Annotated in this window: 57 protein-coding genes, 1 tRNA gene and 1 pseudogene (1 of these 59 cut by a window edge); 37 read left to right on the top strand and 22 right to left on the bottom strand. The window is 68.7% G+C overall.

Annotated elements, in window-relative coordinates:
• From ACIBL3_RS42925 to ACIBL3_RS42905, 5 genes are all read right to left on the bottom strand, one after another.
• On the bottom strand, positions 1-861 hold the 5' portion of the coding sequence (locus ACIBL3_RS42925) for a LacI family DNA-binding transcriptional regulator (RefSeq protein WP_396359772.1). Its footprint begins 231 nt before the window's first position; 861 of the gene's 1,092 nt are visible here — the first part of the coding sequence; it begins with the start codon at positions 859-861; the stop codon falls past the left edge of the window.
• Positions 862-955: 94 nt separating this feature from the next.
• Entirely contained in the window at positions 956-1,981 is a 1,026-nt protein-coding gene (locus tag ACIBL3_RS42920; RefSeq protein ID WP_396359771.1) for a LacI family DNA-binding transcriptional regulator, read from the bottom strand.
• Positions 1,982-2,249: 268 nt separating this feature from the next.
• A complete protein-coding gene (mscL, locus tag ACIBL3_RS42915) occupies positions 2,250-2,636 on the bottom strand; it encodes a large conductance mechanosensitive channel protein MscL (RefSeq protein ID WP_396359770.1) in 387 nt (128 codons plus the stop codon).
• 121 nt (positions 2,637-2,757) lie between these two features.
• Positions 2,758-3,375, bottom strand: coding sequence for a Flp pilus assembly protein CpaB (locus ACIBL3_RS42910; protein ID WP_396359769.1), 618 nt, complete (start codon positions 3,373-3,375; stop codon positions 2,758-2,760).
• Between the two features lie 67 nt (positions 3,376-3,442).
• Entirely contained in the window at positions 3,443-3,766 is a 324-nt protein-coding gene (locus ACIBL3_RS42905) for an FmdB family zinc ribbon protein (RefSeq protein WP_396359768.1), read from the bottom strand.
• A 187-nt stretch (positions 3,767-3,953) separates the two neighbouring features.
• Here ACIBL3_RS42905 and ACIBL3_RS42900 point away from each other — a divergent pair, with 187 nt between their 5' ends.
• Positions 3,954-6,482: a penicillin acylase family protein gene (locus tag ACIBL3_RS42900; protein ID WP_396359767.1), complete on the top strand. Its 2,529-nt coding sequence runs from the start codon at positions 3,954-3,956 to the stop codon at positions 6,480-6,482.
• 3 nt (positions 6,483-6,485) lie between these two features.
• Here ACIBL3_RS42900 and ACIBL3_RS42895 read toward each other — a convergent pair whose 3' ends face one another.
• Genes ACIBL3_RS42895 through ACIBL3_RS42885 form a run of 3 tightly spaced genes read right to left on the bottom strand, consistent with a single transcriptional unit; the run spans position 6,486 to position 9,017 of the window.
• Positions 6,486-7,550 carry a serine hydrolase domain-containing protein gene (locus ACIBL3_RS42895; protein ID WP_396359766.1) on the bottom strand — a complete coding sequence of 355 codons (1,065 nt, stop codon included), beginning with the start codon at positions 7,548-7,550 and terminating at the stop codon, positions 6,486-6,488.
• Positions 7,550-8,458 (bottom strand): aminoglycoside phosphotransferase family protein, encoded by a 909-nt coding sequence (locus ACIBL3_RS42890; protein ID WP_396359765.1) that lies wholly within the window; start codon positions 8,456-8,458, stop codon positions 7,550-7,552. Before ACIBL3_RS42890 ends, ACIBL3_RS42895 begins: the two co-directional genes overlap by 1 nt.
• Positions 8,451-9,017 carry a 5-formyltetrahydrofolate cyclo-ligase gene (locus ACIBL3_RS42885; RefSeq protein WP_396359764.1) on the bottom strand — a complete coding sequence of 189 codons (567 nt, stop codon included), beginning with the start codon at positions 9,015-9,017 and terminating at the stop codon, positions 8,451-8,453. Before ACIBL3_RS42885 ends, ACIBL3_RS42890 begins: the two co-directional genes overlap by 8 nt.
• 65 nt (positions 9,018-9,082) lie before the next feature.
• Here ACIBL3_RS42885 and ACIBL3_RS42880 point away from each other — a divergent pair, with 65 nt between their 5' ends.
• The 12 genes from ACIBL3_RS42880 to katG all read left to right on the top strand — a co-directional run bounded on the left by ACIBL3_RS42880 (position 9,083) and on the right by katG (position 20,104).
• On the top strand, positions 9,083-10,471 hold the full coding sequence (locus ACIBL3_RS42880; protein ID WP_396359763.1) for a UTP--glucose-1-phosphate uridylyltransferase: 1,389 nt from the start codon (positions 9,083-9,085) through the stop codon (positions 10,469-10,471).
• A 21-nt stretch (positions 10,472-10,492) separates the two neighbouring features.
• Positions 10,493-10,978: a GNAT family N-acetyltransferase gene (locus ACIBL3_RS42875; RefSeq protein ID WP_396359762.1), complete on the top strand. Its 486-nt coding sequence runs from the start codon at positions 10,493-10,495 to the stop codon at positions 10,976-10,978.
• A 91-nt stretch (positions 10,979-11,069) separates the two neighbouring features.
• Positions 11,070-12,296: a gephyrin-like molybdotransferase Glp gene (gene glp, locus ACIBL3_RS42870; protein WP_396359761.1), complete on the top strand. Its 1,227-nt coding sequence runs from the start codon at positions 11,070-11,072 to the stop codon at positions 12,294-12,296.
• The gene (moaC, locus tag ACIBL3_RS42865) at positions 12,293-12,799 is read left to right on the top strand and encodes a cyclic pyranopterin monophosphate synthase MoaC (protein WP_396359760.1); all 507 of its coding nucleotides are present in this window, start codon (positions 12,293-12,295) and stop codon (positions 12,797-12,799) included. Before glp ends, moaC begins: the two co-directional genes overlap by 4 nt.
• Entirely contained in the window at positions 12,796-13,284 is a 489-nt protein-coding gene (locus ACIBL3_RS42860) for a molybdenum cofactor biosynthesis protein B (protein WP_396359759.1), read from the top strand. The genes moaC and ACIBL3_RS42860 overlap by 4 nt, the downstream gene beginning before the upstream one ends.
• A complete protein-coding gene (locus ACIBL3_RS42855; protein ID WP_396359758.1) occupies positions 13,284-13,901 on the top strand; it encodes a GNAT family N-acetyltransferase in 618 nt (205 codons plus the stop codon). The genes ACIBL3_RS42860 and ACIBL3_RS42855 overlap by 1 nt, the downstream gene beginning before the upstream one ends.
• Before the next feature lie 97 nt (positions 13,902-13,998).
• On the top strand, positions 13,999-14,838 hold the full coding sequence (locus tag ACIBL3_RS42850) for a hypothetical protein (RefSeq protein WP_396359757.1): 840 nt from the start codon (positions 13,999-14,001) through the stop codon (positions 14,836-14,838).
• A gap of 72 nt (positions 14,839-14,910) precedes the next feature.
• Positions 14,911-14,983 (top strand) — tRNA-Ala (locus ACIBL3_RS42845).
• 416 nt (positions 14,984-15,399) lie between these two features.
• Entirely contained in the window at positions 15,400-16,131 is a 732-nt protein-coding gene (locus tag ACIBL3_RS42840) for an aminoglycoside N(3)-acetyltransferase (RefSeq protein WP_396359756.1), read from the top strand.
• Between the two features lie 230 nt (positions 16,132-16,361).
• Positions 16,362-17,096 carry a Type 1 glutamine amidotransferase-like domain-containing protein gene (locus ACIBL3_RS42835; RefSeq protein WP_396359755.1) on the top strand — a complete coding sequence of 245 codons (735 nt, stop codon included), beginning with the start codon at positions 16,362-16,364 and terminating at the stop codon, positions 17,094-17,096.
• 323 nt (positions 17,097-17,419) lie between these two features.
• Positions 17,420-17,851 (top strand): Fur family transcriptional regulator, encoded by a 432-nt coding sequence (locus ACIBL3_RS42830; RefSeq protein WP_396359754.1) that lies wholly within the window; start codon positions 17,420-17,422, stop codon positions 17,849-17,851.
• Positions 17,852-17,884: 33 nt separating this feature from the next.
• On the top strand, positions 17,885-20,104 hold the full coding sequence (gene katG / locus ACIBL3_RS42825) for a catalase/peroxidase HPI (RefSeq protein ID WP_396359753.1): 2,220 nt from the start codon (positions 17,885-17,887) through the stop codon (positions 20,102-20,104).
• A gap of 56 nt (positions 20,105-20,160) precedes the next feature.
• Here katG and ACIBL3_RS42820 read toward each other — a convergent pair whose 3' ends face one another.
• On the bottom strand, positions 20,161-20,451 hold the full coding sequence (locus ACIBL3_RS42820) for a hypothetical protein (protein ID WP_396359752.1): 291 nt from the start codon (positions 20,449-20,451) through the stop codon (positions 20,161-20,163).
• 160 nt (positions 20,452-20,611) lie between these two features.
• A pseudogene (locus ACIBL3_RS42815) lies at positions 20,612-20,944 on the bottom strand (sigma factor); the annotation flags it as partial.
• A gap of 183 nt (positions 20,945-21,127) precedes the next feature.
• Here ACIBL3_RS42815 and ACIBL3_RS42810 point away from each other — a divergent pair.
• Positions 21,128-22,192 (top strand): amidohydrolase family protein, encoded by a 1,065-nt coding sequence (locus ACIBL3_RS42810; protein WP_396359751.1) that lies wholly within the window; start codon positions 21,128-21,130, stop codon positions 22,190-22,192.
• A 13-nt stretch (positions 22,193-22,205) separates the two neighbouring features.
• Here the strand turns inward: ACIBL3_RS42810 and ACIBL3_RS42805 are convergent, their stop codons facing one another.
• Complete coding sequence (locus ACIBL3_RS42805; protein ID WP_396359750.1) at positions 22,206-23,156, bottom strand: phosphotransferase; 951 nt, start codon at positions 23,154-23,156, stop codon at positions 22,206-22,208.
• 71 nt (positions 23,157-23,227) lie between these two features.
• On the opposite strand from ACIBL3_RS42805, the gene ACIBL3_RS42800 reads away from it, so the two are divergent.
• The 3 genes from ACIBL3_RS42800 (at position 23,228) to ACIBL3_RS42790 (ending at position 26,909) form a co-directional block, all read left to right on the top strand.
• Entirely contained in the window at positions 23,228-24,664 is a 1,437-nt protein-coding gene (locus ACIBL3_RS42800) for a GuaB1 family IMP dehydrogenase-related protein (RefSeq protein WP_396359749.1), read from the top strand.
• A 389-nt stretch (positions 24,665-25,053) separates the two neighbouring features.
• Complete coding sequence (locus tag ACIBL3_RS42795) at positions 25,054-25,854, top strand: hypothetical protein (protein WP_396359748.1); 801 nt, start codon at positions 25,054-25,056, stop codon at positions 25,852-25,854.
• Positions 25,855-25,925: 71 nt separating this feature from the next.
• On the top strand, positions 25,926-26,909 hold the full coding sequence (locus ACIBL3_RS42790; RefSeq protein WP_396359747.1) for a LuxR C-terminal-related transcriptional regulator: 984 nt from the start codon (positions 25,926-25,928) through the stop codon (positions 26,907-26,909).
• Between the two features lie 34 nt (positions 26,910-26,943).
• Here ACIBL3_RS42790 and ACIBL3_RS42785 read toward each other — a convergent pair whose 3' ends face one another.
• From ACIBL3_RS42785 to ACIBL3_RS42775, 3 genes are read right to left on the bottom strand one after another with little or no spacing between them, the layout of a single operon-like run.
• On the bottom strand, positions 26,944-29,160 hold the full coding sequence (locus ACIBL3_RS42785; RefSeq protein ID WP_396359746.1) for an NADP-dependent isocitrate dehydrogenase: 2,217 nt from the start codon (positions 29,158-29,160) through the stop codon (positions 26,944-26,946).
• Between the two features lie 51 nt (positions 29,161-29,211).
• Positions 29,212-29,886 (bottom strand): pentapeptide repeat-containing protein, encoded by a 675-nt coding sequence (locus ACIBL3_RS42780; protein WP_396359745.1) that lies wholly within the window; start codon positions 29,884-29,886, stop codon positions 29,212-29,214.
• A gap of 31 nt (positions 29,887-29,917) precedes the next feature.
• Complete coding sequence (locus ACIBL3_RS42775) at positions 29,918-30,760, bottom strand: ROK family protein (protein WP_396359744.1); 843 nt, start codon at positions 30,758-30,760, stop codon at positions 29,918-29,920.
• Positions 30,761-30,811: 51 nt separating this feature from the next.
• On the opposite strand from ACIBL3_RS42775, the gene ACIBL3_RS42770 reads away from it, so the two are divergent.
• From ACIBL3_RS42770 to ACIBL3_RS42745, 6 genes are all read left to right on the top strand, one after another.
• Entirely contained in the window at positions 30,812-31,642 is an 831-nt protein-coding gene (locus ACIBL3_RS42770) for an alpha/beta fold hydrolase (RefSeq protein ID WP_396359743.1), read from the top strand.
• Positions 31,642-32,184, top strand: coding sequence for a hypothetical protein (locus ACIBL3_RS42765; protein WP_396359742.1), 543 nt, complete (start codon positions 31,642-31,644; stop codon positions 32,182-32,184). The genes ACIBL3_RS42770 and ACIBL3_RS42765 overlap by 1 nt, the downstream gene beginning before the upstream one ends.
• A 53-nt stretch (positions 32,185-32,237) precedes the next feature.
• Complete coding sequence (locus ACIBL3_RS42760) at positions 32,238-32,936, top strand: YcnI family protein (RefSeq protein WP_396359741.1); 699 nt, start codon at positions 32,238-32,240, stop codon at positions 32,934-32,936.
• 2 nt (positions 32,937-32,938) lie between these two features.
• Positions 32,939-33,451: a copper resistance protein CopC gene (locus tag ACIBL3_RS42755; protein ID WP_396359740.1), complete on the top strand. Its 513-nt coding sequence runs from the start codon at positions 32,939-32,941 to the stop codon at positions 33,449-33,451.
• The gene (locus tag ACIBL3_RS42750; RefSeq protein ID WP_396359739.1) at positions 33,448-34,452 is read left to right on the top strand and encodes a copper resistance D family protein; all 1,005 of its coding nucleotides are present in this window, start codon (positions 33,448-33,450) and stop codon (positions 34,450-34,452) included. The genes ACIBL3_RS42755 and ACIBL3_RS42750 overlap by 4 nt, the downstream gene beginning before the upstream one ends.
• A 226-nt stretch (positions 34,453-34,678) precedes the next feature.
• On the top strand, positions 34,679-35,083 hold the full coding sequence (locus ACIBL3_RS42745) for an NUDIX hydrolase (protein ID WP_396359738.1): 405 nt from the start codon (positions 34,679-34,681) through the stop codon (positions 35,081-35,083).
• On the opposite strand, the gene ACIBL3_RS42740 is transcribed toward ACIBL3_RS42745, so the two are convergent.
• The 4 genes from ACIBL3_RS42740 to ACIBL3_RS42725 form a co-directional block, all read right to left on the bottom strand.
• Positions 35,080-35,412, bottom strand: coding sequence for a hypothetical protein (locus ACIBL3_RS42740; protein ID WP_396359737.1), 333 nt, complete (start codon positions 35,410-35,412; stop codon positions 35,080-35,082). The genes ACIBL3_RS42745 and ACIBL3_RS42740 overlap by 4 nt on opposite strands.
• Positions 35,413-35,499: 87 nt before the next feature.
• Positions 35,500-35,625, bottom strand: a complete 126-nt coding sequence (locus ACIBL3_RS42735; RefSeq protein ID WP_396359736.1) for a hypothetical protein — start codon at positions 35,623-35,625, stop codon at positions 35,500-35,502.
• A gap of 51 nt (positions 35,626-35,676) precedes the next feature.
• Complete coding sequence (locus tag ACIBL3_RS42730; protein ID WP_396359735.1) at positions 35,677-36,426, bottom strand: MIP/aquaporin family protein; 750 nt, start codon at positions 36,424-36,426, stop codon at positions 35,677-35,679.
• Between the two features lie 317 nt (positions 36,427-36,743).
• Positions 36,744-37,229, bottom strand: a complete 486-nt coding sequence (locus ACIBL3_RS42725; RefSeq protein WP_396359734.1) for a MarR family winged helix-turn-helix transcriptional regulator — start codon at positions 37,227-37,229, stop codon at positions 36,744-36,746.
• A 232-nt stretch (positions 37,230-37,461) separates the two neighbouring features.
• On the opposite strand from ACIBL3_RS42725, the gene ACIBL3_RS42720 reads away from it, so the two are divergent.
• Positions 37,462-38,025 carry an NADPH-dependent FMN reductase gene (locus ACIBL3_RS42720; protein WP_396359733.1) on the top strand — a complete coding sequence of 188 codons (564 nt, stop codon included), beginning with the start codon at positions 37,462-37,464 and terminating at the stop codon, positions 38,023-38,025.
• A gap of 37 nt (positions 38,026-38,062) precedes the next feature.
• Here ACIBL3_RS42720 and ACIBL3_RS42715 read toward each other — a convergent pair whose 3' ends face one another.
• Entirely contained in the window at positions 38,063-39,025 is a 963-nt protein-coding gene (locus ACIBL3_RS42715; protein WP_396359732.1) for a hypothetical protein, read from the bottom strand.
• A 236-nt stretch (positions 39,026-39,261) separates the two neighbouring features.
• Between ACIBL3_RS42715 and ACIBL3_RS42710 the strand changes: the two genes are divergently transcribed.
• The 9 genes from ACIBL3_RS42710 (at position 39,262) to ACIBL3_RS42670 (ending at position 48,183) form a co-directional block, all read left to right on the top strand.
• Positions 39,262-40,794, top strand: coding sequence for an ABC transporter substrate-binding protein (locus ACIBL3_RS42710; protein WP_396359731.1), 1,533 nt, complete (start codon positions 39,262-39,264; stop codon positions 40,792-40,794).
• On the top strand, positions 40,795-41,733 hold the full coding sequence (locus tag ACIBL3_RS42705; protein WP_396359730.1) for an ABC transporter permease: 939 nt from the start codon (positions 40,795-40,797) through the stop codon (positions 41,731-41,733).
• Positions 41,730-42,536 carry an ABC transporter permease gene (locus tag ACIBL3_RS42700; RefSeq protein WP_396359729.1) on the top strand — a complete coding sequence of 269 codons (807 nt, stop codon included), beginning with the start codon at positions 41,730-41,732 and terminating at the stop codon, positions 42,534-42,536. Before ACIBL3_RS42705 ends, ACIBL3_RS42700 begins: the two co-directional genes overlap by 4 nt.
• Positions 42,533-44,125, top strand: coding sequence for an ABC transporter ATP-binding protein (locus tag ACIBL3_RS42695; protein WP_396359728.1), 1,593 nt, complete (start codon positions 42,533-42,535; stop codon positions 44,123-44,125). The genes ACIBL3_RS42700 and ACIBL3_RS42695 overlap by 4 nt, the downstream gene beginning before the upstream one ends.
• Positions 44,122-45,168: a pyridoxal-phosphate dependent enzyme gene (locus ACIBL3_RS42690; RefSeq protein WP_396359727.1), complete on the top strand. Its 1,047-nt coding sequence runs from the start codon at positions 44,122-44,124 to the stop codon at positions 45,166-45,168. Before ACIBL3_RS42695 ends, ACIBL3_RS42690 begins: the two co-directional genes overlap by 4 nt.
• 105 nt (positions 45,169-45,273) lie before the next feature.
• On the top strand, positions 45,274-45,453 hold the full coding sequence (locus tag ACIBL3_RS42685; RefSeq protein WP_396359726.1) for a phytanoyl-CoA dioxygenase family protein: 180 nt from the start codon (positions 45,274-45,276) through the stop codon (positions 45,451-45,453).
• On the top strand, positions 45,450-46,265 hold the full coding sequence (locus ACIBL3_RS42680) for a Rossmann-like domain-containing protein (RefSeq protein WP_396359725.1): 816 nt from the start codon (positions 45,450-45,452) through the stop codon (positions 46,263-46,265). Before ACIBL3_RS42685 ends, ACIBL3_RS42680 begins: the two co-directional genes overlap by 4 nt.
• 47 nt (positions 46,266-46,312) lie before the next feature.
• Positions 46,313-47,497 (top strand): MFS transporter, encoded by a 1,185-nt coding sequence (locus ACIBL3_RS42675; protein ID WP_396359791.1) that lies wholly within the window; start codon positions 46,313-46,315, stop codon positions 47,495-47,497.
• A gap of 20 nt (positions 47,498-47,517) precedes the next feature.
• Positions 47,518-48,183, top strand: coding sequence for a DUF1707 domain-containing protein (locus tag ACIBL3_RS42670; RefSeq protein WP_396359724.1), 666 nt, complete (start codon positions 47,518-47,520; stop codon positions 48,181-48,183).
• A 117-nt stretch (positions 48,184-48,300) separates the two neighbouring features.
• Here ACIBL3_RS42670 and ACIBL3_RS42665 read toward each other — a convergent pair whose 3' ends face one another.
• Positions 48,301-49,983 carry a dolichyl-phosphate-mannose--protein mannosyltransferase gene (locus tag ACIBL3_RS42665; RefSeq protein WP_396359723.1) on the bottom strand — a complete coding sequence of 561 codons (1,683 nt, stop codon included), beginning with the start codon at positions 49,981-49,983 and terminating at the stop codon, positions 48,301-48,303.
• 95 nt (positions 49,984-50,078) lie between these two features.
• Here ACIBL3_RS42665 and ACIBL3_RS42660 point away from each other — a divergent pair, with 95 nt between their 5' ends.
• From ACIBL3_RS42660 to metG, 4 genes are read left to right on the top strand one after another with little or no spacing between them, the layout of a single operon-like run.
• Positions 50,079-50,318, top strand: a complete 240-nt coding sequence (locus ACIBL3_RS42660) for a hypothetical protein (RefSeq protein ID WP_396359722.1) — start codon at positions 50,079-50,081, stop codon at positions 50,316-50,318.
• Entirely contained in the window at positions 50,315-50,731 is a 417-nt protein-coding gene (locus ACIBL3_RS42655; RefSeq protein WP_396359721.1) for a type II toxin-antitoxin system VapC family toxin, read from the top strand. Before ACIBL3_RS42660 ends, ACIBL3_RS42655 begins: the two co-directional genes overlap by 4 nt.
• A complete protein-coding gene (gene rsmI / locus ACIBL3_RS42650; RefSeq protein ID WP_396359720.1) occupies positions 50,728-51,570 on the top strand; it encodes a 16S rRNA (cytidine(1402)-2'-O)-methyltransferase in 843 nt (280 codons plus the stop codon). The genes ACIBL3_RS42655 and rsmI overlap by 4 nt, the downstream gene beginning before the upstream one ends.
• 28 nt (positions 51,571-51,598) lie before the next feature.
• Positions 51,599-53,164: a methionine--tRNA ligase gene (metG, locus tag ACIBL3_RS42645; RefSeq protein WP_396359719.1), complete on the top strand. Its 1,566-nt coding sequence runs from the start codon at positions 51,599-51,601 to the stop codon at positions 53,162-53,164.
• Here metG and ACIBL3_RS42640 read toward each other — a convergent pair.
• Entirely contained in the window at positions 53,121-53,645 is a 525-nt protein-coding gene (locus tag ACIBL3_RS42640) for a nitroreductase family deazaflavin-dependent oxidoreductase (RefSeq protein WP_396359718.1), read from the bottom strand. The genes metG and ACIBL3_RS42640 overlap by 44 nt on opposite strands.
• A 21-nt stretch (positions 53,646-53,666) precedes the next feature.
• Entirely contained in the window at positions 53,667-54,935 is a 1,269-nt protein-coding gene (locus tag ACIBL3_RS42635; protein WP_396359717.1) for a LuxR C-terminal-related transcriptional regulator, read from the bottom strand.
• Between the last annotated feature and the right edge of the window lie 296 nt (positions 54,936-55,231).

The raw sequence follows: 55,231 nt of genomic DNA, 5'->3' as shown, positions 1-55,231 counted from the left end.
TTCTGTGACCGCGGCGTAGACGCCGGCCGCCATCACGTCGGTCGCTGCGAAGACCGCGGTGAAGTCGTGGCTCCCGGTGAGTCGCTTCTTGGTGAGCTGGTAGCCGGCGGCGCGGGTGAAGACGCCGTGTTCGACCAGGCTGGGATCGAACTCCACGCCGAACGTCTTGAGGGCGCGGCGGTAGCCGTCGAGGCGGCCCATGCTCGTCGTGTGCCGTTCTTCGCCGCCCAGGAACAAGATGCGCCGATGGCCCTGCGCCAGCACGTGGCTCGTGATCGCGTAGGCGCCTTCCTCGTTGTCGTAGCCGATGACCGCCGCGGGGACGCCTTTGGCGAGGGGTGGTCGGCCGCAGAGCACGAGCAGTGAGCCTGCGGCCCTTAGCGAGTGGGCAAGCTCGGTCATCTGCTCGTCGTAGTCGTCGGCGTCGGCAACTCCACCGATCAGCACGACTGCGCCGGCGCGCTGCTCGCGCATCAGGCGCACGATCGCCAGCTCGCGGTCGCGGTCGCCTTGGGTGGTGCCGATCAGGCATAGCCAACCGAGTCGTGCGGCCTCTTGCTCGACACCGTGCGCGGCCTCGGCGAAAGACGGTCCGCGTACGTCGGCCAGCACGAAGGCGATCGTCTTGGTCTGGACACCAGCCAGCGCTCGCGCGTGCGTGTTGGCGACGTAGTTGAGCTCGCGGATCGAGCGCAGGACGCGCTGGCGGGCCGAGCGGGAGACCGGGTAGTTGCCGGCCAGGACGCGGGAGACGGTCGCGGGTGAGACGCCGGCGTGGGTCGCGACATCGCCGAGCGTCGCGGCGGCCTTCCGGCGCGACGACGATGCGCTGTCGTCGGCTGTCCGCGGGGTGCGTGGCATCGATGTCCCCTCCTGAATCGGCGGGCCGAGTCTACGTTCTCTTGCTGTGGTTCAGGGCCTGCTGTGGTGCAGGGCCTGCTGTGGTGCAGGCCGGCTAGTGGTGTGGTGCGGGGCCGGTCGAGTCGCGGATGACGAGGTGGGTGCCGAGGACGACGTGCTGGTCGAGGGCGTGCTGGTCGCGGTGCAGGGCGAGCCGGATCGCGGTCCGGCCGAGCTCCTCGTGTGGGAGGTGGACCGTGCTGAGCCCCGGTGTCAGGTCGGCTGCCAGCGGGATGTCGTCGTACCCGATCACCGAGATGTCCTCGGGGACGCGCAGCCCGGCCTCGCGCAGGGCGAACAGGACGCCGCTGGCGACCACGTCGGTGATCGCGAAGATCGCGGTGAACGGGATGCCTTGGTCGATGAGCGCCTTGGTGTGCTGGTATCCGGACTCGCGATCGTACTCACCGGGCAGCACGCGCTGCGGTTCGACTTCGAGACCGTGTGCCTTGTGTGCACGGCTGTAGCCGGCGAAGCGCGCCTTCGTGGTGGTGTGCTCGGGTACGCCGGCACCGACGATCGCGATCTGGCGATGGCCGAGTGAGATCAGGTAGCTCGTGGCTGCGAACGCACCGCCCTCGTTGTCGTACTCGACCACTGTCGACGGTGCGTCCCCGCCGATCGGTGGACGACCGCAGAGCACCAGCCGGGAGCCGGTCCGGTCGAGAGCCTTGGCGAGCTGCCTCATCCGCTCGAGGTGGGCCGCCGTACGGACACCGCCACCGACGAGTACGACGGCCTCGGCCTGCTGCTCGCGCATCAGCTCGATCAGCTCGAGCTCGCGGTCCGGGTCACCGTTGTGGGTGCAGACCAGGCATAGTCGTCCCTCGGCTGTCGTCTGCTGCTCGACACCTTGACCGATGTAGGCGAACAACGGGCCGACCAGGTCGCGGATGATGAACGCGACCGTTCGCGGACCGCCGCCGACCAGGGCGCGGGCCTGTGCGTTCGCGACGTAGTCGAGCTGCTGAACCGCACGCATCACCCGGCCGCGGGTGGTGGCGGCAACGGGGTAGTTGCCCGCGAGCACCCGGGAGACGGTCGTGGCCGAGACGCCGGCGATCGCCGCGACGTCCTTCACCGTGGGGCGATCCCCTGACGACAGTCTGGCCACCGGCTCCGCCCTTCAGAAAGCGCTCACCGAAATTGTGCCATGAAGGGCTGCGGTCGGCCGCATCGCGAGCTGCGGTTGATCGACTCGAATCACATTGTTTGTTTGGCGGATCGGTTCTCCGGTGTGGTCTGGCGCAACGCCGCGGAGCCTGTGGAAAACGTTGACCTGGGGAGCGGGTGGGCAGGTGGCGAGCTCAGGGGCTGAGGTTGGGGCGCCCACCCGCTCCCCGCTGCAGTCAGCGCCGGGCGGCGAGGTGGTCGCGGATCTCGGTGAGGAGTTGCTGGTCGGTGGTCAGCGGGTCGGGCTCGGGCTCGATACCGCGGGCGCGGCGCTCGGCGAGCTTGTTCAGCGGCAGCACGATCACGAAGTAGATGGCGGCGGCGACGAACAGGAAGTTGAGGCCTGCCTGCAGGACCGCGCCGATCGAGAACTCCGCGTTGTTGATGGTGAAGGTCAGGACGCCGCTGATGTCCGGCTTACCGAAGATCGCCGCGATCAGCGGGTTGATCAGGCTGTTCACGATCGCGGTCACGACCTGGCCGAACGCAACGCCGATCACGACGGCGACCGCGAGGTCGACGACGTTGCCGCGCATGATGAATTCTTTGAAGCCCTTGAGCATGTGGGTGTGCCTCCACGGAGCGGGTGATGTTCCCGGTCAACGTAGGGCCACCGCCTCGCTCACGCGAGCGAGCGCGCCGCGGCACCACAGATCGTGCTCAGTCGTGTCCGACAAGTGATCGTCAGCTGGTGTCCGGGGTCAGGGCGACGGTGAGTTTGGAGTTGGCGGTGGCTTGGGCCAGGCGGGTCGCGGTCTCGGGAGTGGCGGCGACCACGATCAGCGCGCCGGCGGTCGTCGTACGCGGAGTCGGGAGGGCGACCACGCGGACGCCTCGGGCGAGGAGGCTGGCGGAGTCGGCCGGCGTGCTGGTGGCGGCGTACAGGTTGATGTGGTCGCCGACGCGGAGGAGGGCGCTGATGTCGGCGTCGTCGATGCGGAACGGGTAGGCGAGCTCGCCCTTGGGGACGGAGGGTGGTGCCAGGAAGCGGGCGTCGGTGAGTGGTTCGCCGGATCTGACCGGTCCGGTCAGCACGCGGGAGGTCAGGTCGGCGCCGGGTTTGAGCGCGCCGTCGGGGACTGCTCCGGGTGGGAGGTTCAGGGTGCGGAGGTCGTCGCCTTTGGGCACGGCTCCGCCGGACAGGTCGCGCGCTGCGGCCAGAACGGCGATGGTCGGCGGGGGTGGAGGGGAGAGGGCGACGAGGCCGAAGTAGACAGCAGCCGCGGCGGCCACACCAGCCAGCAACCGGCGGTGCCACCTGACAGCACGCAACAGCTCACGAAGTGCGAAGGGGTTTCTCATGCCAGAGAAAGTACGAGTTTCCCCTCACCCCGCCTGTTGGTTATCCACAGGGGGTCGCGGGCCGGGGTCAGGCGGCGCTGGTGTTGGTGGTTGAGGAGGAGGTGCTGGAGGAGGACTTTGAGGAGTCCGAGGAGGAGGTGGTTGTCGAGGAGGAGGACTCGGACTTGGGGGTGGAGGTCGCGTCGGACTTCGAGGAGGTTGTGGTCTTGCCGGAGGTGCGGCTGTCGGTGCGGTAGAAGCCGGAGCCCTTGAAGACGACGCCGACGGCGTTGAAGACCTTGCGCAGGGTGCCCTGGCAGGCGGGGCAGACGGTCAATGCGTCGTCCGTGAAGCTCTGCCGCACCTCGAGCGCCTCACCACAGTCGGTGCACTGGTACTGGTACGTCGGCACGGTTCGTTCCCTTCAGGCCGTTGGCACTCCTACTACTCGACTGCTAATAATGCGCCAGGACCCCGAAGTATTCCAAGTCGGGCGCGTGTTACCTCAACGCTGCGTGGATGTCCACCGGACGCAGAGCCACGCAAAGTTGTGCGGCACCCCATTTGGGGTGTGCGGCGGGATTCTCTACGGTTGGTCCGTGCGTCGCCTGCTACGAGTCGTCATCATGAGCGGAATCGCCCTCGCCACCGTCCTGTTGGTGATCGCCGGCACCGTCGTCTTCGTCGTCCGCCATTCGTTCCCGACGTACGACGGATCGATCGAGCTGACCGGTCTCGAGGGCGACGTCGAAGTGGTCCGGGACGACAACGGCATTCCACAGATCTATGCCGACACTCCGAGTGATCTGTTCGCCGCGCAGGGTTACGTGGCCGCGCAGGACCGGTTCTTCGAGATGGACTTCCGCCGGCACGTCACCGCCGGGCGGCTGTCGGAGCTGTTCGGGAAGGACGCGCTGGAGACCGACAAGTTCGTCCGTACCCTCGGCTGGCGCCGGGTCGCGGAGAAGGAGCTCGGCCTGCTCACCCCGTCCACCCGGCAGTACCTGGACGACTACGCCCGCGGCGTGAACGCGTACCTGGACACCCACAGCGGCTCCGGCCTCAGCCTCGAGTACGCCGTCCTGTCGCTCAAGGGCACCGACTACCGGCCCGAGCCGTGGACCGCGGCCGACTCACTGGCCTGGCTGAAGGCGATGGCGTGGGACCTCGGCGGCAACATGGACGAGGAGATCACCCGGACGAAGCTGCTCGCGTCGTTCCCCTCACGCAACATCGAGAGCCTCTACCCGCCGTACCCGTACGACCGCAACGAGCCGATCATGTCCTACGGCGCGGTCCGGGACGGCAAGTTCACCACCGCGCCGATCGCCTCCGAGGCCCGTCGCGGGATGCTGACCAAGGACCTGCTGAAGTCGCTGGACTCGGTCGACAAGGTGGCCAAGGGTCTGCCCCAGCTGCTCGGCCGCGGTGACGGCATCGGCTCGAACTCGTGGGTCGTCTCCGGCGACCACACCACCACCGGCAAGCCGCTGCTGGCCAACGACCCGCACCTCGGCGCGACCATGCCGGGGATCTGGACCCAGGTCGGGCTGCACTGCAACAACGTCGGCAAGGCCTGCCCGTACGACGTCTCCGGCTTCAGCTTCTCCGGGTTGCCCGGAGTGGTGATCGGCCACAACAACGCGATCTCCTGGGGCTTCACGAACCTGGACCCGGACGTCACCGACCTCTACCTCGAGCGCATCGACGGCAACAACGTCCTCTACAACAACAAGTGGCGGGCGATGGCGACCCGCGAGGAGACGTTCAAGGTCGCCGGCCAGGACGAACCGGTGAAGATCACCGTCCGCGAGACCAGACACGGTCCACTCATCTCCGACGTCGGCGACGACCAGCGCGAGACCGGTGAGCTGGCCTCGAAGCAGGGCAAGTACACCACGCCGTACGGGGTCGCGATCCAGTGGACCGCGCTGAACCCGGGCCGCACCGCGGACGCGCTGTTCGCGATCAACCGGGCGCAGAACTGGACCCAGTTCCGGTCCGCCGCGCAGCTGTTCCAGGTCCCCTCGCAGAACCTCGTGTACGCCGACACCGAGGGCCACATCGGCTACCAGGCGCCCGGCCTGATCCCGATCCGCAAGACCGGCCGCGGCGACTGGCCGGTGCCGGGCTGGGACCCGAAGTACCACTGGACCGGGTACATCCCGTTCGATGCGTTACCGACCGAGTTCGATCCCGCGGACGGGATCATCGTGACCGCGAACCAGGCGGTGGTGCCGCGGACGTACACCTACTACCTGACCAACGACTGGGACTACGGGTACCGGTCGCAGCAGATCCTGGACCGGATCAAGACCGCCGGGAAGCTGGACGCGAACGCGATGGCGTCGATCCAGTTGGACGCCAAGAACCGGGCCGCCGAGATGCTGGTGCCGTACCTGCTCCAGATCGGCATCGACGACGAGTTCGAGCGCCAGGGCCAGGACACGCTGCGGAACTGGGACTTCACCCAGCCGGCCGACTCCGCGGCGGCGGCGTACTTCAACGTGGTCTGGCGCAACCTGCTTGCGCTGACCTTCCACGACCAGTTGCCCGAAGGCACCTGGCCGGACGGCGGGTCGCGCTGGTTCGAGGTGATCCGCACGCTGCTCGGCCAGCCGAACAGCGGCTGGTGGGACGACCTGCGGACCGGGCAGCACGAGAGCCGGGACGACATCCTGCGCGAGGCGATGATCGACGCGCGGCAGGAGATCACCCAGAAGATGGCCCGTGACCCGGCGAACTGGAAGTGGGGTCAGCTGCACAAGCTCACGCTGACCAACCAGACGCTCGGTAAGTCCGGCATCGGTGCGGTGGACAAGCTGTTCAACCGCGGTCCGTACGAGCTGGGCGGCGGCTCCTCGATCGTCAACGCGACCGCGTGGGACGCGTCGAAGGGGTACGGCGTGACCGCGACACCGTCGATGCGGATGGTCGTGGACCTGTCCGACTTCGACAAGTCCCGGTGGATCAACCTGACCGGTGTCTCCGGGCACGCGTTCTCGTCGAACTACACCGACCAGACGGACCTGTGGGTGCGCGGTGAGACGCTGCCGTGGGCCTACACCAAGGGCGCGGTCGAGGCGACCCGCGAGCACACGGTCACCTTCACCAAGCCGGAGCCGTAGCAGTCACCAGGCCGGGGAGCTGGCTTCTGCGAACAGCTCCTCCGGCCAGGTCCACAGTGCGCGCTGCGTCAGCAGGATCGAGATCGTCTGGTCGGCCGGAGTGGTCGACCAGAGCGTGCCCAGTCCACCGGCCCAGCCGTAGCGATCAGCGCTGACCGAGAGCCCGTAGCCCCACCCGGTGTCCGGGCCGAGGTAGTCGGCGGCCGCCGTACGCTGGCCGGCCGTCAGGTGGTCCGTTGTCATCTCTGCGACCACCGCCGGCGACAGGATGCCGTCACCACCCGCGAGCAGCATCCGTGCGAACGCGTGGAAGTCGTCCGCCGTCGAGATCAACCCACCACTCGCGTCAGGGAACGACGGCGGCTCCAGCCACTGGCTCTGCGTCGCGGGGTCGAGCAGGTCGTCACCGACGTACGCCGTGGTCAGTCGGGTGGGGTCGGAGGCGGTGAATCCGGTGTCACGCATGCCGAGGGGTCCAAACAACCGCTCCCGCAGGAACACCTCCAGCGGCTGTGCTGTCGCTCGTGCGATCAGTACGCCGAGCAAGTGCGAGCCGGTCGAGTACATCCAGCGCTGACCGGGCTGGTACTGCAGCGGCAGCTTTGCGAACCGTCGCATCCACTCGTCCGGCTCGAGCGGAGTCCGTGGCACCGGCGGCCCGAACGTCCGCAGCTCCAGCTCCTCCTCCCGCTGCCGGATCCCCGGGTGGTCGGTCTCACCCAGCCCCTGCCGGAAGGTCAGCAGGTCCCGCAACGTGATCGGCCGTTCCACGGGGACGGTGTCGTCGACCGGCCCGTCCGGACTTCGAAGTACGCGAATGCCCGCGAGCTCAGGCAGCAGCGTGTCGACGCGTGCGTCCATGGACAGCCGGAGCTCGTCGACCAGGATCATCGCCGCCGCGGCAACGATCGGCTTGGTGAACGAGGCGACCCGGAACAGGCTGTCCCGCTGCATCGGCGGACCGTCGAACGCGGTGTTGCCCAGTACCTCGACACGCGTCTCACCGCCCCGGCTCACCAGCGAGACCAGTCCGGAGAGGTGGCCGTTGTCGACGTACTCGCTCAGCATCAGCCCAGTCCACCAGCGAACGGGGTGTCCCGCCACTGCCCAGCAAACATCCGGATCCCGTCCGCCAGGGAGGGCAGCAACGGCACCATCGGAGTGCACGCGATGATTTGCAGGACGCGCGCCGCGTCCATGACCTGCTGGATCCGCTCATCGAGCAGCGGGCGCCCAAGGGCGGCCGCAGCCTCGTTGTAGACCTTCCCGAGATCCGGACCGAACCCAGCCATGTCCCACTCGATCGGACCGAGCGTCGTGTCCTCGAAGTCGGACCACAGCACGCCGTCCGCAGTAGGGATCACGTTGTATGACGGCGCGTCGCCGTGGATCGTCTGGATCGTCGCCGACGGGAAGACCTCCTCGAAGGCGGTCCGGGTGGTCAGGAGTGGCCCCAGCACCTCCCACTCGGCCCGCGCCCGGTCGATGTCGTCCTGTTCGAGCAGACCCGGTACTGCATCCAGGTGAGCGAGTGCCAGCGGCACCGCAAGCAGCGGCGTCATCCACGGGAGCTCCTGCGGGTAGTCCGCGAGTACGGCGTGCAGCTCGGCCGCCCGCGCGGTCCCAGCGAGGTAGTCCGGCTCTGCGGACTTGTCCTCCTCCACGAACTGCCAGAACGTCATCGAGTACCCGTCCTGCTGCACTGGCTCCAGCGGTACCAGCGGGCACGGCGCGACAGCAGGCTTGCCCTGGCCGATCAGCCACGCGGCCACGTTCAGTTCACGCTGCATCCGCCGTACGGCGACCTCCGGCTCCATCAGCGGCTCCGGCAGGGCCATGGGGACCCGCGCGACCACCGGTGACGGCTTGAGGTGGACCACTACGGAGAACGCGTCGTACAGAACGGTCGGGTCGTCGACGGTCAGGCCCAGGCTCCGTGCGGCTGCTGCGGCAGCATGTACAGCGTTCTCAGTCATCCCGCGATCTTCTCAGCGCGATCAACCGATTTGGCGTCAGCGCTGCGTGCACCAGGTGGTCGTGATCGTCCGCCGGGAGCTCTTCGATGACCTCTGCGTCGTACACCGCGGCCCAGATCGGCGTACCCGGGCTGACGCGGGCGAGTGCACGGTCGTACGACCCGCCGCCGCGGCCGAGGCGCACGCCGTCGCGGGCGACTGCCACCGCTGGGCAGATGACCAGATCGGCCGTGGCGATGGCGTCCGGGCCAAGATCGACAGGTGGCTCGCGCAGGCCGAGTCGGCCCGGTACGAGGTCGGCTGCGCCCGGTGCGACGCCCCAGCCGAGGTCGTTGTCGGCGTACAGGATCGGCAGCAGCACCTCACGGCCAGTAGCCAGCAGCCAGTCGATCAGCGCACCAGTCTGCGGCTCCGCACCCATCGACACGTACAGAGCGACCCGTCGCGCCGCCTGCACCTGAGGCTGCGCTTGAGCAGTCCCCAGCAGGTCACCCGTGTGCGGCCGAGCCCTGCGAGCGCTCAGCAAGGACTGACGTGCGGCGGCCTTGGACGGGAACACTCCCTGATCGTAAGCACGTGACGCGGATAACACGGTGATTACCCGGCGTCCCCTAGGGTTGGGACATGAGTGAGGCAGGTCTACGACAAGCGCAGGACAAGATGCGCGCGGCCGGCGCTGCCGAGGTCGCGATCCGGGTCTTCACGCACTACTACCGGCTGCTCGAGTCCGGTCAGCAGGGCAAGATCCGCGAGGACGACATCGAGCCGGTGGGGGACCTGCCGCACCTGGACCACCTCGACGCCGACCCGGCGGCGATGCGGGCCGCGCTGGCCGAGACGGTGGTGATCAAGCTCAACGGCGGCCTGGGCACGTCGATGGGCGTGACCGGGCCGAAGTCGGCGCTCCCGGTCAAGGACGGGCTGAGCTTCCTCGACATCATCGCCCGACAGATCCTCAGCACCCGCGCGGAGTACGACGTACCGCTGCCGCTGGTGCTGATGAACTCCTTCCGGACCAAGGACGAGTCGCTGCAGATCCTGAGCGAGTACGACGGCCTCGCGCTCGACGGCCTCCCGCTCGACTTCCTGCAGAACATGGAGCCCAAGCTGCTCGCGGACGACCTGACGCCGGCCGAGTGGCCGCCGGACCCGGAGCTGGCCTGGTGCCCGCCCGGCCACGGCGACCTGTTCACCGCGTTGGTTGCCTCCGGCACCCTGGACGCGCTGCGCGAGCGCGGCTTCCGGCACGCGTTCATCTCGAACGCCGACAACCTCGGCGCCACCCCGGACGCCCGGATCGCGGCCTGGATGGCCGAGCACGACGTGCCGTTCGGGATGGAGGTCTGCCGGCGGACCCGGTCCGACCGCAAGGGCGGGCACGTCGCGGTGCGCAAGTCCGACGGCCGGCTGATCCTGCGGGACAGCGCGCAGGTCGCCGAGGAGGACGGCAAGCACTTCCAGGACATCACCCGGCACAAGACGTTCAACACCAACAACCTGTGGATCGACCTGGACCGCCTGGCCGAGCTGATGGCCGGGCACGACGGGATCCTCGGGCTGCCGATCATCGTGAACCGCAAGACCGTCGACCCGGCCGACCCGTCGTCGCCGAAGGTGATCCAGCTGGAGACCGGGATGGGGACGGCGATCGAGACCTTCGAGGGGTCCCAGGCGGTGCTGGTGGACCGCAGCCGGTTCAAGCCGGTGAAGACCACGAACGACCTGCTGGTGCTGCGGTCCGACGTGTACGAGCTGACCGAGGCCGGCGACCTGACCACGACCCACGAGGGCGACGAGCCGTACGTCGACCTGGACCCGGAGTTCTTCAAGGTCCTGGCCGACTTCGAGGCCCGGTTCCCGGCCGGACCGCCGTCGCTGGTCCGGGCCGACCGGCTCGAGGTGCGCGGTGACGTTGCCTTCGGCAAAGATGTGACGGTGGCCGGTGACGTCGAGCTCGCCGCGGCGCCGGGTGAGCGCCGGGAGATCCCGGACAGCACCGAGCTCGGCGGCTGACGCTCGTACCTGGGGGAGTGTGTGGACGACCTGCTGATCCGGCCGCTGGAGCCGTACGACACCGACGAGGCAGCCCGGCTGTGGTGGCGGTCGCGGCACGCCGACCCGGCGCAACTGCCGGCCGCGATCCACAGCCCCGACCAGGTGGCCTCCTGGTTCGCCGACGTACTGCTGCCGGACGCCCAGACCTGGATCGCGCTCGACGACGGCCGGATCGTCGCCGTCCTCACCCTGGACGGTGACGACCTCGACCAGCTGTACGTCGACCCGGACGCGCACGGCCTCGGGATCGGGTCCACCCTGGTGGACCTCGCCAAGGACCTCCGGCCCGGCGGACTGGCGCTGTGGACCTTCCAGTCCAACACCCGGGCCCAGTCCTTCTACCAGGCGCACGGCTTCACCGAGGTCCGCCGTACCGACGGCGCCGCGAACGAGGAACGGGCTCCAGACATCCGGATGGTGTGGGGGAGTCATCCGGAGGCGGACCGCTCCCACTCACCAACCTGATGCCAGGCTCCCGACACGCCGGGGAGCCGGCCGGTCCCTGTCCCTTGGTGAGTGGCAGGGGTCCGGTGCCGTTGGACTAGGGTCAGATCTCGTGAGACGAAGTGTGGATGAGCACCTGGAAGTGGTGCTGGGCAGGGTGCGGGCGCTGCCGGCGTTCGACCAGCCGTTGATGGAGGCTGTCGGGCTGGTGCTGTGCGAGGACGTCGTCTCGGGGCTGAGCCTGCCGGGGTTCGACAACTCCGCGATGGACGGGTACGCCGTCCAGACCGCGGACCTGGCGGGGGCGTCCCAGGACAACCCGGTCATGCTGCCCGTGGTCGGTGAGATCGCGGCCGGCCGGGTCGAGCCGATCGTGGTCACGCCTGGGACCTGCGTGCGGATCATGACCGGCGCACCGATGCCACGGGGCGCGGACAGCGTCGTACCGGTCGAGTGGACCGACGGCGGTACGGCGAACGTGCGCATCGCTCAGCAGCCCGCACTGGGCGCGTCCGTCCGGCGAGCCGGCGAGGACGTGCAGGCGGGGGAGCAGGTCCTGGACTCGGACACCGTGATCGGTCCGCGGCAGGTCGCCGTACTGGCCGCTGTCGGACGGGCCCGGGTGAAGGCGCGGCCGCGCCCGCGTGTCGTGGTCGTGTCGACCGGCGCCGAGCTGCGGGAGCCGGGCAGCAAGCTGCATGAGGGGCAGATCTACGACTCCAACAGCTACACCCTGGCCGCCGCGGCACGGGACGCTGGAGCGGTGGTGTACCGCGTCGGCATCGTCGGTGACGACCCGAAGCGGATCATGGACACGCTGTCCGACCAGCTCGTCCGCGCGGACCTGGTGATCACCACCGGTGGCGTCAGCATGGGCGCGTACGACGTGGTCAAGGAAGTCCTCACCAAGACGGGCACGGTCGACTTCCCGCAGGTCGCGATGCAGCCGGGGAAGCCGCAGGGGTTCGGTGTCCTCGGCGACGACGAGGTGCCGATCTTCACGCTGCCCGGGAACCCGGTGTCGGCGTACGTGTCCTTCGAGGTGTTCGTCCGGCCCGCGCTGCGCAAGCTGATGGGCCAGATGCCGTACCGCCGGCAGCCGGCGCACGGGGTCTCGCTGGACAGCTTCAACTCACCGGCCGGACGGCGCCAGTTCGTCCGCGCTGCGGCCACGTCCGGCGACGAGGGCTGGATGGCCAGTACAGTCGGCGGGCACGGCTCACACCTGCTCGGCGGGCTGAGCCGCTCGAACGCGCTGATCGTGGTGCCCGAGGACGTCACGTCGGTCCGGGCCGGCGACCAGGTGGAGCTCATGCTGCTGGACGAGGAGACGGGATGACGGACCCCGGGCGCGAGACCGGTACGACGCCTGCCACCGGACTGACCCACGTCGACGAGACCGGGGCCGCACGGATGGTCGACGTCTCGGCCAAGGAGGCGGGCAGCCGGCGGGCCGTTGCCAGCGGCAAGGTTTACGTCTCGGCCGAGGTGGTGACCGCGCTGCGCGGTGACGGCGTACCCAAGGGGGACGCGCTCGGTGTCGCCAGGATCGCCGGGATCATGGGCGCCAAGCGCACCCCGGACCTGGTCCCGCTCTGCCACCCGATCGCGATCACTGGAGCGAAGGTCGACCTCGAGGTGGCGGACGACGCCGTACTGATCACCGCCGCGGTGAAGACGACGGACCGGACCGGGGTCGAGATGGAGGCGCTGACCGCGGTGGCGGTCGCAGGGCTTGCAGTGATCGACATGGTGAAGGCGATCGACCCGGCTGCGGTGCTGTCCGACGTCCGCGTCGAGCTGAAAGAAGGCGGCAAGACCGGGCACTGGGAGCGGCCGTGAGGGCTCTGGTCGTCAGCGTGTCCAACCGCGCCGCCGCCGGTGTCTACACCGACACCACTGGTCCGCTGATCGCTGCCCGGCTGACTGAGTGGGGCTTCGACGTCTCCGGTCCTGACGTGGTGCCGGATGGTGCGCCTGTTGGTGATGCGCTGCGCGCAGGCGTGTCGGCGTCGTACGACGTGATCGTCACGACCGGCGGCACCGGGATCTCTCCGACGGACGCGACACCCGAGGAGACGGCTGCCGTTCTGGATCGGGTGATCCCTGGGATCGCTGAGTCGATTCGTGCTTATGGCGTGGCGAACGGCGTACCGACTGCTGCTCTGTCCCGCGGTCTCGCCGGTGTCGCGCGTACGACGATCATCGTGAACCTGCCCGGGTCGCGCGGCGGCGTGAAGGACGGGCTGGCCGTGCTGGAGCCGTTGCTGCGGCACGCGGTCGACCAGGTCCGTGGCGGCGACCATGTCAGGACGGACACCGACTGATGGCCATCGTCCACTGGCCCGTCGAACTCCGGCACGGGCAGGTCGGGCTCCGCCCGTTGCGTGCGGGCGACGGCGCGGAGTGGGCCGCTGCACGCCAGCGCAACGTCAGCTGGCTGCGGCCGTGGGACGCCACGCAGCCGCCGGGCGCGGAGGACGGCGCACGTACGTTCCGCGCGATGGCACGCGACTGGAACCGGCAGGCCCGCTACGGACGCATGCTGCCGTTCGTCATCACGTACGGCGGCGCCGCCGGGCCCGGTGCGCGATCGAAGTGGCCGCTGGTCGGCCAGCTCACCGTGTCCGGAATCACCTATGGCTCAGCGCGCTGGGCGAACCTCGGCTACTGGGTCGACGAGCAGTACGCCGGCCGCGGCATCGTGCCGACCGCGGTCGCGATGGCCGCGGACCACTGCTGGTTCACCCTCGGCCTGCATAGGATCGAGGTGGCGATCCGCCCCGAGAACAAGGCGAGTCTGCGGGTGGTCGAGAAGCTCGGCTTCCGGTACGAGGGCGAGCGGCCGCGGTTCCTGCACATCGACGGCGACTGGCGCGACCACCGCATCTTCGCCCTCAACGTCGAGGAAGTCGGACCCGGTCTCGTATCGCGACTGAGCTGACTACGCTGCGTGCTATTCACACCAGTCACACGAGTTCTCTTGCGACACACCGGCGGACATGCCTCATCTGGCCCTCGCTGGGTCTTAGCGTCGTCGCATGGGGACGACAGGGCTGATCTATGTGGCGATCGTCGCCGCGTGGGCCGCCTACCTCGTCCCGATGATGCTGAAGCGTGGAGACGAGGCCAGGCGCCGACCGGTGTCGTCGGCCGCCGACGCGCGGGTGCTTTCGCGCGACCCGTCGCGGCCGCGGTACGTCGTACGCCCGGCCGGTGCCGGCGCTGCTTCGGGTGCCGCTTCCGGCGCTGCCTCCGGCGCTGTCTCCGGCGCGGTTGAGGAGGACCTGCCGCCGCCGGTTCGTCCCCGCTACGTCCCGAACCGAGCCCGCCGGGTGGCCGCGATGCGCCGCCGGCGGGTCCTGTCGATCCTGACCCTCTCGCTCTTGTCGGTGACCGCACTGGCCGGGCTGAAGATCCTGCTCTGGTGGGCGGTCGCGATCCCGGCTGCGCTGATCGTCGCGTTCGTCGTACTCACCCGGGTGCAACTGCGGCGCCAGGCCCGCGAGCGCGCCCGCTTCGCCGCCGAGCGCCGGGCCCGCGCCCAGGCCCGCCACGACCGCGGTCCGGCCGGCAAGCCCGCTCCGTCGCCGGATGAGGAGATGACCATCGAGGTCAAGCTCCCCGCTTCAGCTGACGCGCCCGCCTCGAAGCCTCCCGCGCCGTCGGAGGGCCTGTGGGACCCGGTGCCCGTCACGCTGCCGACGTACGTCCTGAAGGAGAAGGCTCCCGACCGCACGGTCCGCACCATCTCCCTGACTGACGACGAGGTCTTCTCCAGCGCCCGTACGACGGACCCGGCCGAGACCCCGCTCGTCGTCGAGTCGCCGCCCGCAACCGTCGCGGACGAGCCGGAGATCAAGCGCGCGGTCGGCGACTGATATCCGGTTTCAGACTGGAAGCATCTCCGTGTTAGAGTTTCGCGGTCGCCAGGGAAACCTGGTGCACCGCGCGGGGCTGTGGCGCAGTTGGTAGCGCGCTTCGTTCGCAACGAAGAGGCCAGGGGTTCGAATCCCCTCAGCTCCACGAAGGCGAGAGGCGAGGTGTGTCCGCGGAGAACGCGGACCGCCTCGCCTTCGTCGTGTTGTGCGGCTGCGCTTCGCTTGCCGCGAGCGGGGGCTCCGCCACCCGCACCCCCTGCGCCTTCGCTTCGCTCGGCGGCTGTGGTTGCTCGCCGTGGTGGGGTGGCTCCATGACCCGCACCGCGGCGCCTTCGCTTCGGTCGGCTGTTGCCGTGGTTGGGTGTGGGGTGGCCTTCGCTGGCTCGGTTGCGTGGTTGCTGGTGCGGTCGGGTGCGGGTGGCGTTCGCTTCGCCCAAGGGCATGCCTACGAACGGAGAGGGGGAGACCGGCCGGCCGCCTGGCGGCATCGCGCCCGGACTACCAATGGCGGAAACCTGTTCGACGGTCGGTTCGCTAGCGGCCGATTTCAGAGTGCTTGGCGTGCGCGCTGGGGACGTGGTCCTGATGCACTCCTCGCTGCGCAGCATCGGGTTCGTGGTCGGCGGACCGCAGGCCGTTGTCGAGGCGTTGCTCGCGGTGCTGACGCCGGAAGGGACCCTGGTCGTACCGACGCATACGCCGGAGAACTCAGATCCGGCGCGGTGGACCAATCCGCCGGTACCGGAGCCGTGGTGGCCGGTGATCAGGGCGGAGTCGCCGGGCTTCGATCCGGATCGCACCCCTGCCGGACGCGGCATGGGACGGCTCGCCGAGCTCGTACGGACCTGGCCCGGAGCGCGACGGAGCATCCATCCCCAGTTCTCCTTCGCAGCAGTCGGCGCAGCAGCCGAAGAAATCGTGTCGGAACATCTTCTCGACGACGCGCTCGGGGATCGCTCTCCCCTGGGGGCGGTGTACCGATTGGACGGATCAGTCCTCCTGCTCGGCTGTGGTCACGCGAACAACACCTCACTACATCTAGCCGAGTGGCGCCAGGCTGACCCAGCCCGGCATCTGGTCTCCGGATCGCTCTGCCGGCCGGACGGTACGGCGTCATGGCAGGAGTGGGAAGACGTCGCGGAGGACGAGAGCGACTTCGATCGTATCGGGTCCGCGTTCGAGGCTGTGGCCGATGTTCGGGTCGGCGGTGTAGGCGCGGCGACCGCCCGTCTGATGTCGCAGCGGGCAGCCGTCGACTTCGCCACTGGATGGATGTCACAACATCGTACGTGAGCATTTCGCCCGCGTGGCTTGGGTTTTCGCTTCATTGCAGGAGCTCTCGCGCAGCTGCGGCGGCTGAGGTAGCACGCAAGTTCGGGGCGGTGCGGCTCAGGCTTTCGGGCTGTGGTTGCCGGGATGGCTCAGGTCAGTTCGGCCTTCGCGGTGACCCGGAGATGGTGATGGGGTGGATCCAGCGGTCGCTCGATTGGATGCTGTGACGACAGACTCGGGAAGGTAGGAGAATGAGAGCTCTTCTTACGTCGGGTGGGATCAAGAACGGCAGCATTCGCGGGGCGCTGGTTGATCTGCTGGGGAAGCCGATCGAGGAGTCCAACGCGCTCTTCATCCCGACCGCCATCTATCCGTTCCCCGGCGGAGCCGGCGCGGCGTGGCGGGCGCTCTCCGGTAAGGGGCCGTCGCGGTTGGCTCAGCTGGGCTGGAAGTCGTTGGGGATCTTGGAGCTCTCGGTGCTGCCGAGCATCGATGAGGACGCGTGGGTGCCAACGGTCCGGGAGGCTGACGCACTGCTGGTCTGGGGCGGCGACCCGTTGTTTCTCGCTAACTGGATGCGGCGGTCCGGGTTGGCCGATCTGCTGCCGACGCTGCGGTCCGAGGCGGTCTACGTGGGAGTGAGTGCGGGAGCCATCGCGGCAACCTCCACGTTTGTCGAGACGTACGTCGATCCGCCTCGCGGGACCGATGGACCGCTGAAGTCGGAGGAGGTCGTCTTCGCCACGCCCCAGGGGGACATCGACAGGCTCCTGGTCACGGGACAGGGCACGGGCCTCGTCGACTTCGGGGTGATCCCGCACTTCGAGCACGAAGACCACCCTGATGCTTCGCTGGCCAACGCTGAGAAGTGGGCGGCACGGATTCCGGCGCCGACGTACGCGATCGACGATGACACCGCCATCAAGGTCGTCAACGGCACGGTAGAGGTCGTCTCCGAAGGCCAGTGGAAACTCTTTCAGCCTTAAGGAGCCGGGCTCGCGGTGGCGACGACGAGACCGCGAGTCAAGCAGGGTGCTCGTTGGGAGTGGAGCGTCGAGCGGTGGTGTGGTGACTGGGGTGCAGCGAGCCGCGAGCCTGCGACGAAGGAGCTGGCGTAGCGGCTGCGGGGTAGTGAGCACGGTCCGGCGCGACCGCGGGGCAGTCGAATGAGCGGCGGTAGCCGCGCGCAAAGGGGTGGGTGGGAGCGCCGGGCGTAGCACGCGACGCAGGAGCTGGCGTGGGTCAGACATGGCAACGTGTCGTGGAAGCTAATCTTGACTGGTTCCAGAAAAGGGGGCAGACTGCGGGGGTGCCGTCAGGTGAGGAGCTTCAGGGGTTGTTGCGGGGGGCTGCCCTGCGGGTGACCCGGCCGCGGTTGGCTGTGCTGGGCGCCGTACATGCGCATCCGCACGCGGACACGGACTCGATTATCGGTGCCGTGCGCAACGAACTTCCCGAGGTCTCGCACCAGGCGGTGTACGACTCGTTGCACACGTTGACCGCGGCGGGGTTGGTACGGCGGATTCAGCCGCACGGGCTGGTTGCGCGGTACGAGTCGCGGGTGGGGGACAACCATCATCACGTCGTCTGCCGGTCGTGCGGCGTGATCGCCGATGTCGACTGTGCGGTTGGGCATGCGCCGTGCCTGACCGCGTCCGATGACCACGGGTTCGTCATCGACGAGGCCGAGGTCGTCTACTGGGGCCTGTGCTCCGACTGCTCGACCGCACGTAGTGCATGACTTCCTCGAAACGTCCAGTCTGGAAGGGATCCGATGTCTGAGAACCACCCGCCGCTGCCGGCGGAAGCGTCCACGGAGAGCCAGGGCCAGTGCCCGGTCGCGCACACCACCCGGGCACCGCACCCGACCCAGGGCGGTGGCAACCGCGGCTGGTGGCCGGAGCGGCTCAACCTGAAGATCCTCGCGAAGAACCCGGCGGTGGCGAACCCGCTCGGCGCGGGGTTCGACTACGCGGCCGAGTTCGAGAGCCTCGACCTGGCCGCGGTGAAGGCGGACATCGCCGAGGTGCTGACCTCGTCGCAGGACTGGTGGCCGGCCGATTTCGGGAACTACGGGCCGTTCATGATCCGGATGGCCTGGCACAGTGCGGGCACGTACCGGGTCAGCGACGGCCGTGGTGGCGCCGGCGCGGGCCAGCAGCGGTTCGCGCCGCTGAACAGCTGGCCGGACAACGGGAACCTGGACAAGGCCCGGCGGCTGCTGTGGCCGGTGAAGAAGAAGTACGGCCAGAAGATCTCCTGGGCCGACCTGATGATCCTGACCGGCAACGTGGCGCTGGAGACGATGGGTTTCGAGACGTTCGGGTTCGCCGGTGGCCGCGCGGACGTGTGGGAGCCGGACGAGGACGTGTACTGGGGTCCGGAGACGACCTGGCTGGGCGACGAGCGCTACAGCGGTGACCGCGAGCTGGAAAGCCCGCTGGGCGCGGTGCAGATGGGTCTGATCTATGTGAACCCGGAGGGCCCGAACGGCAACCCGGACCCGGTCGCCGCGGCCCGCGACATCCGCGAGACGTTCGCCCGGATGGCGATGAACGACGAGGAGACCGTCGCGCTGATCGCCGGCGGCCACTCGTTCGGCAAGACCCACGGCGCCGGTCCGGCCGACCACGTCGGGGTGGAGCCGGAGGGTGCGCCGATCGAGGCGCAGGGCCTGGGCTGGAAGAGCACCTACGGCACCGGCAAGGGCAAGGACGCGATCACCAGCGGCCTCGAGGTCACCTGGACCACGACGCCGACCCGGTGGAGCAACGACTTCTTCGAGATCCTGTTCGGGTACGAGTGGGAGCTGACCAAGTCCCCGGCCGGCGCGCACCAGTGGGTGGCGAAGGACTCCGAGCAGATCATCCCGGACGCCTACGACACCGCGAAGAAGCAGAAGCCGACGATGCTGACGACCGACCTGTCGCTGCGCTTCGACCCGATCTACGAGGAGATCTCGCGGCGCTTCAAGGACAACCCGGACCAGTTCGCGGACGCGTTCGCCCGGGCCTGGTTCAAGTTGACCCACCGCGACATGGGCCCGGTCGTGCGCTACCTCGGCGCGGAGGTCCCGGGCGAGACGCTGATCTGGCAGGACCCGCTGCCGGCGGTCGAGGGCGAGCTCATCGACGCCGCCGACGTCGACGCGCTGAAGGCGCAGGTCACCGCGTCGGGCCTGTCGGTCGCGCAGCTGGTCTCGACCGCGTGGGCGGCGGCGTCGTCGTTCCGCGGCAGTGACAAGCGCGGCGGCGCGAACGGCGCCCGGATCCGGCTGGAGCCGCAGAACGGCTGGGAGGTCAACAACCCCGACGAGCTGGCCACCGTGCTGACCACGCTGGAGGGCATCCAGAAGTCGTTCAATGCCGCGGGTGGCAGGCAGGTCTCGCTGGCCGACCTGATCGTGCTCGCCGGTACGGCGGGTGTCGAGGCGGCGGCCAGGAACGCCGGGTACGACGTCTCGGTCGGCTTCACCCCGGGTCGCGTGGACGCGTCGCTGGACCAGACCGATGTCGACTCCTTCGCCGCGCTGGAGCCGGCCGCGGACGGTTTCCGGAACTACTACGGCAAGGGCAACCGGCTGCCGGCCGAGCACCTGCTGCTCGACAAGGCCAACCTGCTCACCCTGAGCGCGCCCGAGCTGACCGTCCTGGTCGGCGGCCTGCGGGTCCTGGGCGCGAACTACGACGGCTCGAGGCTGGGCGTCTTCACCGACTCCCCGGGCTCGCTGACCAACGACTTCTTCGTGAACCTGCTGGACCTGGGCACGGAGTGGACCGCGGTCGACGACAGCCAGGAGGTCTTCGAGGCCCGCGACGCGTCGGGTGAGGTCAAGTGGACCGGTACTCGCGCGGACCTGGTCTTCGGCTCCAACTCCGAGCTGCGCGCCGTCGCCGAGGTCTACGCCAGCGACGACGCGAAGCAGAAGTTCGCCGAGGACTTCGCCGCCGCCTGGACCAAGGTCATGGAACTCGACCGCTTCGACCTCCGCTGACCCACCGCACCACCCCAAGGACCGGCTCCCTCGCGCTGCGGGGGAGCCGGTCCTTTTCAGATCCGGGTGAGTTTGTCCGGGTTGGTGATCGAGTAGACGCCGGTGACCTGCGAGCCGTCGACGTCGAGGACCATGACGGCGAACGGTGAGTCGCCGGTGAAGAGGATGGCAGACGGATCGCCGTTGATGTTGCGGTAGGCAACGGTTGAGTCGACGGGGACGTTCGCGGCGACAGTGACGAGCAGTTCGGCGACGGTGTCGCGGCCGTGCACGGGAAGCAAGCTGGTGGCGGGACCCTTGCCGCCACCGTCGGTCCACAGCGTGACGTCGGGGGCCAGCACGTCCAAGAGGGCTTCCAGGTCGCCGCCGAGGGGTCGCTTCGATGAAGCGTTCGGTCGCCTTCTGCTGAACGCGAGCGGTGACGCGATAGCGGGGGCGCCGCGCAGCGACGTGCTCGCGGGCCCGATGGGCGAGCTGGCGGACCGCGTCGGGCGCGCGACCGAGCATGTCGGCGATCTCGGTGTACGGGTAGCCGAATGCCTCGTGCAGGACGAAGACCGCGCGTTCGGCGGGACTCAGTGACTCCAGTACGACGAGCAACGCCATCGACGACGACTCGGTGCGCATCAGCGGGTCGTCGCTGACCACGGGTTCCGGCAGCCACTGGCCGACGTACGTCTCCCGCCGGCGGCTGAGCGTCGTACGGCGGGTCAGCGCCTGGTTGATCGCGATTCGTACCAAGTACGCGCGTGGATTGTCGACAATGCGACGATCGACAGCAGTCCAGGACAACCAGGTCTCCTGCAGCACGTCCTCGGTGTCGGCGACGCTGCCGAGCATGTTGTAGACGATCGAGAACAGCAGTTCGCGGTGCTCGACGTACGCGTCGGTCGCGGAATCGGTCACGCACCCAAGACTGCCGAAGCACCGCCGAATGTGACCCGATGTGGCGCAGGTCTCATCGCGTCACGTCCGGACCCGCGGCCGGCCTCTTGAGTGGGACTGATCCACAAGGAGGCAATGATGCGAACTCTGATCCGTGCGGCCCGCGTGTTCGACGGCGAGCGGACCACACCCCGGGCCGACGTGCTCATCGACGGCGAACTGATCGCGGAGTACGACGGTCAACCGGTCGACGTCGAGGTGGACGGCGCCGGGAAGACGCTGCTGCCGGGGCTGATCGACGCGCATACCCATGTGTTCGACGGGAATCTGGAGCAGGCGCTCGGTTTCGGGGTGACGACCGAGCTCGACATGTTCTGCCTACCGGGCAATCTGGCCCGGCAGCGGAAGCTGGTTGCTGAGCGCAACGATGTGGCAGACCTGCGAAGCGCGGGTGTGCTCGCGACGGCGCCGGGTGGACATCCGAGTCAGTTGATGGCGGCGCTGCCGGAGAGCGATGCGGTTGGTCCGTTCGACACGGTGGCGAATGTCGAGCAGGCGAAGGCGTTCGTGGACGCGCGGGTGGCGGACGGGGCCGACTATCTGAAGGTGGTGATCGATGACGGTGAGATCCAGGGCGCGGACCTGCCGGTGCTGGGGCCAGAGGTGGTCGCGGCGCTGGTCGAGGCCGCGCATGGTGCTGGGCTGAAGGTGATCGCGCATGCGTTGACCGCAGGCGAGGTGGAGATTGCGCTCGATGCGGGAGTCGACGGGTTGGCGCATGTTTGGGTCGACGGTGAGCTTGGACTGGTTGAGCGGGTCCGGCGGCAGGGGGTGTTTGTGGTGAGCACGCTGGTCTACCTCGAGGTGACTGGCGTGGAGGGTGGCGCGCGTACTGCGCGGGCGTTGCACGAGGCGGGTGTGCCGCTGCTGGCGGGGACGGATGCGACGCCGTTCGCGCCGTTCCATGGTGAGAGCATGCACCGCGAGCTCGAGTTGCTGGTGCAGGCCGGCCTGACCAACGAACAGGCACTCGCAGCAGCAACCAGCGTCCCCGCACACCACTTCGCCCTCCCCGACCGAGGCCGCATCCACCCGGGCCTCCAAGCCGACCTACTCCTCGCCGAAGGCGACCCCACCACCGACATCACCACAACCCGCTCCATCGAATCCGTCTGGCGCCGAGGCACCAAGCTGCCGCGCTGAGCCGAGCCTCGGGCTAGAGGTGGTTGAGGGCGGGGCGGGCTTGGGTTGTCCACCAGTGGAGGTCTGCGGCGGCTCGGGTGCGGGTTTGGGAGTCTTTGTGGTCGGTGGCGTCTAGGGCCTTGTTCCAGGCGAGGTCTGCCAGGCCGGCTAGGAGGGCCAGGTCGATGTCGGTTGCGGTGACGTGAGGGTTCAGGGAGCGGAAGCGGGTGATGAGGGACTCGCGGGTTGGGGTGATGTGGGCGGCTGAGCCGGAGAGGAAGATTGCGAGGTCTAGGGCTGGTGGGCCTTCGGTGGCCAGGGCCCAGTCCAGGAAGACGGTCTCGTTGGGGAGGAGGGCTAGGTTCACCGGCCAGAGGTCGGCGTGGAGCATGGTGGTGCCGTTGCGGCGCAGGGCGTTGGCCAACGGGGCAGGGTTGTCGTGGAGGGAGAAGACGGCCTCGGCGAGCGACGGGTCGACGAGGTCGGCGAAGCATTCCCAGCCGCGGACGATGAGGCGGGGCAGTTCGCCGGGGCGGGACCCGGCGACCCGAGGGGACAGCAGAGTCAGCCGGGTTTCCAACGGGCAGAGGCCGGCATGAGCGTCGCCAAGAAAGGCGCGGTGCAGGTCGGTCAGAGCAGTCAGGATGCGATCGCATTCACCGGTGGTGAGCGTGCGTGTCCAACCCGGTACGGCGTCGCCCAGGTCGCGCATCACGGTGACCGTCGTGCCGTCCTGGTCGGCCACCTCGACGATCGCGTGGCCGAGTCCGGGCGGGAGTCGGTCGAGGACGCCGGACGTCCACAGCAGCCGCTCGCGATCGATCCCGCCTGTGAGCGCAACCGTGAGGTCTGTCGACGGGTCGGCGTACTTGACGACGAGTGGGGTGCCGTCGTCGAGCCGGACGCGTTCGAGGCGCGCGCCGGAGCGGCCGTCGTGGTCGTCGAGGACGGTGCGCTCGACGACCCGGTCCAGGATCGTGCTCATGGTCGGCCCCCGGGTTTCGCAGGTACTGCGTGGCACCATGGTGACGCCGTCCATCGGGAAGGGGCCACACCATGCGCTTTCACCTAGATCGAGAGCCTGCTGGGGATCTCACGTTCAGTGACGTCTTCCTGGTCCCGAACCGGTCCGGCGTCACGTCGCGGCTGGACGTGGACCTGTCCACGAGCGACGGCAGCGGTACGTCGATCCCGGTCGTGGCGGCCAACATGACCGCGGTGTCCGGGCGCCGGATGGCGGAGACGATCGCCCGCTGCGGCGGGCTGGCGGTGATCCCGCAGGACATCCCGGTGGATGTGGTCGCCGATGTGGTTGCGTGGATCAAGGAACGGAACACGGTCCACGACACCGCGCTGGTGCTGCCGCCGACCGGGACGGTCGGCGAGGCGCTGAACCTGCTGCCGAAGCGTGGTCACAACGCGGTGATCGTGGTCGACGACGGCCGGCCGGTCGGCGTGGTGACCGAGGCCGACTGCGCCGGCGTGGACCGCTTCACCCAGCTGGACGGGATCATGTCCCGCGAGTTGCAGACGCTGCCGGCCGGGATCGATCCGGAGCGTGCCTTCGACCTGTTGCACGACGGCCGTCACCGGCTCGCGCCCGTGGTCGACGCCGACGGCACCATCGTGGGCATCCTCACCCGGCAGCGCGCGCTGCGGGCGACGCTGTACGAACCGGCCGTCGACGTCAACGGGAAGCTCCGGATCGCGGCCGCGATCGGGATCAGCGGCGGCGCCGAGCAGAAGGCGAAGGCGTTGCTGGACGTCGGTGTCGACGTACTGGTCATCGACACTGCGCACGGTCACCAGGAGCGGATGCTCGAGGTGGTCAAGCTGGTCCGCGCCCTCGAGCCCAAGGTCCCGATCGTCGCCGGGAACGTGGTGACCGCCGAGGGGGTCACCGACCTGGTCGCGGCCGGTGCGGACATCGTCAAGGTCGGCGTCGGACCGGGCGCGATGTGTACGACGCGGATGCAGACGGCGGTGGGCCGGCCGCAGTTCTCCGCTGTGCTGGAGTGTGCCGAGCGGGCTCGTCAGCTCGGTAAGTACGTGTGGGCGGACGGCGGCGTGCGGCATCCGCGGGACGTCGCGCTGGCTCTGGCAGCCGGGGCGTCGAGTGTGATGATCGGGTCCTGGTTCGCCGGGACGTACGAGTCGCCGGGGGACCCGCACCGCGACAACGACGGCCGGATCTACAAGGAGAGCTTCGGGATGGCGTCGGCGCGCGCGGTGCGGTCGCGGACGGCGGACGACACCCCGTTCCAGCGGGCCCGGAAGAGCTTCTTCGGCGAAGGCATCTCGACCGCGCGGATGTACCTCGACCCCGAGCGTCCGAGCGTCGAGGACCTGCTCGACTCGATCGTCTCCGGCATCCGCAGCTCCTGCACGTACGTCGGCGCCGCCAGCCTCGAGGAGTTCCGCGAGCGCGCCGTCGTCGGTATCCAGACCGCCGCCGGCTACACCGAAGGCAAGCCCCTCGACACCAGTTGGTGACAGTGGCGTCCCGGCCGGACGGCGATTTCCACGCTATGACAGTTGCGTAAACGACTACGGAGAGTCTCATTCCCGGGGTGAGATCGAGGGGACAGCACCCTCATGCCCAGGGCGATAGGCAGGCCGTGACGGCCGTGGCACTGTGTAGTCAACGGGGTGGAGGGGAGGACGCCCACGACACTGGCGGAGGGTCGCCGATCTCGCAGGGGGCGTGGGATCGAGCGACACGGGGCTCACAGCTAGGCGTCCCACACCGTGGTCGCGGGTGGTGGTGCGGAGTTCGACCGAGGCTTGGGAGGGCGACTCGGGAACTCGACCCACCACCCGCGACTGCTGTGTGCCCGCGGTATTCGGGTGCGGTGCGCCGGTGCTGGTGAGAGAGTCGGGGCGTGACCGATGCAGCGCGGGCCGAGCCGGTGGCGGCGCTCGAGATCGCGTGTGACGAGTCCGGGTACGAAGGGGAGAAGCTCGTCGGCGGCGTGACCCACGTATTCGCCCATGCGAGCGTTTGTATCGACGAAGCGGACGCGGCCGCCTGCGTTGCCGAGTTGCGACGGCGGATCCGCTCGCCCGCGACGATGTACAAGGCCACCCATCTGCTCCGGTCGAAGCATCGGGCAGTGTTGCTGTGGCTGCTGGGCGACGACGGTCCGCTGCTCGGCAACGCGCGAGTCTTCCTGGTCGACAAGACGTACTTCCTGGCCGAACGGCTCGTCGCCGAGCTCGGTGCCCGGCCGGAGCTGACGCGGTTCCTGTACGACGCCGCCCGCCGTACTGCGGAAGCCGAAGAGTTCCTGGTGGCCGCCAACGACGTTCTCCGGACGACGTTCCGCGACCACGTTGTGTCGCCGCTCGATCCGTTGCTGCCCGCGATCGTGCGGGCGGTCGAGTACTGGGGTGCGGGCGGCCGGCCAGTAGTGGTCGCGCACGACCGGCAGACCACGTTGTCCCCCGAGCGCGTCTTCACCTTGCGCGGGTCGGCCGCAGGGTTCGCCGGACTCGAACAGGTCGACTCCTTCACGGACTCGCGCGTCCAGGTGGCCGACTTCCTCGCCGGAGTGGCGCGCAAGATCGCCTCCGACCAGTTGAAGGGATCCGACGACGCCGAGGTGAGCGCACTGCTCCGCCCGTACGTCGACCCCGCGTCGATCTGGATCGACCAGCAGAGTTGGTCCCGCCTGATGAGCTAGCCCTTGGCAACAGCCGAAGGACGGCGGCATAGTCGAATGATCGATACAGCAGAGTATCGGGGGCCGCCGTCGTGGAAGGAGACAAGGGCGTCCCGCTGCGGGTTGATGCCGAGACCGCGATCATCCTGCGCGAGGCGTACCACAAGATCGAAGCGCTGTTCCGAACCGACCACTACGGGCTGTACGACTATGTCCGGGTGGTGGCCGGGAAGTTCGCTCGTGTCGACACCTTCTTCGTCGGCTTCCTGCAGGGCAACAGCCGGGTCCGCTATCCCTACGGGTACGACGACGGCCAGTACGTCGACCCGGACACGCACATCTACGGGCCGAACGGCCAGACCGCGTGGCTGGTACGGCGCCGGCAGACGTACCGCTTCGCCTACGACAACGGGGCCGCTCTGCACGCCGGCGTACCGATCGGGGATGTGAAGCGTCGGTCGCTGGACGCGGTGACGGTGCCGATCTTCCGGCCGGTGAAGGAAGGTCCGGACCAGCTGTTCGGGATGCTGTCGATGCAGAGCTACGCGGCGGACAGCTACGACGACAACGCGATCCGGGCGTTCGAGTGGTTGTGCGGTGTGGTCGAGCGGGTGCTGACCCGGGAGGGCGAGGACCGGGAGGCGCTGCGGCGGTTGCCGGCCGGCGACGTCGGGCCGAACGTGCTGACGTCCGACCACGTGATGGAGTACCTGGCTCACCGGGTGGCGTCGATCCGGGAGATCGCCGTGGAGGCGCTGAACGACGCCGAGCCGACCGCGGCGGTGCAGAGTTACCTGACCCGGATCGTCGATGCCACCGAGCACATCCAGTCCGAGCTGATCGAGATGCTGATGGACACCGACGAGGGCCCGGAGCACCGGTACCTGAGCCTGACCAAGGCCCAGCAGGGCGTCGCGGTGCTGCTCGTCGACGGCCTGGACAACGATCAGCTCGCCGCCGAGCTGGGGATCAGCCTCAACACCGTCAAGACCCACCTGAGCGCCATCCTGCGCAAGTACGGGATGGCCAACCGGGCGCAGATCGCCGACGACGTCCGGAAATACCTCGCCCGGTGACCGTGGCGGTCACCGGGCGTAGGACCGCGTCAGGTCAGAGCGACGCGAGCGCGTCGTTCCAGGTCTTCGACGGGCGCATCGCGGCCGCGGCCTTGGCCGGGTCGGGCTGGTAGTAGCCGCCGAGGTCGACCGGGCTGCCCTGGACGGCGATCAGCTCGTCGACGATGGCCTGCTCGTTCGTCGCGAGGGTCTCGGCGAGCGGGGCGAACGCCTTGGCCAGCTCGGCGTCGTCGGTCTGCTTGGCCAGCTCCTGGGCCCAGTACAGCGACAGGTAGAAGTGGCTGCCGCGGTTGTCGATCCCGCCCACCCGGCGGGTCGGCGACTTGTCCTCCTCGAGGAACGTCGCGGTGGCCCGGTCCAGGGTGTCGGCGAGGATCTGCGCGCGGGCGTTGTCCGCCGCCTGGGCCAGGTGCTCGAAGCTCGCGGCCAGCGCGAAGAACTCACCGAGGCTGTCCCAGCGCAGGTAGTTCTCCTTGACCAGCTGCTGCACGTGCTTCGGCGCCGAGCCGCCGGCCCCGGTCTCGAACAGGCCGCCGCCGGCCATCAGCGGGACCACCGACAGCATCTTCGCGCTGGTGCCGAGCTCGAGGATCGGGAACAGGTCGGTCAGGTAGTCGCGGAGCACGTTGCCGGTCACCGAGATCGTGTTCTCGCCGCGACGGATGCGCTCCAGCGAGAACCTGATCGCGTCCACCGGCGCCAGGATCCGGATGTCCAGGCCCTCGGTGTCGTGGTGGAACAGGTACTCCTTGACCTTGCTGATCAGGTTCGCGTCGTGGGCGCGGGTCTCGTCCAGCCAGAACACCGCCGGGTCGCCGGTGGCGCGGGCCCGGTTGACGGCCAGCTTGACCCAGTCCTGGATCGGGGCGTCCTTGGTCTGGCAGGCGCGGAAGATGTCGCCGGCCGAGACGGCCTGCTCGAGGACGGCGTTGCCGGCCTCGTCGACCAGCCGGACGGTGCCGGTGGTCTGGATCTCGAAGGTCTTGTCGTGCGAGCCGTACTCCTCGGCCTTCTGCGCCATCAGGCCGACGTTCGGCACCGAGCCCATGGTGGCCGGGTCGAACGCGCCGTTCGCACGGCAGTCGTCCAGGACGACCTGGTAGATCCCGGCGTAGCTGCTGTCCGGCAGTACGGCGAGGGTGTCGTGCTCCTGCCCGTCCGGGCCCCACATGTGGCCGGAGGTGCGGATCATGGCCGGCATCGAGGCGTCCACGATCACGTCGGACGGCACGTGCAGGTTGGTGATGCCCTTGTCGGAGTCGACCATCGCCAGCGCCGGTCCGTCGGCCAGCTCGGCGTCGAACGAGGCCTTGATCTCGGCGCCCTCCGGCAGCGCGGCGATCCCGTTCAGGATGCCGCCGAGCCCGTCGTTCGGGGTCAGGCCGGCCTTCGCGAGCACCTCGCCGTACTGGGCGAAGGTGTTCGGGAAGAAGGCGCGGACCACGTGGCCGAAGACGATCGGGTCGGAGACCTTCATCATGGTGGCCTTCAGGTGCACCGAGAACAGCACGTCCTCGGCCTTGGCCCGGGCGACCTGAGCGGTCAGGAACTCGCGCAGCGCCGCGACGTGCATGACGGACGCGTCGACGACCTCATCGGCCAGCACCGGGACGGACTCACGCAGCACGGTCGTGGTGCCGTCGTCGCCGACCAGCTCGATCCGCAGCGAGCCGTCGGCCTCGATCACGGTGGACTTCTCGGTGGAGCGGAAGTCGTCCTGGCCCATGGTCGCGACGTTGGTCTTCGACTCGGCGGTCCAGGCGCCCATCCGGTGCGGGTGCGCCTTCGCGTAGCTCTTCACCGAGGCGGGCGCGCGGCGGTCGGAGTTGCCCTCGCGCAGCACCGGGTTCACCGCGGAGCCCTTGACCTTGTCGTACCGGGCGCGGATGTCGCGCTCCTCGTCGGTCTTCGGCTCGTCCGGGTACTCCGGCAGCGCGTAGCCCTGGCCCTGCAGCTCGGCGATCGCGGCCTTCAGCTGCGGGATCGAGGCGGAGATGTTCGGCAGCTTGATGATGTTCGCGGCCGGCGTCTTGGCCAGGTCGCCGAGCTCGGCCAGCGCGTCCGGGATCCGCTGCCCGTCCTGGAGGAACTCACCGAAGACGGCGAGCATGCGTCCGGCCAGTGAGATGTCCCGGGTCTCCACCCGGACTCCGGCCTGACCGGCGTACGCCTGGATCACGGGGAGGAACGAGTACGTCGCCAGCGCGGGCGCCTCGTCGGTGTGGGTGTAGATGATCGTCGAGTCAGTCACAGCCCCACCCTAATGGGCGCTCCGCTCGCCCAAGCCCCCACGTGGGCAGGCTCACGCTCGGTCAAGTTCATCCGGGTGGGTGAGGGTGATGCCGGTGGCGGTGGTGACTGCGCTGGTGAAGGTGAGGGTGTCGATGGGGGAGGAGGCGGCGACGGTCGCGCCGGTCAGGGAGGTGAGGCCGCGGGCGGTGTCCCAGGTGCAGTCGACGAAGACCGCTCCGGTCGCCTTGACCTGGGAGAACTCCGCCCCGGTGAAGTCGCAGCCGCGGAAGACGGTGCCGGTCAGGTCGGCGGAGACGAAGTCGGCGTTCTGCAGCCGGCAGTCGGTGAACTCGACCTTGACGAACTTCGCGAACCGGAACGAGCCGAAGTCCAGCACGCTGTCACGGATGGTGGCGTGCTGGATGCTCATCCCCGGTCCGGCGAACCCGGTCAGCCGGGACGAGGTGATCGCCAGCCGGGTCACCGCGGCGTCCGCCCAGCGGGCGTTCGCGACGTCGCACTGGGACAGCTCGGAGTCGACCAGGATCAGCTTGTCCAGGTCCGACTCGGCCAGCTTGACCCGGGTCAGCCGGCAGCCGCTCAGCTCGACGTGCTCGGCGGTCACGTCGCTCAGATCCAGGTCCTCCAGCGAGAGATCGAGCAGCCGGGTCTCGTCGTCGATGTCGTCCAGGGTCAGGGACGCGGGGTCGAGCTGGGCACGCAACCGGGGTGCAGCGATCTTCATGACGCCGACCGTATCGAGCCCTGCCGACAGTTCACCGCGTGCGGAGGTAGTGCGCCGCGGCGCCGATCAGGGCGGACTGCTCGGTGTCCTCGGTCGCCGCGACCTCGAAATCGAACACCTCGCAGACGATGTCGAACGCCCCGGAGATCGAGCCGCCCAGCACCACCTTCGTCACCCCGAACCGCTCCAGCCAAGGCGTCAAAGCAGCAGCCAGTACGCCGAAGGACTCGAGCAGCACGTCACGTGCATCGACCGCGCCATCCCGCGCTCGTTCGGCGATCTCCTTGACCCCGATCTCCGGCTCCTCCCGGCCGGTCCGGGCGAAGTACGCGCGCAGGATCGCCCGGGCGGAGATCGAGTCCTCCAGCGGGCGGCCGTCGTACGACGTCTTGTAGAGCTCACCACCCGGCGGCACGGTCTCGCCCTCGCGGACCACGTGGCCGTCGGCGAGGAACGCCGTACCGATGCCGGTGCCGATGGTGACGCCGACGCAGCGCTCCAGACCGCGGACCTCGCCGGCCGTCCACTCGCCGACCGCGAAGGCCTCGGCGTCGTTCATGAACAGGATCTGGTCGAGGTTCAGCAGGTCGCGGAGGCGGTCGCCGACGTTGTAGCCGTAGAGGTTGTCGAACTTGCCCTGCCCGCGGTACCAGGCGACGCCGGTCGCGAAGTCGAACGGCCCGGGCAGCGCCACCGCGAGACCGTTTGCCAACGGCAACTTCCGTGCTGCCGCGGCGAGCTGGTCCAGGACGACCTCGGCCGCCTTCTGGGACTCCAGGTCGGCGCGTTCGACCACGTTCACGGCCCAGGTGTCCGCCGTCACGACCGCTGCCGTCACGTGGCTGCCCCCGACCTCCAGCACCGGTACGTCCATCCGGTCATCATCTCAGGTGCGGGCCTGAGGCAACCCGCGGATAATTGCCGTGTGCACGAGCTGACGATCGACGGCGTGCGGATGGCCTACCACCGCCATGGCGCTGGCCCGGTGTGCGTGGTGTTCCCTGGCGGTCCGGGCTTCGACTGGCGATACCTGCGGCTGCCGATGCTCGAGGCGCACCTGACGACGGTGTACGTCGAGCCGCCGGGCAGCGGTCACTCGGACCTGCTCCCCGGAGGCGACTACGCGATCGGGCGGTACGCGTCCTTCGTCGAACGGTTGATGGACCACCTCGGCTCGGAGAAGGTGTTCCTGCTCGGTCACTCGCACGGCGCGTTCGTCGCCCTGCAGACCGCGCTGGACTTCCCTTCGCGGTTGGCCGGAATCGTTGTGTACGGCGGGGCCGCGTTCTACGGTCCCGAGCTCTTCGACCAGGCGTATCGCAACATCGAGGCGTTCGTCGCCGGCCGTCCGCCGGGAGACCCGCTGTCGGCGCAGATCGTCCAGGCGTGGCACGACGATCCGCCGGGACGTGAGGAGCATCTCGCCGCTTTTCTACGGCTGCTGCCGATGTACTTCCACGACCGGGAGGCGGTCCACCGGCTCACCGACTGGGTGGACACGATCGACATCACGGTCGATCCGGACCGGAAGGAGGAGCGCTGGGACATTCGCGAGCGGCTCGGCGAGGTCGCCGTACCGACGCTGGTGCTGGTGGGTGCTGCGGACTTCATCACGCCGGAGAACTCGGCGCGCGAGTTGGCGGACGGGATTCCCGGAGCTGAGCTGGTCGTGTTTGCTTCAAGCGGGCACTTCACGCACTTGGAGGAGCCTGACGCGTTCCGGAACGCCGTACTACGCTTCGTCGCAGCACACTGATGACAGGACTGGACTTGCCCGCCGAGAGCAGTACGACGTCCGTGGTCGCGGCGCTCAGCGTCGTGGTCGCGATGGCGGGGCATGTGCTTGCAGGTGGCGGCCCGGTTCCGCTGGGCGTGGTCCCGCCGTTGCTGGCGCTGATGGGTGTCTGCTGGCTGCTTGGTGAGTACCTGGCCGGCGAACGCTTGCTGTCCGCGCTGGTCCTGTCTGGCGTGCAGCTCTTCGTCCACGTGACGCTGGACGCGTCCCACTCCGGGCACATGCACCGGGGGATCAGCGGCAGCCTGTTCATGACCGCGACCCACCTGGCCGCGCTCATGGTGGGCGTCCTGGCAGTCAGCCAGGCCCATCGCTGGGTGCACCGCGTCGTACGCATCTTCGCGCGCCTGCTGCCGCGGCTTCCTGCTTTGGTCACGGTACGGCGGTCTGCCGCCGTGGCATCTGTTGTTTTGACGGCACCTCGGCTCATGCAGCGCTGGCTGACAGCGAACGTCTCCCGGCGTGGACCGCCGGTCACACGAGTGATTCTGCTTCCGTCCTGATCCGGCGCTTCTGGGCGCCGGGTGCAACTCGTGTGACCGTGAAAGGTCCTTTCATGCCCAAGAAGTTCGTCCTGCGTGCCGCCGCGATCGCCGCGGCTTCAACGCTCGTCCTGGCCGGCGCCGCCACCTCGGCAGCGGCCCACGTCACGGTGTCGTCGCCGGACGCCAAGCCCGGCGGGTACGCCAAGCTGGTTTTCCGGGTCCCGACCGAGTCCGACGACACCAGTACCACCAAGCTCGTCGTCTCCCTGCCCAAGGATCGCCCGTTCGCGCACGTCGGCGCGCAGGTGAAGGACGGGTGGAAGGTCGAGAAGAAGACCGAGAAGCTGCCGACACCGGTCAAGGTCGGCGACGTCACCCTGTCCGAGGCGGTCACCACCGTCACCTGGACCGCCACCACCGCCGGTATCCCGCCGAACGACTTCGACGAGTTCGCCCTGTCCGTCGGCCGGCTGCCGGAGGGTGTCGACTCGCTGAGCTTCCCGGCCGACCAGACCTACAGCGACGGCGAGGTCGTCAAGTGGGCCGAGGCCGCCGAAGCCGAGCGCCCGGCACCCACGCTCAAGCTGGCCGCCGCGATCGCACCGGTCGCGGCGACTACCGCCGACTCCTCCGACCCGGTTGCGCGTTGGCTTGGAGGCGCCGGTCTGCTGGTCGGCCTGCTCGGTCTGGCCTTCGGCCTAGCTTTCGGGTTGCGGCCGCGGAAGGCCGCACAGGCTGGTACGACGGACGCCAGAAAGGCACAGTCGTAATCGTGCGCCGGTTGATTGCAGTCCTGGTTGCGTCGCTGCTCGCCCTGGTGGTCTCCACCGGGGTGGCGGCGGCGCACGCCAAGCTCGAGTCGATGACCCCGGCCGACGGCTCCTCGATGGCGGCGCCGCCGACCCAGGTCGTGCTGACGTTCAGCGAACCGGTCGGCAGCAACGGCACGCAGGTCCAGGTGAAGTCGCCCAGCGGCAAGAACGTCGCCTCCGGTGACGTCCAGGTGATCGACAACAAGGTGACTCAGCCGGTCGGCGCGATGATCGAGGCCGGCCGCTACCAGGTCGACGCCCGCGTGGTGTCCGCCGACGGCCACCCGGTCACCGTGACCGCCTCCTTCACCGTCACCCACGCCGGCCACCCGCCGGACCAACCGGCCGGAACCACGCCCGCCGCAGGCAACGACAACTCGAACACGGTCACCATCGTCGCGATGTGCCTGGTGATGCTGGTCGTGGTCGCCCTGGCGGTCGTCATAGTCCGCCGCCGCCCGGCCTCCCAATGACCCGGCTGCACGGCCGACGCTGGCTCCTGGCCGGCGGATTGGTTGCCGCCGGCCTCGTATTATTGGTCGTCGCCCTACTCGCCGCCGGCGGCGCTCCGCAACAACCACCCGCCGGCCTGATCAGCGCCGGACTCCCCGCCTCCTGGGCGGTTCCCCTACTCCGCTTCACCGCCGACGCCACCGCAGTAGCCACAGCCGGCGCGCTCCTAACCGCCACACTGTTGCTACCAACAACAACTGACGGGAAGCTCAGTCGGCAGGGGTTGCGGGCGTGCCAGGATGCGGCTGTTGCAGCGGGCATCTGGGCAGTGGCGAGCATCGGCGGCCTGCTCACCTCCGCGGCGGTGATCCTCGGCATCCCGCTGTCCCACCTCGCCGACCACGCTTCGGCAGCGGGCGAACTCGACCAAGTCCGGGCGCTCGCTGTGACCGTCGTACTCACGGCAATCCTCGCGGTAATCCTCAGCGGCTGCCAAACGATCCGGGGTGCCCGCTTCACCTTGCTCCTGACCGCCCTCGCCCTCACCCCAACACTGCTCACCGGCCACGGCGCCATCGAGCGCACCAGCTTCTGGTCAGTTCTCGCGACCACTTCCCTGGTACTCCACGTCTTCGCAGCAACCGCCTGGATCGGCGGCCTGGGCGGCGTACTGCGCTATGCCCGCGAACGAACCGCAGTCGAACGCTTCAGCCGCCTCGCCCTGATCTGCGCGATCACAGTAGGAATCACCGGCCTCCTGACCGCCGAAATCCACCTAGGCGGCCGCGAAGACGGCTGGGCCCTGATCACCCAATGGGTAACCACCGGCTACGGCGCCCTCGTCTTCGCCAAGGCCATCGCCTTCGCCATCCTCATCACCCTCGGCTGGTGGCACCGCCGCACCACCCTCCCCGACCTGGCCACCGGCAACCCCACCGCCTTCCGCCGCCTGGCCCTAGTCGAACTCCTCATCATGTCCACCACCATCGGCCTAGCAGTCGCCCTTTCCCGCACCCCCTGACAAAGGACACCGCTCCGCGGCGGCAGTGCTGCCGGCCGCCTGGGGTGGCGTGCTGGATTGAATTGGGGACCACAACCGGCCTGGAATAGCCAGCGAACTTCCCCAAATGCGATGCCGGTCGGTGTGTCTCCGTCGACAGGTGCGCGAGATTCGTCCGCCAGATGATCTGCGACAGTGCGGAGGCGCGGATGCGGCATGAGGGTGCGCTCGCGCTTAGAGTGCCGCCATGGTTGCGCAGATTCCGATCTCAGTCGCCGCACTGGTGCGCGACGGTCTCGTGCTCCTGGTGCATCGCCATCCATTGCGTCTCCGGTATCCCGACTGCTGGGATCTCGTCGGCGGACATGTCGAGTCAGGCGAGTCGTCTCACCAGGCCGTCAGCCGGGAATGCCTCGAAGAACTCGGGGTCCGCGTCCATGACCCCGTACCCATCCCGATGACGATCAGCGACCCGAACCTCGACATGCACGCGTTCCTCGTCACGCGCTGGGATGGGGAGCCGGTCAACGCCGCACCCGAGGAGCACGACGACCTTCGCTGGTTCCAGCCCCGCGATCTCGCAGACTTGAAGCTGGCCCACCCGGCCAGCCTGTCGAGCATCCTGACCGCCATCCAGATCGCAACCGGTTAGCCGCTACGAACCACCCGCCCATCGGCATGAGTGCGCGCGGACAGCGGCATGAGAGGGCGATTCATGTCAGTCCTCAGGCTGAGGGATACGGCTCTCATGATGTGGGCGTACTCGTCGTAGGTCGGCTGGCGGCCGACCTCGTCGGCGAAGGTGGAGATGTAGTCGGTCACGAACCCGTCCATGGTCGGTGTCGCGCCGGGCGGTGGCGCGTTCCAGGGCTCCGTGACCGCTTCCCCGATCTTGAACCGGTTGTGGTCGTCGAGGGTGTCATAGAGCTGGGTGTTGGTGTGGTAGTACTCCTCGCCCGAGTCCGGGTTCGGTGAGTCCATGTCGGTGGCGACCGTGTAGGGCACCGTCTTGCGATCGGCGCCGTGCTCGGCCCACTCAGGAATGGGATTGCTGAGGTTCCTACCGATTCACGCCGTCGAAGACCTTGCCGTCCTCGGGCCGTACAGGTGCCCGAGCACGTTGTCCAGGGACCGGTTTTCGAACAGCACCACGACGATGTGGTCGAACGCATGGGACTTGTCGTGCGCAGGCATCGGCCACCTTTCCGTGGGAGCGGTACGTGAATCCGTGATCGGCCTGAGTCGTCAGGCTTGGTCTGCCCTTCGGTCCTCGGTGACCAGGTCGCCCTGGGCTGCCTCCGAGCCGGACCTGCCGCCACCGGGGCCGCGCAGCACGTAGGCGAGGCCGACGGCGATCACTGCTCCCAGCAGCGGGCCCACGATGTAGACCCAGTAGTTGGTGAACGTGGTACTTGCGAGGTCCGGTCCGAACGTCCGGGCCGGGTTCATCGACGCGCCACTGATCGGGCTGCCCCACAGCCCCGCCAAGGCGATGTAGCCGCCCACGCCGAGCGCTCCGAAGACGCCGATGTTCTGCGCGCCCGAAGCCGTCCCCAGGATCACGCTGACCAACCCCATGGTGAGCACCGCCTCCATGGCGGCCGCCTGCCAGGCGTCGTAATCGGCCGCGGGGTAGTTCGAGCCGTACCTCGCCGAGACGTCGACAACCCAACGCAGGAACAGCGCCGCCACCGTCGCGCCCGCGAGCTGCACCAGGATGTAGCCGGGCACTCGTCGCCACGGGAAGTCCCCCCGCAGCGAGAAGGCAACGCTGACCGCCGGGTTCAGATGCGCACCCGACACCTTGCCCATGAACAAGATGATCCCCATTACCGTCAACGCCGGCGCCACGACCGCCGCCGTCCGGGAGATCGTGTTCGGGAACGCCTGGCTCATCATCCCGCCGCCCGCAGCGGCCAGGACCAGCAGGAAGGTTCCGTAGAACTCCGAGAACAACCGTCGCCACTCTTGGTGGGGATCCTTGAAGTCAGCCATCGGACCGGTGATGTCCCGATCGATCCACCCAAGAATGCCGCGCTCAGCGTTAGTAATCCGTTCGCTCACGGCGCACCCCTTTGGGATTGAGACGGACCAGGCTAGTGAGCGCCCGAGCTCGACGCCATCGTCTGCCGCGGATGAGTTTCGGCGCACCAAGGGCAGCCGCTCATCGGCAGATCCGTGCGTTGGCCGGCCGCCTCAGTTGGTCGCCAGGCGTCTAACCTGTCGCACATCAGCTGACAGAAATGTGTCGCGGATCTGCTGACGGATCACACGGTGCAGGCCGGCGCCGTGCACTCGTGGCTGGGGTGGGGTTACTCGTCGCAGTCAGAGGTGGTGCAGGGGTCTGCGGGGATGGTGCCTACGATGCGCTCGAGGACGGCGGTTAGTTGGTCCTGCTCGTCGCGGCTCAGGTGGTCGAAGAAGTAGGTGCGGACTGCGTCGACGTGGTCGGGGGCGGCTGCCTCGATGGCCTTTCGGCCGACCTCCGTCAGGCGGACCATCGAGCCGCGCGCGTCGGAGACGCACTCCTCGCGGCAGACGAGGCCGCGCTTCTCCATGCGGCTGACCTGGTGCGACAGCCGGCTCCGCTCCCAGCCGACGGACTTGCCCAGGTCGCGCGTGCGCAGTACGCCGTCCTCTGCGACGGACAGCGGGTGCAGCAGCGCGTAGTCCGCACCGGACAGGCCTGAGTTGGTGATCAGCCGGGTCTCCAGCGCACGCATCAGTTCGCGGTACGCGTCACGGTACGACTGCCACAGCCGCGCCTCCCGCGCGTCCAGCCACCGCGAATCCGTCATTCAACCATCATACGGACTTCTGTTGACATATCACCGAGTAGCCGGAACGCCGCGGCGGCGGCAGTCGTCTTGGTGCCGCCTCCCGCGTAGGGCGTAACCATCCTGCGAGCTGAGCGGTGTCCTTTGGGCGTCTTGCGGTACGGGACTTTGGGTTGACGTGTCATCTTGGTGGGGTATTTTGGTGACGCATCATCAAAGAGCTTTGGGCTCCCTTCCCTCCTAAGGAACTGTCATGCCTAAGATCGCGATCATTCTTGGTAGTACTCGGCCAGGCCGGAACGGTGAGGCGGTGGCTCGGTGGGTGCTGGATATCGCCAAGCAGCGTGGTGACGCCGAGTTCGAGTTGGTCGACATCGCGGACTTCGCGTTGCCGCATCTGGATGAGGCGATTCCGCCGTCGATGGGGCAGTACACGCAGCCGCACACGCTGGCCTGGGCCGAGACGATCGACGGCTTCGACGGGTTCGTGTTCGTCACGCCGGAGTACAACCACTCCACGTCCGGCGCGCTGAAGAACGCCATCGACTTCTTGTTCAAGGAGTGGAACGACAAGGCGGCCGGGTTCGTCAGCTACGGCGCGGTCGGCGGCGCGCGGGCGGTCGAGCACCTGCGGCTGGTGATGGGGGAGCTGAAGGTCGCTGACGTCCGCAACCAGGTCACGCTGTCACTGGCCACGGACTTCAAGGACTACAGCGAGTTCACGCCGGCGGCGTACCAGGAGCCTGCGGTACATGCGATGCTCGACCAGGTGGTCAGCTGGAGCAACGCGCTCGCCGCGGTACGGACCGCCGCCTGAAACCTTCCGGCCGCTGCCAAGAGCAGCGGCCGGAACTTCAATCGCCTCGAAGCACGGACGATGAGGCGGCAAGTAGTTCCAGGATGATGAGGGCGACGATGGCGGCGCCGCCGATCAGTAGCCAGCGGGCGTCTGCTGACCACATCCAGCCGAGCAAAACGGTCGGTACGCCGCCGACGAGCAGGAGACCGCCGAGCAGCAGATGGCCCGCCGACAGGCTGCCCGAGCCGACGCCGAGTGCGATGAGGACCACCAGGGCGGGGAGCGCCGTACCGACGACCAGTCCGGTCACCGTCCAGCGCCAGTCGCCGGTCGCGAGTCCGACTGCAACTCCTGCCAGTGCCGGTACGCCGACGCCGAGCAGGGCGACCGCTTCCGGCACCAGGAAGTACGCCTTGTCCCAGAGGCGGTCGCGGTCGGCATACCGTTGCTCGACCTCGCGTGGCCAAGCCTGGGAGATGAGCCGGCGGTAGAGGCCGGTTGCCACGACTGCGCCAGCCGCTGCTGCTCCGAGCGCGGCCCACCGTCCCCCGGCGAACGGCCAGGCGACTAGGCCGGCGGCCAACAAACACAGGCCGAGCAGCAGCGTGATCGCCGGCCAGAAGTCTCGCGCTCGTCCGGCAGGTACGACGAGATCGCCGGCTGCCGCGGCGCGTTGGAAAGCATCCCAGTCGTCGGCGTGGAAGTGCAGCGTGCCGCCGGTCTCGACACCCTCGAGATGCCAATGGCTGACGTACTCGCCGCCGTGAGGATAGGAGTGGACCTCCTCGCCGTGCCGTACCACCACGGCGCCGTTGTCGCTCGGGCGTGCGTGGATCACCTCGTCGAGGAACGTGGCCCACTGGTCGCGGGTGAAGAGCAGCGTCGTGCCCGACGGGCGTCCCGAGTCGTAGATCTGCCGCAGGATCACCCCGTGCCGGCTGATGCCCGCGGCTGCCCAAGTGGCCCGATTGCCGGCGACCGCGACCGAGATCGACTCGAGACGGCGGCGGAGCGGCATGCGGCGACCATACCGGCCAGGAGGTGCTCGACTCAGTAGTGACTCCCGGTACTCGGAGGTAGGTGTCGGTGACACGCCGTCACGAAGAGCAGTGCGTGACGGCGCCGGAAAGAATGAAGTCGTCTCGTTCGGATGCGCGCTGAATTTGACAACGATTTTCATTATCGGCAGGATGCATGTCCGGCGGCGGGTGACTGTGGGGCGTCGCCGGGACCTCTACCGTGAAGGAAACGCGCATGTCCGACCGACTGAACAGACGAGCGTTCCTGGGGGTGGCCGGCGGACTGGGGCTGGCGGCGCTGACCGGGTGTGGATCCGATGGTCAGGCAGCCGCCCAGCCCACGCAGGGTGGACGGCTGCGGGCCGTATACGCCGGTGGCGGCGCCAAGGAGGTGCTCGACCCGCACGTCCAGAGCCTGTTCGTCGACATCGCCCGGCACAAGGCGATGTACGACAAGCTGGTCGAGCTCGGCCCCGACCTGAAGCCGGTGCCGCGGCTGGCGGAGAAGTGGGAGAGTGACGCACAGGCAACGACCTGGCGATTCACGCTCCGGGACGCGACCTTCCACGACGGCAACAAGTTGACCAGCGAGGACGTCCTCCACAGCCTGGCCCGGATCGCCGACCCGAAGGCGCCGGAGCGCGTCGCCCAGTCGTCACTGGCCACCGTGGATCTGCGTCGCTCCAAGGCGATCGACCCGCGGACCGTCGAGCTGACCCTGTCCGCGCCGAACGCCGAATTCCCTGCCCTGCTGGCCGGAATCGGCACTCAGATCGTCCGCGACGGCTTCACCGATCCGACCAAGCCGGTCGGCACCGGTCCCTTCCGGTTCGTCTCCTTCGAGGCCGGCCGATCGATGGTTGCGAGCCGGTACGGCGACTACTGGGAGGACCCGGCGCGGATCGAGGAACTGCACATCCTCTCGGCCGACTCCGAGGCCCGCGCGAACGCCGTACAAGGTGGACAGGCCGAGTACGCGAACGACATGACCGCGACCTTCGCCCGTACGGCGGAAGCCGGAAAGGCGGTCCGGATCGTCGCAGCGAAGGCCAGCACGATGCAGGCGTTCGTGATGAAGTGCGACCAGCCGCCGTTCGACAACCCGGATGTCCGGCTGGCGTTCAAGCTGCTCGCCGACCGGCAACGGCTCGTCGACGTGGTGCTCGCCGGTCGTGGTGCCGTCGGCAACGATCTGTTCGGCAAGGGCTATCAGTACTATCCCGACGACCTGCCGCAGCGGGAGCGTGACGTCGAGCAGGCGAAGGCGCTGCTGGAGAAGGCCGGCCTGGTGGGCAAGGAGATCGAGATCTTCACGGCCGACGCCTCGGCCGGGTTCGTCGAGGCGGCCACGCTGTTCGCCGAGCAGGTCGCCGAGGCGGGCGTGAAGCTCAAGGTCAGCACCGGCAGCCCGCTCACGTACACCAAGGACCTGCTGACCAAGGGTGTGATCGGCAGTCATCGATCCGGCGCGATGCCGATCCCGCAGTACGTCACCGACCGGTTGCTGACCAAGTCGCCGTTCAACGTCACGCACTGGCGCCGGCCCGGGTTCGACGCCGAGTTCGCCGCCGCGCAGGTGCTGACCGACGAGGCGGCCCGATCGGCGAAGTACGGCGTACTGCAGAAGACGCTCCGGGACGAGGGCGGCATCCTGGCCTGGGGGCTGCCGGACTACCTGGTCGCGGTGTCGTCCAAGGTGCAGGGTGTCGACGCGGTGCCGCCGAACACGCTGGACTTCGGCCGGTTCGACAAGGTGTGGCTGGCCTGAATGCGGTCGTACGCCGCGCACCGTGCTGCGCTCGCCGTCTTCCAGCTCGCCGTCCTGTCCGTTCTCGTCTTCGTCCTGACCGCGTTGCTTCCCGGTGACGCTGCCGAGATGCGGTTCACCGAGACGCTGACGCCTGAGCAGGTCGACCGGATGCGGGCGCAGCTCGGGCTGAATCAGCCTGCAGTCGAACGGTTCACGCACTGGTTCGGCGACGTACTCACAGGGGATCTGGGTACGTCGCTGATCAGTGGCCGGCCCGTGATCGACATCGTCAGGGCCTCGATCGGGGCGACGTTGGTGCTGACGCTCGCGACGCTGGCCGTTGTGGTCCCATTGGCCGTTGCCCTGGGCATCGTGATGGGAACCCGTGAGAACGGGCGGCTGGATCGGACGATCACGTCGGTGACGCTGGCTTTCAGTGCGATCCCGGACTTCGTGATCGCGGTGCTGTTGGTAGCGGTGTTCTCGCTCAAGCTCGGCTGGTTGCCGGCGACCTGGATCGGTGGCGATCTGCTGGCGAGTCCGGTGTTGCTGGTGCTGCCGGTCGCGGTGTTGCTCGGCCGGACGGTGTGCTTGCTGTCCCGGCAGGTGCGGGCCGGCACGATCACGGCTCTTCAGGCGGAGTACGTCGTACAGGCTCGACGGCTCGGTGTCCCGCGGCGGCGGTTGTTGTTGCGGCATGTGTTGCCGAACGCCGCTGTGCCGGGGGTGCAGGAGTTGGCGCGGACCGGGGACACCTTGCTGGGTGGGGTTCTGGTGGTGGAGGCGATCTTCGCGATCCCCGGGTTTGCGACGGCGCTTGTCGACGGGGTGGAGACGCGGGATGTGCCGGTGGTGCAAGGGTTGACCCTGGTGCTGGCAGTGGCGGCGCTGGTGATCAACCTTGGTGCGGATCTGGTGTGCAATCGGTTGGTGCCGCGTACGGAGTTGCTGCGATGAGGCGGGTGGCTGCGCGGTTGCCGGTGGGGGTGGCGGCGACGCTTGTCGTTGGGCCGCTTGTGGTGGCCGTCTTCGGGCCGTTCATCGATGTGCGGGCGACGCCTGGGCTGCCTTATGACTCGCAGGGTGTGCTTGGCACGGATGGGCTTGGGCGGGATGTCCTGCAGTTGGTGCTGGATGGTGGGCGGACGGCTCTTGGGATGGCGTTCGGTGCTGTCGCGATTGCTTATCTTGTCGGGGGCTTGATCGGGCTGGTTGCGGCTTCGACTCGGCATCGTTGGCTGGACGAGGCGTTGATCCGTCCCCTCGATGTACTGTTGCCGTTGCCGTCGTTGCTGGTGATCAGTGTGGTCGCGGTCGGGTGGCGGGCGTCGGCGTTCGCGATCACGCTGGCTGTTGCCATGGTCAACGTTCCGACAGTCGCGCGGCTGGTGCGGGCCGCGGCGCTGGACGCGGCGAGCAGCCCGGTCGTCGAGGCGCTCCGGATGCAGCGGGAGAGCTGGATCGGCATCCACCTCGGGTACGTCGGCCGCGCAGTACTCGGCCCGGTCGCCGCCGACATCGGCACCCGCATCACCCTGGCCGTCTTCCTGGTCGCCTCAGTCAACTTCCTCGGCCTAGGCCTGAGCCCCACCGCCCCCGACTGGGCGGTCAGCATCTCCCGAAACCGCGAGGGCCTCCTCCTACAGCCCTGGTCAGTCCTGGCCCCAGCCTTGTTGCTGGTCTCCTTCACCCTAGGCTTCAACCTCCTAGCCGACCGCCTGGTCCACCACACCCGCGGCCTCGCGGAGGTGGGTACATGAACCCGCGCTTCGGCTCTCACCCCACCAACCCGCCCGCTGGGCGGGCGCTTGTGAGCGTTGCCGGCCTAGCGGCTACCGCCGGTCCTGCGATCCTCGTCGACGGGGTGAGCCTCGACGTGTGGCCCGGGCGGGTGACGGCGCTGGTCGGCGCTTCGGGGTCTGGAAAGACGACCTCCGCCCTCGCGTTGCTTGGCGAGCACACCAGTGACGTGCAGCTCTCGGGCTCGGTCGAGGTGGATGGTCTGGTGGTTGTTGACGGCAACGGGCCTACGGCGGCAGCGGCTGGGGTTCGGGGGCGGGTGGTGACGTACATGCCTCAGCATCCGGGGAGTTCGCTCAATCCGGCGCGGCGGGTGGGGGCTGCGTTGCGGGAGTTGGAGAGGTTGCATCATCCGGGGGAACGAGTGGTGCGGGAGGCGTTGCGGGCGGCGCAGTTGCCGGATGATCGGGAGACGTTGCGGCGGTTTCCGCATCAGTTCTCGGGTGGGCAGCGGCAGCGGGTCGCGTTGGCGCAGGCGTTGACGTGCCGGCCCAAGGTGCTCGTGCTGGATGAGCCAAGCACCGGCTTGGACTCGATCACCCGGCTGCAACTCGTCCATGAATTGGAGGACTTGGCGGCGAGCGGGCTCGGGATTCTGCTGCTCAGCCACGACCTCGATCTCGTCCGAGCCCTCGCCGAGCACGTCGTCGTACTGTCCGCCGGCCAGGTTGTCGACTCCGGCGGTCCCGAGGTGTTGCCGAAGAAGCTGGAGCTCCGGCGACCAGGAACCCCCAGCCCAGCCAAACCATTGCTGAAGGCAATAAACCTCACAGCATCACTCAAACCTCGGGGCCGGGACCGGATCCTGCACAACGTCGACCTTGCCGTCCGCCCGGGCCAATGCGTCGGTGTCGTCGGACGCTCGGGCAGCGGCAAGACCACGCTCGCCCGCACCCTGGCCGGCCTGCACGAACGCCACACCGGCCGTATCCTGCTGGACGACGAGGACCTCCCCGTCCTCCGGAAGCGATCGCTCGAGCAGAACCGTCGCGTCCAGTACGTCTGGCAGGAAGTCCGCGGCTCCTTCGACGAACGCCGTACCGTCGACCAGCAGGTCGCCCGGACCGCCCAACGCCTCCGCGGCCTGCCGGGACAAGAGGCCCACGCCGAAGCAGTAGAAACCCTGGCCCGCCTAGGCGTCTCGGCGATCACCGCAGCGCGACCCCCGAGCCGCTTGTCGGGCGGCGAGCTCCAGCGCGCCGCACTCGCAAGGGCAGTGCTCGCGCGTCCCGACGTCCTGATCTGCGACGAGATCACCACCGCCCTCGACGACCACGGTACGACGCTAGTCGTCGAACTACTCGCCGAGCTGAAGGACCGCGGCACCGCACTGGTCTGGATCGGCCACGACCTCGGCCTGGTCGCGGCGGTGTCCGACCACGTCATCGTGATCGACGCCGGCCGCGTCGTCGAGGAAGGACCGCCGGCGTCCGTGATGTCGAGCCCCACGTCCGAGCTGACCCGGCGGCTGGTGAGCGCCGCCCGGCTCGGGCGCCCAGATTCTCCGCCCGTGCCGACCCCCGACATGAGGAGCGAATCGCGCCGATGACGCGACTGCACGATCACCTGGCGGAGGCGATCAAGGACCCGGATCCGATCCGGGTCGGCGACGACCTGATCTGCCTGCGGTTCGAGACGATGAAGGTGTACTCCGCGCTGGGCGCCGTACGCCACCTGCTGGAGACCGGCGCGGTCCGGCCCGGCGACACGCTGATCGACAGCTCGAGCGGGATCTACGCGCACGCGCTGGCGCTGGCCTGCCACCGGTACGGAATGAGGTGTCACATCGTCGGCTCCACCACGGTCGACCGGACGCTGAAGATCCAGCTGGAGATCCTCGGCGCGACCGTCGAGCAGGTGCCGTCGTCGAACAACCTGCAACTCGACCAGAACCTGCGGGTCCGGCGGATCGGCGAGATCCTGCGCGAGAACCCGACGTACCACTGGATGCAGCAATACCACGACGACATCCACTACCTCGGGTACGGCGCGGTCGCCGACCTTGTCAACGACCTGGTGCCGGACGGGCCGCTGTGCCTGGTCGGCGGTGTCGGGACCGGCGCGTCGACCGGCGCGATCGCGGAGTACCTGCGCAACCGCGGGCGGGACGTGAACCTGGTCGGGGTGCAGCCGTTCGGCAGCATCACGTTCGGCGCCGGGCACACCCAGGACCCGGAGATGATCATCGCGGGGATCGGCAGCTCGATCGAGTTCCGGAACGTGCGGCACGAGCTGTACGACCGGATGCACTGGGTCTCGTTCGACTACGCGATGTCGGCGGCGGTAGACCTGCTGCGGACGTCTGGTGTCTTCGCGGGATTGTCCGCGGGGGCGGCGTACCTGTCGGCGCTGTGGGAGCACAACTGCGACAGCGGTCGCAAGCATGTGTTCCTCGCCGCCGACACCGGCACGCGGTACGTCGAGTCCGCTTTTGCCCGTCATGCCGAGGCGCGGCCGATGGCGTCGATGCGGCCGCGGGAGATCGCGTCGCTGGAGGAGCTCGCGGTGCCGTGGTCGGCGATGTCCTGGGACCGGCGGGAGTCGGCGCTGCTCCGGCGCGAAGAGTTCCCATCTGCGACGCCGTCGCATTAGGCTGAGGTGTGTGACGGGGTATGTGGTGCTGCGGGAGTTGTTCACGGCAACGGAAGCCGACCGGTCTGCTGGTGGATCCAACGGTCGTCGACGCGTTCCCGCGCGGTGACGGTGGAGGCGCCGGCTGGGTCGGTCCTCATGTTCCCCGGGCTGATGGTGCACCGCTCGGCGCCGAACCGGACCGCGTCCGATCGCCGCTGGCTGCTGTACTGCTTCCAGCCCGCGGGTCGCCCAGAGTTGTCCGCCCTGACTTACAACCCCGAAAGGCTGGCCGATCTCCCATGACCGCTTCCGTGGCTGCGCTCACCTCCGCTGTACTTGCCGGCTCCCTCGGTGTGCCTCCTGCCGAGCTGTCCGTCACGTCTGCTTTCTGGCTGCATCACACGACGCGGCTGCCGGGGGCTGACGTGACCTACCGGAACTACTACGTGTTGTTGCGGGTCGGCGAGGTGTTCGGGGCTTGCTCGTTCGAGGCGGGGGAGTTGGATCCGTCGTACTGCGCTGATACCTCAGGGCTCACGGTTGCGGAGTTGCTGTCCTCGGAGAGCGTTGCGTTGCCGGTGCGGATCGCGGCGCTGGACGCGTACCTGGCGGCGGTCGAGCCGCATCATGTTTCGGCGGAGGCTGAGGAGATTGTGCTTCCCGCTGGTACGCCGGATGTCCGGGCGCGGGCTCGGGATGCGGCAGTCGCCGGGCTGCTGGATGTTGCTGAGGGCACCAAGGTCGCATTGATCGGGGTGGTGAATCCGCTGGTCGACGCGATCACCGCTCGGGGTGGGGTCTGTTTGCCGTGTGACTTCAACCTTCGCGAGACGGCGTCCGGGTTGCCGGTTTCCCGCGACATGACGGCGGTTGTCGACACCGCCGACGCTGTGGTGGCGACCGGAATGACCTTGTCCAACGGGTCTTTCGACGTCCTGCTTGATCGTTGCCGTCAGCAAGAGAAGCCGCTCGCGGTCTATGCTCAGACCGGAAGCGCCGTGATCCGGTCCTTCCTCGGCTCCGGCGTCACAGCACTCTCCGCCGAGCCCTTCCCCTTCTCCCAATTCAGCTCCCGCCCGAGCAGCCTCTACCGCTACCCTAGGACGGAAACATGAGCAGCCCGAGCCAGAACCCCGCGATCGCCACACCCGTCGTTCCACCGATGCCCACCGAGATACCAGGGGATTGGTGGATGGCGAGGCGGCTTTGGCCGTTCTTGCTGGCGTCGGCGGTGAGTCTTATCCCGTTCACGGTGTTTGGGATGTACCTGGTGCCTATTGCTGGGGTGGCGGGTGGGAGTGTGGCTGAGGTTGGTGGGCTGCGGGGGCTTGGTGGGCTGGCGGCGTTGGTGGCGGGGTTTTCGTTGGCGCCGTTGATCGATCGGATGGCGCGGGAGTTGGTGGCGGCCGGTGGGTTGGCGTTGCTCGGGGTCTCGGCGGCGTTGGGTGCTGTGGGCAACGTGTTTGCGTTGGCGGCGTTCTGCTTGTTGATCGGTGCGTCCACCTCGATCCTGGCGCCCTCGATCGGCGCGGCCGCGGCGGACCGGTTCAAGAGCCCGGCGGCTGCGGGACGGGCGGCGACGCTGGTGTCCGCGACCACGTCGGCGATGGCAATGCTGGCTGCACCGGTTCTCGCCGTACCAGGGATGCTGTGGGGTTGGCGCGGCAACCTGCTCGCCGCGGCAGTCGTCTCGCTCGGGTTGTCGGCGGCGTTCTTCTGGCGTGGTCGCGGCCGAAAAGCTCCACTCAGGACCGGTCAGCGGGTGAGCTACCTGGCGACCTACCGCGAGCTGGCCCGGATTCCCGGCGCGCTGCCGCTGCTCGTGGTCGCGATGCTGCGGACTGCCGCCTTCATGGGCTACCTCGCCTACCTCGCGGCGTTCTACGACGAGAAGTTCGATCTCGCGCCGGGGTGGTTCGCGCTGGTGTGGTCGCTGAGCGGTGCGTCCTTCTTCCTCGGCAACCTGCTGGCCGGCCGCTACATCGCCCTCGAGCGCCCCTGGATCGGCCCCGAAAAGATGCTCATGGTCGGCCTCGCGGTCGCCCTCACCAGCGTCTCGGCCTTCTACTTCTCGCCGAGCCTCCCTCTGACCCTGCTGCTCACCGCGCTGATGGGCGCGAGCCACGCGACGGTCGCCGCCTGCGTCACCACCTTGCTGGTCCGGCGCAGTGGCGACCTGCGCGGATCGGCGCTCAGCGTCAACGCGGCCGGCATGAGTCTCGGCACCTTCCTCGGCGCCGCGCTCGGCGGACTGGGTCTCGGGCTCGGTGGATACCCCGGCACCGCCCTGACTTTCGCGTCGATCACCCTGATCGCGGTCGGATTTGCGCTGCGGGTGCGACGCTGAGGGAGTTATCGTTCGGTGCTATGGAGAACCTGCCCGACCGCCAGCACCCGCACGCGCACCTGCGTGCCTCCGACACCGATCGTGACCGCGTGGTCGACGTACTGCGGGATGCGCTGATGTCGGGCCGGTTGACGCAGGACGAGCACGCCGAGCGGCTCGAGCAGACCCTGCAGGCCAGGACCCTGGGCGAGCTCGAGCCGATCACGCAGGACCTCGTCATCCCGGCGCAGGCGACGCCGGCGGCCGCACCGTCGAACAGCCCGGTGCCGATCGAGGAGCCGGCCAACCCGTCCGACAGCTTCGACACCATGTTCGCGATCTTCGGCGGTGGCGAGCGGAAGGGCCGGTGGCGGGTCAAGCGCCGGACCAACGCGGTTGCGATCTTCGGCGGGCACGACCTGGACATGACGGACGCGGTGTTCGAGGGCCGCGAGGTGACGATCTACGCGTTCGCGATCTTCGGCGGGATCGACCTGACCGTCCCGGACTCGGTCGAGGTGCGCAACCAGGGCGTCGGCATCTTCGGTGGCTTCGGCGCCCGCGGCGGCGACTCACCCGACCCCAACGCCCCCGTGGTCATCGTCAAGGGCCTGGCCCTGTTCGGCGGCGTCGGCGGCCAGGTCTCCTCCAAGCGCCACAAGAAACGGTTCAAGAACCACGGCGGCCACGGCCAGCTGGACCACTGACCGCTCCGAATTTCGCTGGCTGACCCACCAAACGCCGGGTTCTGCACCGTGATTCCGGGTGGCAAACCCCCAACCGGGTTGGCCTGCCAGCCAAATGGGGCACGACAGGTGGGTGGGTTAGATCCAGGACTTGAACCACATTCGCTGGAGCCAGTCCGGGTGTGGGAGGACCTTGTCCGTGAGGATCGGCCAGATGTAGGCGAAGTTCAGCACGACCAGTACGACGAAGGCGCCGACGACCGCGCTGCCGACCAGGCGGCGCGGGCTCGCCTGACCGAGCGCCGTACGCGCCGGCCCGAGGATCTTGCCGAGGACCAGCGCCAGCGCCATCACCGTGAACGGGACCATCGTGACGGCGTAGAAGAAGAAGATCGGTCTGTCGTCGAACGCGAACCACGGCACCCAGCACGTCACGAACCCGATGAGTGGGACGCCGAACCGCCAGTCCCGCTGGCCTACCCAGAACACCAGCGCGGCGAGCAGCGCCAGTGCACCACCCCACCACAGCAGCGGCGTCCCGAGCGCGGAGATCACCGACAGGCAGTTGGTCCCGGCGGGCGCGGTGCAGCCGTTCGTGCCGGGCTTGATGTCGTTGACCGCGTCGAACCCGATCGGGCGGGCGATGATCGGCCAGCCGGCCGGGTTCGAGGCGTACGGGTGGGTGGCGTTCTTGATGTAGTCGCCGGTGTGGAACGCCAGCACTTCCTGGTGGTAGTGGATCAGTGACCGGAAGTCGTCCGGGACCACCTTCATCACGCCGTGCGCCGGGTTCTTGGACGCGTAGTCGTGGTCGTAGGCGTTGTCGTGCAGCAGCCAGCCGGTCCAGGTCGCGGTGTAGGTGACGAGCGCGACCAGCACCAGGCTGAAGAACGCCGGGATGCCGTCGACCAGCGCCGACTTCACGAACGCGTGCCGGACGCCGAGCGCCCGCCGCGCGCCGAGGTCCCAGGCGAAGGTCAGCAGGCCGAACCCGGCGATCACCCAGACCGCGGACCACTTGGTGCCGAGCGCGAGCCCGAAGCACACACCGGCCGCGAGCCGCCACGGGCGGATCAGCAACCAACGGCCGAGGGTACGGCGCTCGCCGTCGGGGACCGGCCTGTCGAGGGAGTCGGCGTGCCGGCGGCGGGTCCAGTCCCGGTCGGCGACGAGGCAGGAGACCGCGGCGACCAGCCAGAACGCCAGGAAGATGTCGAGCAGCGCGACCCGGGACATCACGAAGTGCAGGCCGTCGACCGCCAGCAGCAGGCCGGCGACGCAGCCGATCAGGGTCGACCGGGTCATCCGCCGTACGGTCCGGATCAGCAGCAGCACGGTGAGCGTGCCGAACAGGGCCGGCATGAACCGCCAGCCGAACGTGTTCATCCCGAACAGTTGCTCGCCGGCAGCGATCATCCACTTGCCGACCTCGGGGTGCACGGTCAGGCTCGGGGTGTCCTTGAAGACGTCCAGGTTGCCGGCCAGGATCGCCTTGTCCGCGGCGCCCTCGGGCTGGTCGATGAACTGCCGCGCGTAGCCGAACTTGAGCAGGCTGAACGCGTCCTTGGCGTAGTACGTCTCGTCGAAGACGAACTTCACCGGGTTGCCGAGGTCCCAGAACCGCAGGAACCCGGCCAGCGCGGTGATCGCCAGGGTCGCGATCCAGCCGCCCTCGAAGTCTTTCGGCATCGGCGGGTACAACCGCTCCTTGAGCGGTGGCAGCCGCCTCCCGAGCACGTCCCGCCCGAGCGTTTCCCGCCCCTCGGCAGCGTCCCCCCGCCGAGCAGTCCCGTCCTCGATCACAGCAGTCACGCCCGCCATCGTACGGACGCATCAGTACCACCGCCTCTCGCGCACCAAGCCGACGGGCTGTGGACAACCGAAAACAGGGGGTCTGACCTCCTACAATCAGTGACATGAGCACGCCACGCGAGGAGCTGCACGCTCTGATCGACGAGTTGCCCGACGAAGCCGCCGCGGAGCTCGTGCCTGACATGCGGGAGATCCTCAAGCGTCGCCTGGAGGTGCGGCGCCGCAGGGCTGCGGAGCCTCGGCCGTGGCCGCCGTCGTGGTTCGGCGCCGGTGCGGGCAGCCGCCCTGACATCGCGCGGCGGAGCGAGGAAATCCTGCGAGACGAGCTCGGTCGGCAGGAGTGATCGTCGTCGACAACGGCCCGCTCGTCGCCGCGGTGCTGTACAACGACGACGACCATCGTGCCTGCGTCGATCTGTTCGCCGCTGCCCACCTCAACCGGGAACAGTTGGTGGTGCCGAGCCTCGTGGTCACCGAGGCTTGCTACCTCATTCAGCGGGAGGTCGGTGCGAAAGTCGAGGCCGACTTCGTGGAGTCGCTCGCGGCGGGTGACTTCGCGGTTGCCGAGTGCGACTCCGAGCTCGAGCGGATCGCGGTACTGATGCGCAAGTACGCCGACCTTCCGCTCGGAGTGGTGGATGCCTCGGTGGTCGCGACAGCGGAGGCGCTCGGTGCGCGCGAGGTCGCCACCTTGGATCGTCGGCATTTCAGTGTTGTGCGGCCGCGCCATGTCGACACGTTCACGCTTCTGCCATGAGCGGGCGATTGGTGTTGGCTGGGACGCCCATTGGGGACCTGCTGGATGCTTCGCCGCGGTTGGCGCGAGTGCTGGGTGAGGCTGATGTGGTGGCGGCTGAGGATACTCGGCGGTTGCGGCGGTTGACGTCGGAGTTGGGGGTTGTGGTCGCTGGGCGGGTGGTTAGTTATTTCGAGGGCAATGAGCGGGAGCGGACGCCGGAGTTGCTGGAGGCGCTGACCGCGGGGCAGACCGTGGTTGTGGTGACGGACGCGGGGATGCCGAGTGTCTCGGATCCGGGATACCGGCTGGTGGCTGCCGCGATCGAGGCCGGCGTCGACGTGACCGCCGTACCCGGGCCGTCCGCCGTACTGACTGCGCTGGCGCTGTCCGGGCTCCCGGTGGACCGGTTCACGTTCGAGGGGTTCCTGCCGCGGAAGCCGGGGGAGCGGGCCCGGCGGCTGGGTGAGCTGGCGGACGAGCCGCGGACGATGGTGTTCTTCGAGGCCCCGCACCGGCTGGCCGCCTCCCTCGAGGCGATGGCGGAGGCCTTCGGGGCGGACCGTCGTACGGCGGTCTGCCGCGAGCTCACCAAGACGTACGAAGAGGTCAAGCGCGGCCCGCTCACGGAGCTGGCCGAGTGGGCGGCGGACGGCGTACGCGGGGAGATCACCCTCGTCGTGGCCGGGGCGGACCCGCACAAGGTGCTGACTCCGGAGGACCTCGCGCGGGAGGTCGCGACGGACGAGGAAGCCGGAACACCCCGTAAACAGGCCATTGCGGATGTCGCCAAGCGCTTCAACGTTCCCAAACGGACCGTGTACGACGCTGTGCTCGCCGCCCGGGACCCTGGTAAATAGCGCTGGCGCGCACCACTACCCTTTTCCTATGTCCGAGAAGGCCTATTACGTCACCACCCCGATCTACTACGTCACGGCCGCGCCGCACATCGGCAGCGCGTACACCACCGTGGCCGGGGACGTCCTCACCCGTTGGCACGCGCAGCGCGGCGAGCGGAAGTGGTACCTGACCGGTACCGACGAGCACGGCGAGAAGGTGATGCGCAGCGCGCAGGCCCAGGGCATGTCGCCCAAGGAGTGGACCGACAAGCTTGTCGAGGAGGCCTGGAAGCCGGCCTGGGTCGACGTCGACATCGCGTACGACGACTTCATCCGGACCACCGAGCAGCGGCACACCGAGCGGGTCCGCGAGTTCTGGCAGACGCTGTACGACAAGGGCGACGTCTACCAGGGGCAGTACGAGGGCCTGTACTGCGTCGGCTGCGAGGAGTTCAAGCTGCCCGCGGACATCCGGGTCGACGAGGACGGCACCCAGCGGTGCATGATCCACGGCACCGAGCTCGAGACGGTCGCGGAGACGAACTACTTCTTCCGGCTCTCGGCGTACGCCGACAAGCTGATCGAGCTGTACGAGTCGCAGCCCGACTTCGTGGCGCCCGCGAGCGCCCGCAACGAGGTGATCGCGTTCGTCAAGCAGGGTCTGCAGGACCTGTCGATCACCCGGTCGACCTTCGACTGGGGCATCCCGGTCCCGTGGGACGAGGACCACGTCCTCTACGTCTGGATCGACGCGCTGCTCAACTACGTGACGGCGGCGGGCTACGGCACGGACCCGGAGCGGTTCGAGGAGCTCTGGCCGGTCGACGTGCACCTGGTCGGCAAGGACATCCTGCGTTTCCACGCGGTGATCTGGCCGGCGATGCTGATGGCCGCCGGGGTCGCGGTGCCGAAGCAGGTGTTCGCGCACGGCTGGCTGCTGGTCGGCGGCGAGAAGATGAGCAAGTCGAAGCTGACCGCGATCGCGCCGCACGAGATCACCGACCACTTCGGCTCGGACGCCTTCCGGTACTACTTCCTGCGCACCATCCAGTTCGGCTCGGACGGGTCGTTCTCGTGGGAGCACCTGAGCGCGGTCTACACCTCCGAGCTCGCCAACGGCCTGGGCAACCTCGCCAGCCGGATCGCGGCGATGGTCGGCAAGTACTTCGACGGCGTCCTGCCCGAGCCGACCGACCACGGACCGGCCGAGCAGGCGCTGGCGGACAAGCTGACCCAGACCGTGGCGATCGCGGACAAGGCAATCGACACGCTGGCCTTCCACGACGCGCTGGCCGCGATCAACGACCTGGTCGGCGCGATCAACGGCTACGTCACCGAGCAGGAGCCGTGGAAGGTCGCCAAGGACGACTCGAAGCGCGACCGCCTCGCCACGATCCTGTACTCGTCCGCCGAGGCGCTGCGCGCGGTCGCCGTACTGCACAACCCGACCATGCCCAAGACATCGGCCAAGCTCTGGACCCTCCTCGGCGCCGAGGAGAAGCTCGGCTCCCTCAAGGACCAGCACGTCCAGGACGCGGCAACCTGGGGCCAGCTCCCCGCCGGAGCCACCCTCACGAAGGGCGACCCGCTGTTCCCCCGCCTCGAGGAGTCCTGACGTCGGGCCGCAGCCTCAGCACGGGAATCGTGCGATTGGCTGCCCACCCGCGGTACCGGGTGAATCCGGCGAACACCGCTTCACCGCGCCGGTAGTCGCGCTCGCGCTCCGCACCCTGCAGTTCGTACGCGACGACCTCGCGGCTCTGGCCGTCGACGACGATCGTGGCGTGCTGGTCGGCCCGGAGGTTGAAGTACCAGGCCGGGTGGCCGGGGCGGCCGTAGTTGGACGCGATCAGGATGAACTCCTGACCGTCCGGCAGCCCCAGTAAGGGCGTCGTCCTGGGCAGCCCGGTCCGCGCGCCCGTCGTGGTCAGCATGATGATCGGCAGCCCGGCCAGCCAGGACGTCGCGCTCGCCCGGCCATGGCTCAAGCGATAGACGAGCCGGTCGAGGGGCGGCTGGATGATCCCGTAGAACCTGGCCATTGGCAGCGTGGCCGCCGACCGTCGCACCATCCGGTGGAGGCGTCTGGGTCTCACCCGGCCACGCTAACAAAACAACTAGAGCGCGGTTGCGTGGTAGAGGGCGGCGGCCTGGGTTCGGGTGGTGACGGAGAGTTTGGTGAGGATGTTGGCCACGTGGAACTTGACCGTGGACTCGCTGATGTGGAGGTCGTCGGCGATCGAGCGGTTGCGGTGACCCTGGGCCAGGCGTTCGAGGACTTCGAGCTCGCGGGTGCCGAGGGGAGCCAGCGGGTCTGACGTGACGGTTTGGGGCGCCGAGCCGGCGTGCAGGGTGATGCGCGCGGTGAGGCCCCAGCCCGGGACGGCGTCCAGGTCCAGGTCGCCTTCGTGCAGGCGGAGGCGTTCGGCCAGCTGACCGAGGTCGAGGACGTCCTCGAGCCGCCCGGGACCGTCGTCGCGGACGGTCGCCTCGAGGTCCGTGCCGTTCCATCGCCAGCCGACGCGGATCCGCCGTACGCCGTCCTGTGTGAGCATCGCCAGCACCACCGAGCGCACCGCGACCCGGGCCCGGTGCGCGACCCCGGCTGGGACCAACTTGTCGTTGCCGGGGGTGTCGAGTTCGAGGTCGACCGGGCCGTGCCGTAGCAGCGCACGGAGCGAGTCGGCGAGCCGGTCGAACGCCTTGCCGGCCGGCTCCTCGCCACTGCACACCCGGTCTCGCTGAGTGTCGTTGCGTAGGTCGGACAGGCCGTTCAGCGCCATCTCGACGGCCATCGTCCGGGCTGAGGCGTCGTCGATCCGCTGGTTCCGCAGTACGCCGAGAATCGTGGCGAGCGTGGCAGCGTGCGCCTCACCGAGCTCGGCGGCGACGTCGTTCCGCGCCTCCGCGACCGCCCGGTTCTGGGCGAGCGCACCGGGTTCGCGTTCTAGTGTGAGCCGGTACATGTGGATGGTGACCAGGTCCCACAGCTCCTGCAGGACTGCGGCCGCTGCCGTCGGCGTCTCGTCGTACTGGATGAAGACGACCACGGATCCGCGCGGCGCCCGGTCGCTGGAGACGGCCAGCACGGGATACTCCGCGCCCGCGATCGGTACGACGCCCTGCCACGGCTGACCGGCCGTCACGGTGCCGAGCAGCGCGGCCAGGTCGGCGCCGGTGATCGCCTCCGCGAGCGCGGGCTCGCCGTGCGCGGTGACCGGGGTCGACGCGCACTGGGAGGCGAGTTGCGCGACCGCGCGATGCGGAACGAGCTCGGCGGTCGCCGTCGACAGCCGGTCGAGGATCTCGTTCGGCGGTCCGTCGATGATCTGCGCCACCGCCGCGAGCACCTCCGCCGCGTCGAGCACCTCGTCAGTCCTCAGCATGTCCTTCAGCCTACGTCGGTTGACGCGTCCACCTAAGCCCCGGTCCGCGGCTCCTGGCGCGCTGCGCGGCGCTCGGCGGGCACATCGCGGCGTTGGAGGGCGAGGCACGGAGAACCCCACTCCGAGCCTCGCCCTCCGCCTTGCGCTGCACTCCGCCGAGCACCTGCTCGCTGCTGCCAGGAGCCACGGACCGAGGCTTAGCCCCAACGCCGTTCGGTTACGGCTGAGGTTGAAACCGCAAGAGTCGGCGTTTCGGCTGGTGAGATGGGTGCAGCCCTTGTAGGAGTAGCCGGTCC

The sequence above is a fragment of the Kribbella sp. NPDC050124 genome, from assembly GCF_044460355.1.
Taxonomy (GTDB): domain Bacteria; phylum Actinomycetota; class Actinomycetes; order Propionibacteriales; family Kribbellaceae; genus Kribbella.
The sequence above is the reverse complement of the archived record's forward strand: the minus strand, read 5'-3'. Positions and strand labels throughout refer to the sequence as shown.

Coding starts and splice junctions, on each gene's coding strand:
- mscL (WP_396359770.1), bottom strand. CDS start 2,636: ATGCTCAAGGGCTTCAAAGAATTCATCATGCGCGGCAACGTCGTCGAC.
- ACIBL3_RS42910 (WP_396359769.1), bottom strand. CDS start 3,375: ATGAGAAACCCCTTCGCACTTCGTGAGCTGTTGCGTGCTGTCAGGTGG.
- ACIBL3_RS42895 (WP_396359766.1), bottom strand. CDS start 7,550: ATGCTGAGCGAGTACGTCGACAACGGCCACCTCTCCGGACTGGTCTCG.
- ACIBL3_RS42890 (WP_396359765.1), bottom strand. CDS start 8,458: ATGACTGAGAACGCTGTACATGCTGCCGCAGCAGCCGCACGGAGCCTG.
- ACIBL3_RS42880 (WP_396359763.1), top strand. CDS start 9,083: ATGAGTGAGGCAGGTCTACGACAAGCGCAGGACAAGATGCGCGCGGCC.
- moaC (WP_396359760.1), top strand. CDS start 12,293: ATGACGGACCCCGGGCGCGAGACCGGTACGACGCCTGCCACCGGACTG.
- ACIBL3_RS42855 (WP_396359758.1), top strand. CDS start 13,284: ATGGCCATCGTCCACTGGCCCGTCGAACTCCGGCACGGGCAGGTCGGG.
- ACIBL3_RS42850 (WP_396359757.1), top strand. CDS start 13,999: ATGGGGACGACAGGGCTGATCTATGTGGCGATCGTCGCCGCGTGGGCC.
- ACIBL3_RS42835 (WP_396359755.1), top strand. CDS start 16,362: ATGAGAGCTCTTCTTACGTCGGGTGGGATCAAGAACGGCAGCATTCGC.
- katG (WP_396359753.1), top strand. CDS start 17,885: ATGTCTGAGAACCACCCGCCGCTGCCGGCGGAAGCGTCCACGGAGAGC.
- ACIBL3_RS42810 (WP_396359751.1), top strand. CDS start 21,128: ATGCGAACTCTGATCCGTGCGGCCCGCGTGTTCGACGGCGAGCGGACC.
- ACIBL3_RS42805 (WP_396359750.1), bottom strand. CDS start 23,156: ATGAGCACGATCCTGGACCGGGTCGTCGAGCGCACCGTCCTCGACGAC.
- ACIBL3_RS42800 (WP_396359749.1), top strand. CDS start 23,228: ATGCGCTTTCACCTAGATCGAGAGCCTGCTGGGGATCTCACGTTCAGT.
- ACIBL3_RS42780 (WP_396359745.1), bottom strand. CDS start 29,886: ATGAAGATCGCTGCACCCCGGTTGCGTGCCCAGCTCGACCCCGCGTCC.
- ACIBL3_RS42775 (WP_396359744.1), bottom strand. CDS start 30,760: ATGGACGTACCGGTGCTGGAGGTCGGGGGCAGCCACGTGACGGCAGCG.
- ACIBL3_RS42765 (WP_396359742.1), top strand. CDS start 31,642: ATGACAGGACTGGACTTGCCCGCCGAGAGCAGTACGACGTCCGTGGTC.
- ACIBL3_RS42760 (WP_396359741.1), top strand. CDS start 32,238: ATGCCCAAGAAGTTCGTCCTGCGTGCCGCCGCGATCGCCGCGGCTTCA.
- ACIBL3_RS42750 (WP_396359739.1), top strand. CDS start 33,448: ATGACCCGGCTGCACGGCCGACGCTGGCTCCTGGCCGGCGGATTGGTT.
- ACIBL3_RS42745 (WP_396359738.1), top strand. CDS start 34,679: ATGGTTGCGCAGATTCCGATCTCAGTCGCCGCACTGGTGCGCGACGGT.
- ACIBL3_RS42740 (WP_396359737.1), bottom strand. CDS start 35,412: ATGGACTCACCGAACCCGGACTCGGGCGAGGAGTACTACCACACCAAC.
- ACIBL3_RS42735 (WP_396359736.1), bottom strand. CDS start 35,625: ATGCCTGCGCACGACAAGTCCCATGCGTTCGACCACATCGTCGTGGTG.
- ACIBL3_RS42730 (WP_396359735.1), bottom strand. CDS start 36,426: ATGGCTGACTTCAAGGATCCCCACCAAGAGTGGCGACGGTTGTTCTCG.
- ACIBL3_RS42725 (WP_396359734.1), bottom strand. CDS start 37,229: ATGACGGATTCGCGGTGGCTGGACGCGCGGGAGGCGCGGCTGTGGCAG.
- ACIBL3_RS42720 (WP_396359733.1), top strand. CDS start 37,462: ATGCCTAAGATCGCGATCATTCTTGGTAGTACTCGGCCAGGCCGGAAC.
- ACIBL3_RS42715 (WP_396359732.1), bottom strand. CDS start 39,025: ATGCCGCTCCGCCGCCGTCTCGAGTCGATCTCGGTCGCGGTCGCCGGC.
- ACIBL3_RS42710 (WP_396359731.1), top strand. CDS start 39,262: ATGTCCGACCGACTGAACAGACGAGCGTTCCTGGGGGTGGCCGGCGGA.
- ACIBL3_RS42705 (WP_396359730.1), top strand. CDS start 40,795: ATGCGGTCGTACGCCGCGCACCGTGCTGCGCTCGCCGTCTTCCAGCTC.
- ACIBL3_RS42700 (WP_396359729.1), top strand. CDS start 41,730: ATGAGGCGGGTGGCTGCGCGGTTGCCGGTGGGGGTGGCGGCGACGCTT.
- ACIBL3_RS42695 (WP_396359728.1), top strand. CDS start 42,533: ATGAACCCGCGCTTCGGCTCTCACCCCACCAACCCGCCCGCTGGGCGG.
- ACIBL3_RS42690 (WP_396359727.1), top strand. CDS start 44,122: ATGACGCGACTGCACGATCACCTGGCGGAGGCGATCAAGGACCCGGAT.
- ACIBL3_RS42680 (WP_396359725.1), top strand. CDS start 45,450: ATGACCGCTTCCGTGGCTGCGCTCACCTCCGCTGTACTTGCCGGCTCC.
- ACIBL3_RS42675 (WP_396359791.1), top strand. CDS start 46,313: ATGCCCACCGAGATACCAGGGGATTGGTGGATGGCGAGGCGGCTTTGG.
- ACIBL3_RS42670 (WP_396359724.1), top strand. CDS start 47,518: ATGGAGAACCTGCCCGACCGCCAGCACCCGCACGCGCACCTGCGTGCC.
- ACIBL3_RS42665 (WP_396359723.1), bottom strand. CDS start 49,983: ATGGCGGGCGTGACTGCTGTGATCGAGGACGGGACTGCTCGGCGGGGG.
- ACIBL3_RS42660 (WP_396359722.1), top strand. CDS start 50,079: ATGAGCACGCCACGCGAGGAGCTGCACGCTCTGATCGACGAGTTGCCC.
- rsmI (WP_396359720.1), top strand. CDS start 50,728: ATGAGCGGGCGATTGGTGTTGGCTGGGACGCCCATTGGGGACCTGCTG.
- metG (WP_396359719.1), top strand. CDS start 51,599: ATGTCCGAGAAGGCCTATTACGTCACCACCCCGATCTACTACGTCACG.
- ACIBL3_RS42635 (WP_396359717.1), bottom strand. CDS start 54,935: ATGCTGAGGACTGACGAGGTGCTCGACGCGGCGGAGGTGCTCGCGGCG.